We start from the raw sequence: 57,671 nt of genomic DNA on the forward strand, positions 1-57,671 counted from the left end.
CGTATATTCAAGAAGGGCTTGAAAATAACATGGATGTGCGTATCGCTATACAACAGATGATTGCTGCACAAGCTTACGCGAAACAAGGAAAGGCTGGTTATTTACCTACAGTGAATGTAGGCGCAAATTTCACACACCAAGTACTCTCTGAGAACACGCAGTTTTGGTCAGTTTTTGACCAATAGAGCTACAGATCAATTTGATATCACAGCAAATCTATCTTGGGAAGCAGACATCTGGGGAAAAATAAGAAGTAACCAAAGAGCTACGCAAGCAGCATATTTGAAAAGTGTAGCGGGTCATCAAGCTGTAAAAACTCAGCTTGTTGCAAGTATCACAAACACCTATTATAACTTACTTGCTCTAGATGCTCAGATAGCCATCACAGAAGAAACGGTTGCAACTAGAGAACGTAGTGTAGAAACTATAAAAGCATTAAAAGATGCTGGACAGGTTACACAGGTGGCAGTAGATCAAAACATAGCGCAGTATAACAACGCAAAGGCACTACAAGTAGACCTTGAGACAGCACTTTTTAAAACAGAAAATGTACTCAGTATTTTATTAGGAAAACCTGGACAGCGTTTTGAAAGAAGCTCACTAGATAGCCAGGTGCTAGATGAAGAATTAAAACTAGGAGTACCAGCATCACTATTAACTAATAGACCTGATGTAATGGCAGCTGAGTTTGATCTGATTCAGTCTTTTGAGCTAACTAATGTTGCAAAGAGTAACTTATATCCTTCATTGCGATTAACCGCAGCAGGAGGTTTCCAGAGTCTTGAGATTGATAAGCTACTAAGTGCAAATTCATTATTTGCAACAGTCATAGGTGGATTAACACAACCACTCCTGAACCAGCGAAAGTTGAAAACACAGCGCGAAGTTGCAATTGCACAACAAGAACAGAGCTTACTAGCATTTAAAAAGACATTGCTTGTTGCGGGAACTGAAGTATCAAATGCCTTATTTGAATATGAAGCAGAAACAAAAAAGTTCCAATTTATAAATAAAGAAGTTACTGCACTACGCGCAGCAGAAGCCAACTCTGAGGAGCTCTTAAAAAACGGTTATGCAACATACCTAGATTTGCTTACAGCAAGACAAAGTGCTCTTAATGCAGAGCTTAATATCATCGAGAGTAAACTACAGCAGCTTGTATCTATAGTTGATTTATACGAAGCCTTAGGTGGCGGATGGAGATAAAAGTATAAGATGGCTACTAAGGAAATCTTGCTACAGCATGCTATTACTAAGTTTACACAGCTTGGCAGCAAACATGTGACGCTAGATGAGATAGCAGATGATCTCGGGATTTCTAAAAAAACGATTTATACGTTTTTTAAAACAAAAGGAGATTTAGTAACTGCAAGCGTGATGGCACTACTTGACGAATATCAAGAGAATATTAATGTTATCACTGATTGTAAAAGTACAGATGCGCTTTTAAAAGTAATTTTAATATACAAAAGAGGGTTTGAGTATATAGCATACTTTAAACCCTCTTTTCTTTCTGACCTATCGAGATATTATCCTAAGGCAAATAAGGCATATACTGTATTTGTAGAGAAATTATCTAAAGTAACTGTTTACAATCTTCTAGTACAAGCACAAGACACAGGTAACATAAGAAGTGATATTAATGTGTCGCTAGTAGTAGCCATCTATTTTACTAGAGTAGATCTCTTGGTGTTAGGTAACAATAATCTGATAGCAGTATATGGAAAAGAAGCAACCTTTTATCATCTTGTAATTTCAAATCTAAGAGGTATTATCTCACCCACGTATACAAATGAGTATTTTAAATCTTGTGGTAATTAACTTTTAATGCCGCAATCACAAAGCTTCGGCGATATAGCGCTAGTTGAAAGACAAACTTACTATAAGTCATTAAACAGCATAAATATCATCTGCTCACATGTTCCCGAAAGGGAAAAACTCATCTATTTTGTGCTATCTTCTTCACTATTATCTTGCTGTCCTTCTAGTGTTTTTCTAATGTGCTCGCTGTCCCAGTGATTATCATAAGCTACAATCCCTCTATTAAGTCTTCGTTGAGGTAACGTTCTTGCTTTTCTAACTCTTGACGAGCGACAAAAATATAGCTATCTGTACCTTTCTTTGGTTCCTTGGCAAGTCGTCTCAAAATAGCTTCATCGTATTTTATAAAGTTCTGGACCTGTCTATTTAACGTATACTTTCTAAACCCTAATTTATGCAATGCATCACTAGCAAGGCTGAGTGAAGTATCTAGGGATTCTCTGTAAATATTTTCTATACCTAAGTTGAGTAAATCATAGGCGTCATCCCTATTCCTTGCTCTAATCATAAGTTCTACATGGGGATACTTTTCTTTAACAAGCTTTGTGACTTGCTTTGTTACCGTAGGATTATCTATAGCACAAATTAGAATTTTTGCCTGTGCAATTCCAGCAGATTCCAATAAATCTAAGCGCGTGGCATCACCGTAATACACCTCAAAGCCCATCTTGCGAAGAAAATCTACACGGTTTGAGGTCTTGATCAAGAATGGTTGCCTCTACGCCATGAGACCTCAAAAACGGCCAATTGTACTCCCAAAATGCCAAAACCAACAAGAATCACATTCTGCGACTTTGCGATGTGATCCATAGGTCGTTTTATAGACTCTTTGGTTCTATTCTAGGTAATATAAAACGCTCGTTTATCATCCCTGTGATGGGCGTAAGTGACATGGTAAGCGCTGTGATTACTAGCATCATATCCATTTGATCTTGCTCTAGCAATTGCAAGCTGAATGCGAAAGAAGCAAGACAAATGCAAATTCTCCTATCTGCGATAAGCTAAAGGTGAGCAGCAGTTTTCTGATCTAATTTTAGTTTAAAGATCCATCCTGTGATAAATAATACGATCGCTTTTAAAACTACAATCGCGATCAAAATCCCGCCTATGGTGAGCGGATTTTTGGCAATCACAATAAGTTAATGGAAGCTCCTACGGCCATAAAAAACAGGCCGAGCAGTAAGTTTTTAAAAGGCTCAAGGGTACTTTCTAGCTCATGTTTGAATTCGCTATTAGACAGTACTACTCCGCCCAAAAACGCACCTAGCGCAGGACTGAGACCTACATATTCCATTAAAAAGAAATAGAAAATACAATCAATAATGCAGAGGCTATAAGTAGTTCTCTTACTCCTGTATTTGCGACTTTACGCAGCATAGGTACAATTAAAAATTTACCGGCAACTATGATAATAACTACAGAAAGAATAATTGCAAGCGTTTGAAACCGATAGGCAAACCATCTAATAATTCTCAGACGCTCCATGACCTTCACCACCAGCCACCGTTGTGGCAGTAGAGAGCAGTGGCAATGCACCTAGCATGAAAATTACAATGATATCTTGAAAAAGTAAAATAGAAAATGAGGATGCTCCATAAGTGGTATCCATCATCCCTTTCTCCTTTATGGTTTGCAAAGCAATTGCTGTAAGATGACAGTGCTACGGCCATGGAGATTACAAGAGAGACTTTCCAGTCGTAGCCTAGAGAGGTGAACAAGAAATAAGTTAGTAGCATGGTCCCTCCTACCTGCAATCCTCCCATACCTAGGATGGTCTTGCGCATGTTCCAGAAATTCTTAGGCTCAATTTCTAACCTATTAAGAATAACATAACCACCACACCAAAACTCTGCAAAGTGTAATATATCTTCTCCCTCTTGACCTATAAATCCTAATACGTAAGGGCCTATGAGTACGCCTGCTAGTAAATAACCTATTACCGAACTTAATCCTAATCGCTTTGCGATATACACACAAATGATGGCTCCCGTAAGAAAGACTATGGCTTCAAAAGAATACTTCCTGTCATAACTTATTGGATATTTAACTGTGGGAGGTCATTTAAGAAAACACAATTTGCTACTTCTGGTACCATTACCTCCTGTTGAAGTAACTGTAATAATGACTTATAGCTGATTGCGTGACTATCTAATTGTGTGTTACTCAATTGGTGTGTTCCCATGACGGTAAATGGAGGATAATACTGCATCCCACACAAGGTTGCTGTCTGCTCAAAAGGTCTCAAAAATTCATTAATGGTAAAGCTATTACTTCCTTGTGCACAATACACTTCTTTTGAGCCACCAGTAGTAATCACATTGAGACAGGTTTTTCCTTTGAGTGCAATACCATCAGGTCCATATGCCCAGCCAAACTCTAATACCATATCTATCCACTGCTTCATTAAAGGCGGACAACTATACCAATATAATGGATGGTGCCAGATAACAATATCGTGAGCAATAAGTAAATCCTTTTCGGCTTCTACATCAATATGAAAATCTGGGTATTGTTCATAAAGATCATGAAAAGTAACACCCTCCATATCTTGAATGTAAGATACTAGTGACGTATTTGCCCTAGATTTTTCAAATTTAGGATGTGAGAATAAAACAAGTATCTTCTTCATGTATGTGTACCGTTAATGTTGGCGAAAGCCAACTAGTAAGAATTATAGTAATCCTTAAAATGCGTAATGTGAATATTGAAAAAACTAACGCTTTAAGCTTATAGCACGTTTTTATTAAATATATCTTCTAGCACACTCGCTGGATCTTCACATAAACCAGGATGCGTTTTTGAGCTTTGTATGATGGTGCTTCTACAAGCAGTAAGCCATCTAAATCTATCTGAAAGTTCCATCGCGCCTATGCGACCTCCGGCAGGTGTACCTTTGCAAACAAGTTCCCAGGCTTCTAGATATGCCTTGATATTTTTTAATGTCTACATCTGTACAGAAGGCTTTCCACTTATCTGGACATATATGATACTTTATTCCCAGATACTTTTTCTTTTTTGAAAACACAATGACACCTACATTAAAGAACTCTTCACGTTCTACTTTAGGTACAATTCTAATAGTGGCATACTCAAAGGTATATTTATCTTGCATCCTCTCCTTCTTTTACTAAGATATCAATTTTTGGATAATCTAGAATTAATAAACTCAAGGTAAGCTGCTCTCATATCACTAGGAGTCATGGTATCAAACTCAGATATTAACCAGTCTTTCTGGTATATTTGAGATGATATCTTCTAGTTTTTTCTTGCGTTAATAGCTCCTTTATTGCGATTGCCGCTTCTGGTAAGCGCGTTGCTTTCTCAAGCAATACATGATCTTTTACTAGCGGGAAAGTACGCTCTAGGTGATTTTTCCAATTTTTCCAATCATGGTGAAAATAAAAACTTGCACCGTTATCAATCACCCATATCTCATTATGCCACTGCAAGAGATTTGTATTTTTTGCTGTTCTATCTATATTACTTATAATACAGTCTAGTAACACTATTTTTGAAGCAGTAAGCGCATCTACCGTACTAACCAGCGGATCATAAGTAATCGCTTCTGATAAGAAATGAAGCCCAAAGTTTAAACCAACGCTAAACTTCAATAAATCCTGAATCTCCTCATCTGGCTCTGTTTTACTAAAAGAGTCATCTAGATTCATAAACACAAGCTCTGGAACATGGAGTACTATCGCTCTTGCTATTTCTCCTCCTAGAAGCTCAGCTATAAGTGCTTTCTTACCTTGGCCCGCTCCTCTAAACTTGAGCACATATAAATAATCATCATCTGCCTTTACTAAAGCTGGAAGTGATCCTCCTTCTCGTAAAGGTTGCAAGTATTGCACAACATTTACGGTTCTTAATTGTAGCATATCCATATACAGTATTCTCTTTTCTGAGGTTGTCCCCCTTACTGCAAATTTAAGTGATTACTTATTGGTCTTCCCTACTAATATTGTGGAGCATTTTTAACACACATGTGAACATATCAACTTTTTTACAAGTATAATTTATTCAACAAACCACGTAATTTTAACAGTTTTGTTTAATTACGCTTTCGCGAAAATGTAAATCTATAATTCAAGGTTAATTAAATATGATTTGTTTTGCTGTTTATTACTTGTAAAATTCTATCAAATGCTAATTTATAACGTTTAAGTGTTAATTAATTCATATTAGCTGTATTTAGTCTTGCAAATACAAAAACAATTTAATAATTTTCCTACACATTAAACTTGTATAAATCAACATTCTACAACCAGTTTTGTACAAGTAAAAGTTCTTAATTACACAAATACCTAACGCTAGTCTTAAACAAACTGGTGGCAAGTATTACTTTGATTAAACGGACTCTTATACGATTAATCAAATTTGAATTTTATTGTTTTTAATGATGTGTACTCGACATTCATTAGTTAGATGTTTTATTAAAATAATTTAAAACGACTACCATGAAGAGAAAAACTACCTATCCATTGCCCTTGAACAGCTTCATAGTAATTTTATTACTTGCTTGCTTCTCAATGAATGCACAAGAGCAATCATTTGCAACCACTATTCTCAACCAAGAAAATGTTGACAATGCAAATCTATCTGTAAATGAAGACTTAACAGACTTTGCCGAGGTTAGAGCAAACTCTGGAACACTTTTTTTTGGTGCATATGATGGTGTACTTGAGTTAGCATACGGAGAACTACTGCCAGCAAATACCACATCATATATTAAAATAGAAACAGAAGATGACTTATTACCTTCTTTACTAGGTGGTAGTCTCGGTAATTTACTTGCAGATGTGTTGGGGATTGTATTAATAGGTAATCAAGAATTTACCGTAAAGGCATTAAATGGTAATACTACCGTGCTAAGTGCAGTATCATCAGACCCTAATACATTTAGCGGTGCTAGAACACAAATAGTGACCGATGCACAGGGAGATTATTATATAGCACTCACACCAGACCAACCATATAGCAGTATAGAAATTACAAATAGTATAGGTTCCTTAATTGGACTAAATCAAGAACGTTCTTTGAAAGTTTATGGAGCTTTCTACGGCGCAGATGCACCTATTTGTAACACTCCTTCATTTACCTCATTTGACGGGACTGGGCTTAATCTAGATTTAATAAATCTAGGAGGCGCTGGGGTCACAAATATTGAAAATGCAATTGATGGAGATCCTACAACATTCTCAGAGTTAAGTTTGGGAGTATTATCAATTGCTGCAACGATAGAACAAGAAATTTATTTTCAAAATACAACACAACCCACAGAAGATTTTAAAATTCGCCTTGCTGTCGATCCAAGTTTATTAGCACTAGGAGTGGCAAATAATATCCAATTTGAGGCCTACAACGGAACAAATCTAGTTGCAACAAGAGACTTAGGTTCGTTATTAAATCTTGAGCTTATCAATTTATTACAAAGTAATAATCCGGTAGATATAGGTTTTGATGTTTCGGCTCCTGTAGATAGGATTGTAGTTAGTTATTCTTCATTATTAAATACCTCATTGAGTCAGCGACTTGATTTATATGATGTTTCGGTGACTCCTGCTATTCCGGAAATTGCTGCAGCATCTAAAAATATTACCTTATGTGAAAATAGCACTGCAGATCTTACTGCTACTACTGATGCTACAAACTCACAAATAAATTGGTATGATGCAGAGCAAGGTGGGACTTTACTTGCAACAGTAGATAGTGGTGAAGCTTTTACGACCCCATCATTAACAGAAAGTACTACTTTCTATGCTGCTGCTACCGCAAATGGATGTACTGTAGCGTCTGTGAGAACTGCTGTTTTAGTGACCATTAACCCTACTCCAAGAGCTTCAGATATTCTAGTAGCAGGTTTTGACTCTGCTATATGTTTACCAGAGGTATTAGAGATTGTACCGTCAAGTACCATCTCAAATAACTTCAAATATTATTTTGATCCTAATAAAAATGTAGAGATTACTAATGGGCTTACTGCAGATGGAATCATCTATGCAATTAATGACAGTAAGCTTGAGATCACAGGATTAAATGAAGCAAATAATCCTGATAATATATTTATTTCAACCATTGAGCCTGCTACTGGTTGTGAGAATAGTCCTGGTGATTTGAGACAAGTGTCTATAATTCTTGCAAATACCCCAAATATCTCCATAAATCTCACGGAGAATATTACCGCAGATGATGTCATTAATAGTATTGAGCAAAATAATGATATTACCATTTCTGGTGTAGTTACAGGAGATGCACAAGAAAACGATGAAGTAACTATTACGGTAAATAATACAAATTACACAGCATTATTGGATGCAACCTTAAGCTTCGCTACAGACATTCTAGGCGCAGAATTAGTACTTGACGCAGATTCAACTATTGATGCATCGATAACGGTTGTTGGTACTTTATGTACTGCCACAGCTATTGATAGCGAGGCTTACACAGTAGATATTAACAGTCCAACTACTCCAACGGTTAATCCGCAAGTTACCAATGACACCACACCGCTCATTACTGGTACAGGAGATTCTGATGATGAGCTGACTGTAATTGTAAATGGTGTTACCTATACCGAAGGTGATGGAAACCTTACCGATAATGGTGATGATACGTGGAGCCTGCAAATTCCTGATGGAAGTGAACTACCAGATGGAACGTATGATGTAGATGCTTCTGTGGAAGATACTGTTGGGAATATTGCTTCAGATATAACAACTGATGAATTAGTAATTGACGCTACTGCGCCTACAACTCCAACGGTTGCAGCACAAACTACGAATGACACCACACCATTGATTACAGGTACAGCAGATTCTGATGATGGGCTGACTGTAATTGTAAACGGAGTGACCTACACCGAAGGTGATGGAAACCTTACCGATAATGGCGATGATACATGGTCTCTACAAATACCAGATGGAAATGTACTACCAGATGGAACCTATGATGTAGATGCTTCTGTGGAAGATGCGGTTGGGAATACTGCTTCAGATACAACTATTGATGAATTAGTGATTGACGCTGCTGCGCCAACTACACCAACGGTAACAGCACAAACTACGAATGACACCACGCCGCTGATTACAGGTACAGCAGATTCGGATGATGAGCTAACTGTAATTGTAAATGGAGTAACCTACACAGAAGGTGATGGAAACCTAACCGATAATGGTGATGATACGTGGAGCCTGGAGATTCCTGATGGAAACGAAATTCCAGATGGTACCTATGATGTAGATGCTTCTGTGGAAGATACGGTTGGAAATACTGCTTCAGATGCTACAACGGCTGAGCTAGTAATTGATGCTACTGCGCCTACTACTCCAACTATTACAGAACAAACTACCAATGACACCACGCCATTAATTACTGGTACAGCAGATTCGGATGATGAGCTAACTGTAATTGTAAACGGAGTGACCTACACCGAAAGTGATGGAAACCTAACTGATAATGGTGATGACACTTGGTCTTTACAGATTCCTGATGGAAGTGAAATCTCTGATGGAACCTATGATGTAGATGCTTCTTTGGAAGATACCGTTGGAAATATTGCTTCGGATACAACAACAGATGAATTAGTAATTGACGCTACTGCGCCAACAACGCCAACGGTTGATCCGCAAACTACGAATGACACCACGCCGCTAATCACAGGTACTGCAGATTCTGATGATGAGCTGACTGTAATTGCAAATGGAGTTACTTACACCGAAGGTGATAGTAACCTCATCGATAATGGTGATGATACGTGGAGCCTGCAGATTCCTGATGGAAGCGAACTACCAGATGGAACTTATGATGTGGATGCTTCGGTGGAAGATGCAGTTGGAAATACTGCTTCGGATACAACAATTGATGAATTAGTAATTGACTCTGCTTCCCCAACGACGCCAACGGTTGTTCCGCAAACCACAAATGACACCACTCCACTAATTACAGGAACAGCAGATTCTGATGATGAGCTAACAGTAATTGTAAATGGAGTTACCTACACCGAAGGTGATGGTAACCTCATCGATAATGGTGATGACACTTTTAGCTTGCAGATTCCTGATGGAAGTGAATTATTAGATGGAACGTATAATGTAGATGTTACTGTGGAAGATGCAGTTGGTAATACTGCTTCGGATACAACAACTGATGAATTAGTAATTGACGCTACTGCGCCAACAACGCCAACGGTTGCAGCACAAACTACGAATGACACCACACCATTAATTACAGGTACAGCAGATTCTGAAGATGGGCTGACTGTAATTGTAAATGGAATTACTTATACTGAAGGCGATGGAAATCTTACCGATAATGGTGATGATACGTGGAGCTTGCAGATTCCTGATGGAAACGAACTAACAGACGGAACTTATGATGTAGATGCTTCTGTGGAAGATACGGTTGGAAATACAGCTTCGGATACAACAACAAACGAGCTGGTAATTGACTCTACTGCACCAACTACGCCAACGGTTAATTCTCAAACTACTAATGACTCCACGCCATTGATTACTGGTACAGCAGATTCTGATGATGAGCTGACTGTAATTGTAAACGGAGTTACTTATACTGAAGGTGATGGAAACCTTACCGATAATGGTGATGATACGTGGAGCTTGCAAATTCCTGATGGAAGCGAACTACCAGACGGAACGTATGATGTAGATGTTTCTGTGGAAGATGCGGTTGGGAATACAGCTTCGGATACAACAACAGATGAATTAGTAATTGACGCTACTGCGCCTACAACTCCAACGGTTGTTCCGCAAACCACAAATGACACCACTCCACTAATTACAGGAACAGGAGATTCTGATGATGAGCTGACTGTAATTGTAAATGGTGTTACCTATACCGAAGGTGATGGAAACCTTACCGATAATGGTGATGATACGTGGAGCTTGCAGATTCCTGATGGAAGCGAAATTCCTGATGGAACCTATGATGTAGATGCTTCTGTGGAAGATACGGTTGGGAATACTGCTTCTGATATTACTACTGATGAATTAACCATTGACTCTGCTTCCCCAACGACGCCAACGATTACTGCTCAAACCACAAATGATACCACTCCACTGATTAATGGTACAGCAGATTCTGATGATGAGCTGACAGTAATTGTAAATGGAGTAACCTACACCGAAGGTGATGGAAATCTTACCGATAATGGTGATGATACGTGGAGCCTGCAGATTCCTGATGGAAGTGAACTACCAGATGGAACGTATGATGTAGATGCTTCTGTTGAAGATGCTGTTGGAAATACTGCTTCAGATACAACAACAGATGAATTAACCATTGACTCTGCTTCCCCAACGACGCCAACGGTTACTGCTCAAACTACGAATGACACCACGCCATTAATTACTGGTACAGCAGATTCTGATGATGAGCTTACAATAATCGTAAATGGAGTAACCTACACTGAAGGTGATGGAAACCTTACCGATAATGGGGATGATACGTGGTCTCTACAAATACCTGATGGAAACGAACTACCAGATGGAACTTATGATGTAGATGTTTCTGTTGAAGATGCTGTTGGTAATACGGCTTCGGATACAACAACAAATGAATTAGTAATCGACGCTGCTGCGCCTACTACTCCAACAGTAACAGGACAAACCACAAATGACAACACGCCACTGATTACAGGTACAGCAGATTCTGATGATGAGTTGACTGTAATTGTAAATGGAGTTACGTATACCGAAGGTGATGGAAACCTAACCGATAATGGTGATGATACGTGGAGCTTGCAGATTCCTGATGGAAACGAACTACTAGATGGCACCTATGATGTAGATGCTTCTGTGGAAGATACAGTTGGAAATACCGCTTCGGATATAACAACTGATGAATTAACCATTGACTCTGCTTCCCCAACGACGCCAACGGTTATTGCGCAAACTACCAATGACACTACACCGCTGATTACAGGTACAGCAGATTCTGATGATGAGCTAACAGTAATCGTAAACGGAGTGACCTACACCGAAGGTGATGGAAACCTTACCGATAATGGAGATGATACGTGGAGCTTGCAAATACCTAACGGAAACGAAATACCAGATGGCACCTATGATGTAGATGTTTCGGTGGAAGATACTGTTGGGAATACAGCTTCGGATATAACAACTGATGAATTAACCATTGACTCTGCTTCCCCAACGACGCCAACGGTTATTGCGCAAACTACCAATGACACTACACCGCTGATTACAGGTACAGCAGATTCTGATGATGAGCTGACTGTAATTGTAAATGGAATTACTTATACTGAAGGTGATGGAAATCTTACCGATAATGGTGATGATACGTGGAGCTTGCAGATTCCTGATGGAAACGAACTACTAGATGGAACTTATGATGTAGATGTTTCTGTTGAAGATACTGTTGGAAATACTGCTTCGGATATAACAACTGATGAATTAGTAATTGACGCTACTGCACCAACGACTCCAACGGTTACTGCTCAAACTACCAATGACACTTCTCCGCTGATTACTGGTACAGCAGATTCTGATGATGATTTGACTGTAATTGTAAGTGGAGTGACCTACACGGAAGGTGATGGAAACCTTACCGATAACGGAGATGATACTTGGAGCCTGCAGATTCCTGACGGAAACGAACTACTAGATGGAACGTATGATGTAGATGCTTCTGTGGAAGATATTGTTGGGGATACGGCTTCGGATACAACAACTGATGAATTAGTAATTGACGCTACTGCGCCTACTACTCCAACGGTAACAGCACAAACCACAAATGACACCACACCGCTGATTACTGGTACAGCAGATTCTGATGATGAGCTGACTGTAATTGTAAACGGAGTGACCTACACCGAAGGTAATGGAAACCTTACCGATAATGGTGATGATACGTGGTCTCTACAAATACCTGATGAAAGCGAACTCCTAGATGGAACTTATGATGTAGATGCTTCGGTGGAAGATGCTGTTGGAAATACGGCTTCGGATATTACTATTGACGAATTAACCATTGACGCTGCTTCCCCAACGACTCCAACGGTTCATTCACAAACTACGAATGACAACACGCCATTGATTACTGGTACAGCAGATTCTGTTGATGAGCTGACTGTAATTGTAAATGGAATTACTTATACTGAAGGTGATGGAAATCTTACCGATAATGGTGATGATACGTGGAGCTTGCAGATTCCTGATGGAAACGAACTACTAGATGGAACTTATGATGTAGATGTTTCTGTTGAAGATACTGTTGGAAATACTGCTTCGGATATAACAACTGATGAATTAGTAATTGACGCTACTGCACCAACGACTCCAACGGTTACTGCTCAAACTACCAATGACACTTCTCCGCTGATTACTGGTACAGCAGATTCTGATGATGATTTGACTGTAATTGTAAGTGGAGTGACCTACACGGAAGGTGATGGAAACCTTACCGATAACGGAGATGATACTTGGAGCCTGCAGATTCCTGACGGAAACGAACTACTAGATGGAACGTATGATGTAGATGCTTCTGTGGAAGATATTGTTGGGGATACGGCTTCGGATACAACAACTGATGAATTAGTAATTGACGCTACTGCGCCTACTACTCCAACGGTAACAGCACAAACCACAAATGACACCACACCGCTGATTACTGGTACAGCAGATTCTGATGATGAGCTGACTGTAATTGTAAACGGAGTGACCTACACCGAAGGTAATGGAAACCTTACCGATAATGGTGATGATACGTGGTCTCTACAAATACCTGATGAAAGCGAACTCCTAGATGGAACTTATGATGTAGATGCTTCGGTGGAAGATGCTGTTGGAAATACGGCTTCGGATATTACTATTGACGAATTAACCATTGACGCTGCTTCCCCAACGACTCCAACGGTTCATTCACAAACTACGAATGACAACACGCCATTGATTACTGGTACAGCAGATTCTGTTGATGAGCTTACAGTAATCGTAAATGGAGTTACATATACCGAAGGTGATGGTAACCTAACCGATAATGGTGATGATACCTGGTCTTTACAGATTCCAGATGGAAGCGAACTACCAGATGGAACGTATGATGTAGATGCTTCGGTGGAAGATACGGTTGGCAATATTGCTTCAGATACCACAACAGACGAGTTGATAATCGATACGAATGCTCCTAGTATTCCAACGGTAATCTCTCAAGTAACCACAGACACCACCCCAATAATTGAGGGAACAGCAGATTCTAGTGATGCATTGACAGTGACCGTTGACAACACAACCTACGTTGAAAATGACGGACATCTTACAGATAATGGTGATAATACATGGAGCTTGCAAATTCCAGGAGCTAATGATATTGCAGATGGTGTTTATGATGTGCAAGCCACCACTGAAGACATGACTGGAAATTCGGCGTCAGATGTAACTACTAACGAGTTGACAATTGACACGACTGCTCCTATTCCGCCTACGGTGACTCCTCAAGAAACAAGTGACACCACGCCAATGATTACAGGTACAGCAGACTCTGATGATATGCTTTCAATCATTGTGGATGGTAATTCATATATGGAGAGTGATGGGAACCTAACAGACAATGGTGATGATACATGGTCTTTACAAATACCAGATGAAAATGAACTTGGAGATGGCACGTATGATGTGCAAGCCACTGCAGAAGATTTGGTAGGTAATACAGCTTCAGACACTACTGTAGATGAGCTTACCATACAATCAGGTATCGTAACGACAGAAAATGACCAGCAACTTTTTTGCGAAAGCGAAAATCCAATAATTGCAGATATTCAGGTTAATGAGACTACTGTAAATTGGTACCTCAGTGCTTCTGGTGGGACAGTTTTAGCTACCGATACTGCATTGATGAACAACACGATTTATTATGCGGCACTTGTTACAAACGGAATCGAGAGTGCAAACAGGCTGGCTATTACAGTTACTATTATCAGTACTCCTACGCCTACTACCACCGCAAGTATACAGTCATTTTGTATAGATGCTATGGCTACCGTAAGTGATATTTACGTAAATGAACCTGATGTAATATGGTATGCTCAAGCAACAGGAGGCACTCCAGCTGCAGATACACTTTTAGTTTCTGGTAATTATTATGGAGCTTTAGTAAATAATGGCTGTGAGAGTAGCACTCGTCTAGAGGTGAATATTACGATAGATGAGACTGCTACAGCAAGCATTACGAGCAGTACTGAAATGACTTGTGTGGGTAATGAAATCACTTACCAGACAGAAACTGACATGAGCGGTTATTTATGGACCATTTCTTCTGGAGGAACAATCATCACTGGTGGTGATCTCACAGATGATTTTGTTACGGTGATATGGAACGAACTTGGCGAGCAATCTGTTGCAGTAAATTATGAATCTTTAAATAGCTGTATGCCTCTAGCAGAGGCTACTCTAGACGTGGAAGTTGCCACTTGTTCTGATCTTACGATTCTTAAAACGGTAAATAATGCCCTGCCACAACTTAATACGGAGGTTGTGTATACCATCACTGTGACTAATGTAGGCGACACAGATTTTACAGATGTTGAGGTTCAAGATATATTACCATCCGGACTGCAATTTATATCTGCGGCGACAGATAGTGGAACTTTTGATAATGCAGTGGGTACTTGGATAATTCCTGAGGTGATGGCCAGTGCTACTGTAGTGTTAGAAATAACGGCTGTAGTACTCGAGGACGGAGATTATCTAAATATCGCGACCATCACGCAGTCTAGCCCTATGGATAGTGACTTTACTAACAATGTATCTCAAGTTGATATCACGCCTAGTTGCATTAAAGTGTTTAATGAATTCTCACCTAATGGTGACGGCTTTAATGACACCTTTACCATACGCTGCATCGAATCTTACCCAGAAAACAACTTGAAAATTTATAATCGAGCTGGAAACATGGTGTATGAGATGGATGGATATGCAAATGTGTGGAGAGGTACTTCTACTTCTAATGGTACTGTTAATAAAAATGACGGCCTTCCATCATCTACTTACTATTACATTCTAGACTTAAAAGATGGTAATGAGCCGCTTACTGGCTGGGTATACATTGCACTTTAATAACCTAACTTAAAAACAACGAATATGTTTAAAATATATAAGATTTACTTAGTACTTATTATGTGTTGTGTAAGCATACATAGCAATGCACAACAAGCGCCTAACTATACACAATACATGTATAATACCATGGCTATAAATCCAGCATATGCAGGATCTTCAGAAGGGTTAAATGTGGTGGGAATATATCGATCGCAGTGGGCTGGTTTTGATGGGGCGCCAGAGACGTATAACCTCAGTGTTGAAACGCCGCTTACTGATCGCGTTGGTATAGGTGTAAATGTCACAAAAGATGTAAACGGTCCTGCAGAGAGATTCAACTTTGATGGTAATTTCTCTTATAATATTCAGTTGGATAGGGATCTTAATTTGGCATTTGGGATAAAAGGAGGTGCTCAGTTACTCAATGTTGACTTCTCAAAAGGGGAGTTTGTAAACCAAGGCGATCCCCTACTCACAAATAACATTGATAATAGACTACTCACTACGCTGGGCGCGGGTGCATTCTTATACAAATACAACTGGTACCTGGGTGTCTCTGTGCCAGATTTCTTTAACGATGAGTATTATGATAATGTGGAGGAATCTGTCGTGGCAGATGAGTTGCAAACGTACCTAACTGCAGGTTATGTTTTTGGCATAAGCGATAACATCCGTTTTAAACCCGCTGTGCTTGTAAACTATGTAAATGGTAGTCCGCTGCGATATAACCTTTCGGCAAATTTCCTCTTTTATGACAAGCTCACCGTAGGTGCTAGTTATCAAGTGGATGCTGCGGTAAGTGCGCTGGCTGGTTTTCAAATTTCTGACAATCTATTTTTAGGCTATTCCTTTGATTATGCTACTACAGAGTTCACAAATTATAATGATGGAACCCATGAAGTTATTTTAAAGTTCTCTTTATTCAAGAAAAAGGGAATGTCATTCTCACCTAGATTCTTTTAATATCAAACTACTATGAAGAAATCACTATATATTTTATTCATGATGTGCGTATGTTCTAGTTATGCACAGAATGATTTAAAAAAAGCAGATGAGCTTTATGAAAGACATATGTATGCAGATGCTGCAGTGCTTTATGATCAGCATCTTAATGACTCAAAAAAGGTAGCGCCTGCAACCTGGCAGCATATAGCTGATACGCATTACAATCTCAAAAATTATGAACGTGCAGAGATTGCATACACAAAAACCTTTGATGCGTTAGGATACACGATGGAACCTGCACACATTTGGCAATATTTTGATGTGCTACGCTTCTTAAAAAAGTATGATACGGCAGATGATTTTTATGTAGGCTATTTAAAGCTTTCCAAAAAAGACAAAGAGCTCAACAGATACTATGAAGAAAAGTCTCGGTTTAATGACATTATAGCAAATGACACGCTCTACCAGATTAGAAACCTCGAGATTAACTCTAGCTATGCAGATTTTGGTGGTTCCTTGTATAAAAATAAGCTGGTATTCTCAACAGCTCGCAATGATGAAGAAAATAAACTCTATAAAAGAGATAACACCCCTTACCTATCGCTATATGAGGCCACGATAGATAGTACTGGTTCATATTCTAATATTAAACTTTTTAGTGAGGATCTAGAGACGCAGTACCACGATGCAACTGCAACCTTTTACAATAATGACCAGACCCTCGTATATGCATCAAGTGCACAATCTGGCTCACGTAAAATTTATACAAAGAACAAGAGAAACTTCTTTAAGCTCTACCGTGTGCAGATTAATGATGAAAAGTTTGATAAAGAGGAACTCCCTATTAACGGGAACGGCTATTCCATAGGGCAGCCTTTTGTGACTATAGATGGTAGTCAGCTGTATTTTGTGTCAGACATGCCAGGTGGTTATGGCCGTGCAGATATTTATGTATGTGATATACGTGAGGATGGCTCGCTCTCTACCCCTCGCAATCTGGGCGATGCGATTAATACTCCTTATGATGACTTTTTCCCTTTTATAAAAAATAAAGAACTCTATTTTGCTTCTAAAGGTCACGTAGGTTTTGGCGGGCTTGATATTTATAAAGCACAGCTTAGAGATGGTGTGTATAGCAATGCACGTAATCTAGGCCTTGGTATTAATAGCAATGCAGACGACTTTGCTTATGTGGCTAGTAATACAAAGAATGAAGGATATTTTAGCTCAAACAGGGAAGGCGGCAAAGGCGATGATGATATTTACTCCTTTGTATATGATCAAGGAGAGTGCTTCCAGACCATAGAAGGAACCGTTACAGACGCACAATCTGGAGCACCGCTTCCAGAAGTAACCATCATTGCTTATGACACTAACAATAACCAAGTAGCCGAAACACTTACAGACGCTGCAGGAACCTACACCTTGCAGATGGGTTGTAACATTAGATACAACTTTAAGGCGTCAAAAATAGGCTACTCAAAAGATGAGCTAGACTTAAACACAGGTACTGAGCCTAATGGGCTTATTAACTTTGTAGATTTTAAGTTGGCTAATCTTTCAGACATATTCATTACAGATGGTGAGGTAGAAAAAATTAAAATCAATCCTATTAATTTTGAGTCTAACCGTTTTGCGATTAACATATTTGCCGCACAGCAGCTCAAGCGTATTATTGATATTATGAACGAGTATCCAGACCTCGTTATTAAGATAGAATCCCACACAGATCAACGTGGTGGAGCGTCGTATAACCAGACCTTATCAGAAAACAGAGCGACTTCTACACGTGACTATTTGATTAAAAATGGTATCACGAGTTCGCGCATTGAGAGTGCAAGAGGTTTTGGTGAATCTAGGCCTATACACATTTGTGACGAGGCAGACGATAGCTGTACAGAAGTGCAGTATTTAGAAAATAGACGATCAGATTTTATTGTGGTTAGAAGATAATACCACAGGCACATGTACCCCGCTTAAACCTCTCATAAGCCTTTCTAGTACTCAACGCTAGTGAAGGCTTATGTATGTATATACCCTCATGATCTGTAGATAAACGTAGTGCGCAGTTATTACGCTTTCGCGAAAGCAAACCTGTCTCAATCCATTACGCTTTCACTACGTAGGTGTATAGGCTTCCTCTCTATATGGTCATCCTAAAAAGTGCGCCAAATGTATCTTGAGACTCCTTTAATGTAGAGTTAGTACGCTTTCGCGAAAGCGTATCATAAACACCTCTTATATCGTACGTCATTTGCAAGCTAGGGCGCTATAAAAGATGCTATATTTAGGGCAGCATTCATCTATTCACGCGCTATGAAATATACCCTATTCCTCCTCACCCTACTCTGCATACTCACGGGATGCACACAGCAAGAAGCGACCTCCAAAGAAACCGTTACTGCCTACTACAAGGCCGTTGCCGAAGGAAATTATAAGGAAATGAGCCGATTGATAAGCGATAGCATCACCATCACGGCGGGAGATTATGTGATGCCCTTTAACAAAGAAAGCTACTACGAGCAGTTTAAGTGGGACTCTGTGTTTAAGCCCTCCTACAAGGTGGTTTCCATAGAAAGTGACAGCGAGCAAGTAATCGCTACGGTAGCCGTGAGCTCGCTACGGTTTGCATTTTTAAAGAATAACCCACTCACCTGCAGTCATAAAATATACTTCCATGAAGGCAAGATTACTAAGCTAGAAGAAATCACCTGTAAAGATGTAAACTGGGATGTGTGGCAACAAGAACGCGACTCCCTAGTAGCCTGGACCGCCCGCAATCACCCTGAGCTAGACAATTTTATTAACGATCTGAGTATGAAAGGCGCGATAAAGTATAAGAAAGCGGTGGCGTTGTATGTGGGGCGTGGTGGGGAATAGTGAGTAAAGAATTTACTTTTTGAAGTATAAATCCTTTTTAGAAAGCAACTCCTTTTTGTTGATTTCTTTATCTTCTTTGAGAGAGCGCACAGAAGAAAGTAGCTTCTTAGAAGGTTTATTTATATGTAACGTTTTATTATTCATCACTTTATATCTAATACAAAAATACATTATAACTTCATCTTAAACAACTATTGTACCACCTATTGCAGCTATATAACAGTCAGCCTGCTAGTTTATTGAGTGGTTAAAGATTGTTATGCAAATCATGCAATAGCTTCAATAAAAATGGGTTGTTATCAAGAACGCGACTCCCTAGTAGCCTGGACTGCCCGCAATCACCCTGAGCTAGATAATTTTATTAATGATCTAAGTATGAAAGGTGCGTTAAAGTATAAGAAAACGATGGAGTTGTATGTGGGGCGTGGTGGAGAGTGAGTGAGGTGTTTTAATTTTTAATAACCCCAATCATTATGAACTATGGGCAAACTATTCAATTCATCTCTATGCATTCTCCATTTGGGCATAAATTGATTCATTAGTGAGATGAAACGTGCATTGTGATTTCTTTCGTGAAGATGCACAAGCTCGTGAACTAATATATATTCAAGGCAAATCTTTGGTTTTTTGGCAAGCTCTAAATTTAACCAAATACGTTTAGCGTCTACATTACAAGCGCCCCATTTGGTTTTCATTTGTTTGACACCCCAATGATTAGATTGGACACCGATGATTTTCTCCCATTTTACAAGTAGCTCAGGTATTTGAGACTTCAATTCTTTGCGATACCATTCTTTCATTACTGATGCTTTTTCTTCAACGGTAGCTGTGGATTTTACCCAGAGTTCGATTTTATTTGTACCTGTAATTTCTACTTTGTTATATCCATTGTGATGATGAACGTTTAACAAATATCGCTGACCTTTAAAGTAATGGCTCTCTCCAGAAACATAATCACGTTTTGTTTCTCTTGCTTGTTCTTTAAAGTTTTTGACATTCTTTTTAATCCATCCCAGTTTTGAAATAGCAAAGAGACGTACCACCTCATCATCTGTTTTATTAGGAACTGATAATTTTATAGCACCATTTGGAGGATACACGGCAAGGTGCATATTTTTTATGTCCTTGCGCATTATCTCTACTTCAACATTTGCAAATGCAATCGTTTCTGTTTTAATACTCATTTTGGGCTTTTATAATTTCCATAATATGCAAGGTAGTATCAATATCGTTAACCACTCTACCTACGGCGAGCATTAATTTTTTTTCTTTAATGCCACCATCACGCCAGCCGTCTAGTTTATTCTCAATAATAGTTGAATGTACCGTAAGTGCAAGGTGTTCATTGTTTTCTAAATTATCATAAAGTGCCTGCTTTGCCCTAGTGTTGAGCGTATCTGGATAATTAGAGCTGCTTGATGGTGTTGCCACTTTTGATGCTAATTCTTTAATCTTTTCTAGATACTCGGCATAAGAAATGGTTTCTTCCTTTCTTAGTAAAATAAGTTCGTCTAGCAAGGCAGACATCTTCTCGTAATACTTAGGGTTTGCTTTTGCTTCTTCTACAATTGCTTTTCTAACGTTATTCTCAATCGTTTCTGCAACGGCTTCTCTTCTGTTTTTTGATTGATACTCTGCACTTGGTTCAGAAACGTGAACTATTAAATCTACTAATGATTTGTTTTCAAAATCAGAGATTTTCTTGCTTGACTTTGCATCTAGGTACATATCCATTAACTGTCTCATACCAGGCTCAAAACGCTTTAAGTCTATGTAGTCACCACTAGCTCTTTTTATAGTCTCGCGCAAATCTGAATAGTATTTTACCTCTTCTTTGATGTCTTGTGCTTGTTTACTACTGTATCCTAGTTTATGGATTTCATTTGCCACGTTTGCATAAGCTCTAATAAGACTTACTGTTGCTTTGTAAAGACCTACACGTTTTTCTTCGGTAGATTTTATGTCTTGTGGATTCTCTGTGTTTCCACAGAAAAATTTAATAAACGTAGGCTCATCTTTAGGATGGACTGGTTCGCACATTGCTCGTAATACTTCTAGAGCTGTCTCTAGACGTTCTTTACTTTCGGTAAAACGATCTTTTAATAATCCTTTTACGTCGTCTTCATCATAATCATCGAATACTTCTGAGGTATAGTCGCCTATTGATTTCTGAAGGCTTTTGAACAAGTCTTTATAATCTACGATATAGCCATAATCTTTATCATCTGTATCTACTCTATTAACACGGCATATGGCTTGGAATAAGCCGTGATCCTGCATATTTTTATCTATGTATAGATAAGTGGCAGATGGTGCGTCAAAACCTGTTAAAAGCTTATCTACTACAATAAGCAACTTCATTTTATTAGGCTCTTTTATGAATTGCGCTTTCGCGAAAGCTTCAAAATCCTCTGTAGATTGTCCTTTAAGCATTTTAGTGTACACCTCATACTTTAAGAGTTTATCAGTTGGACTATCTTCACCAGTTTCTTCTCCTTTGATGTCGCCGTGATGTGGTTGATAGGAAGTAATAATAGCACAATTTGTAAATCCTGCATTTTGAAACAATTCATAGTATTTACAAGCTTGGTATACAGATCCAGAAACAAGCATTGCATTTCCTTCTCCAGTGGAAAGTCGAGGCTTTACTTTAAAATCCTTTACAATATCAAATACTATTTTCTCCAGTCTAGATTTAGAACCTAGCACCTTTTGCATTGTGCCCCACTTTTGTTTAAGCTGAATTTTGGCTACATCGGTGAGTCCTCGTGTTTCTGCTTCAAACCATTCATCTATACTTTGCTGGTCTGTGATGAACTGCTCTACATCACGGGCTTCATATAATAAATCGAGTACAACGCCATCTTCTACGGCTTCGTCAAATTTATATGGATCGCCTATGTACGGACCAAAGACTTCAATACTTTTCTGTTTGTCTTTTTTAAGTAGTGGTGTTCCTGTAAAACCTATAAATAGCGAGTCTGGCAAAATCATCTTCATCGCATCGTGTAGCTTACCGGATTGCGTGCGGTGACACTCGTCTACAAAAACATAAATATCTCCTTTGGCTTTAAAATCTGTAGGCAGACTGTTTTTTAATTCTTCTATATAGGAATCATAATCACCTTCGTCAGATTTTCTACCGAATTTATGCACAAGACTACACACCAGCGATTCATTTTTTTCATTGAGCGTAGCTAGAAGGTCGCGACCACTTTTGGTTCTGTAGATGGTTTCATTTACACCTGTAAATAGTTTTTCTATCTGGTCATCTAGTTCTTGCCTATCTGTAATAATCAATACACGACTATCCTTTACGTTCTCGCGTATCCATTTAGTAAGCCATACCATAGTTAGACTCTTTCCAGAACCTTGGGTATGCCATAAGATTCCGCCAGTTTTAGTTTTTACGTGTGTTTGTGCAGCAGTAATACCAAAATATTGATTGGGTCTACACAATTTCTTTGTGCCTTTGTCAAAAACCACAAAGTCGTGTATGAGTTCTAGCAATCTTGATTTCTCGCAAAGTTGACTGATTTGTTTATCTATTAAATAGTCAAATTCCTTTGTGCTTTCTTCTTTCCACTTTAAATAATACTTCTCAGAGGTTTCAATGGTACCATAACGTAAACCTTGGGTGTCATTACCAGCCATTACCAGCTGCATTGTGGTAAAGTACTTTTCTATAAATTCTGGTTTCTGATTGTCTAAATTTTGACGGATTCCTTCTGACACGCCTACTTTACTTCTTTTTAACTCGATGACACCTACAGCTATACCATTTACAAATATGACAACATCTGGACGTTTGTTATGTTTTCCTTTTACGGTTACTTCTTCAGCAACTGCAAACTCGTTAGTTACTGGATTTTTCCAATCTATGAGCCATACGGTTTCTTTAGGTTGCCCTAAGTCTTCACGTACGGTAACACCATAACGCAAGAGTTTATAAACTTCTTTATTGGTTTCATACAAGTCACCAGATAAACTCGTAGCTGCTTTGACCAACTTATCAACTGCTTTTTGAGCCAGGTTTCTAGAATACTTACCATCTTTAATTAAGTAATCAAAAAGCAACTGCTCTTCTATGGGCTGCGTACGTTCTTGCTCTTCCCAATTACCCAAATAGGTATAGTGCAGTTCGTTTTGGAACAGTTCTATAATTCTATTTTGAGAGTCGCGTTCTGATTTGCCTATATGGTTAGTGGTCATAGTTTAATTGTTTTGTAGTTCAAAAATTACTTGATAAGTATCTTTATAGATATTATCAATTCTTGTTAAAACAGCATTTACAAAATCATTTACTTTTGGTTCTCCTTCTTTTAAACGACTATCTGCATTTGTGAGTGCCATCCAATAGGTCATATCATTATCACAAATAAAGCTATCTTTTTGAGCTTGGGTATTATCTCTAAACCTCATCTCTGGGGACTGATTATTACTCTGACTTCTATTCTCATTGAAAGACAATGCTCTAAAGTTTCCGTTTGAATTAATTAACCATTTAACTAAAACAGAAATTTTTGTTTTGCGATATATCCAGCTATTTGGATATATGTGATCCCAATCCCAAGGTTTGTTTGTATCTTCTATTCCTTCAAAAGCCATAAACTCATCAAATTCATTGTTGAAATATTCACGCTGTACAACTGTCAAAAACTGTTTGTTCCAAAAGACAAAATGACATAAACTTCTCCAATAATGGACTGCTTGTTCGATTTTTTGTTCTGTTGCTAACTGTTCATCTGCTTCTTCTGAAATTTTATACCGAATGGGTAAAAGGTTTAAATAAGATTCATTTTCTCTGAAAATTTCTTTGAGCCAATCAAACCAAAATAGATGCTGATTTCTATCTTCTAAATACTTCTTGCGAACTTCATTTAAAAAATCACTAAAAACAAAAGGATCTAATAAAGGTGGTAATTCGTTATGCTTTTGAAGAGATACTGTGGACCATACATTACTCCAATCTTGCCAATTATTATCTACAAGTCTATTGTAAAACTTAGGTGTGATTTTACGTTTTTCTTTACTGCCAGAGTACAACGTGCTATGAAGAAAAGCACTTCTTATTTCTTTTTTATTTTTAGCATTCAACTCTTTATTTTTAAAAACAAATACCAATAACGCTAAAAGCAAGTCTGTGTTTTTAGACAATACTTCTTTAGAAAAAATAGAAGGTAATTGGGATGGATGGTCGTTTATAATTACGACAGCTTTATCCATTAAGCTTTTTGCTTCTTTACTAAGAATAAAAGTCTTTAAATCTTCTTTGAATCCGTCCTCTACCAGTAGTTTTCTAAAATCCTGCAAGCTTATTACGCGCTCGAAAGATTGAAAATCTCTACGCTTCATTTTTGTGAAACGAACAAATAAATTAATTACGGTGGTAGGCGAAATGAAATTTAATCCTATTTCTTCTACTAGTTCTTTTGCCTCCGGTAAAGATGCTTTAATAAGGGAATAAATAAGCTCTTGTCCAGAGATTCTAGTGCCAGATGAATTTAATCTTAAAAACAAAACAGCATCTTCCCCTGTTTCATTGTTTGTATTAACATCTCCTTCTTCCATACTGCTTTTGTCTACTACAATCTCTGGTAAGAGTAGTGATTTAGCACTATCGATACCTTTATAAAGCGCATCGAGCCAGTCTTCTTCTATTTTATTGTAATCGCAAATACCGTGTTTGGTCTCTACGTTTATTAAAGTATGTTCTAGTGTGGATTTTAAATCGCTTTTGTCTGTTTCTAGAATTAGTGCTAACGGAACAGGATAATAGCAATCCCAAGGAGAACGTAGTCCCATATCTAATTGAGAAAAACCTAAAGACTGCTCTCCTGATTTTTTTCTAAAGTACTCTAGTGCATTTCTTTGGTCTGCCATCGATAACCTCTTGGTGTGGTCATTTAAACGATAACCCCAAGGATGTGAACGAGTTAATACACGTACAGCAAAGCGTAAGCCATTTTGGTTTTCTTGTAACGGTTTTAAATCTATCCAAATTGATGGAATATTTTCCTTTTTGACATTAAGTAAACCACTTTTTAATGTTCTGAGTGGATTTTGAAACCCTAACGCTATGGTCGTACATCGTTGCTGGCCATCTAGTAAATATTTAGTTTTATGAATGTCTTGAGACATTAACAAACTACCAACAGGATAACCTCTTAAAATAGAATCCCATAAGGCTTCCATTTGATGTGGTTGCCATACAAAACCACGTTGCAAAGTAGGTAATTGTATTCCACCAGTATTTACTTCTTCTTTATCTGTATTTTCTTCTAGCTCTACTTGCCATTTTGCAATATCATAAATGGTGTAGGCATCTACTTTATGGCTCATAATATTTTCTTTACAACATCAAACAAATCCGTAGGACCATTTAAATAATAAGCTTTGTAACCACCGTCTTTGCTGTTATCTTCCCAAAGCTCCTGCATAAGCGGACTCATACTATAGAAGTCGTTCATTCCTTCTCGCCAACTATTCCAAACTTCTTTATCTATGCGGCCCTTTTTATACCAGTAAAATTCTTCTGCACAGAGGTTGAAATATTTTCTTATGGTAAGCGTATTTATTGCTTCTTGTTCTTCACCATAAGCAGTCTTGTTTTTAGGTGATTCAGAGTCAAATAGAATCAATAGGTTAGGGAGCAACTCTTCAAATTCATCACTGAACTTAGTATGCAATTCCATTTGCATTTTGTCGTGAGCGATTGATGCATTTTGTTTTGCCAGAGCTACTTGCTGCTTCTGAAAATTATTTGAAAATCTAAATGCCAGAATAGTTAAAACGACTTGCGATATACCGATTACTAGGGTAACTATTATTTGAAATATCTCCATCACACCAACCTAGTTTTACCAGTAAGCAACTCCTGCATCATCCCTTGTTTAATTTGCTCGTACTTCTCTTTTTTGGTGGTAAGCTCCTCCAATTCTTTATTCATATCTGAGAGGATTTTATTAATTGCTTTTTGCTCTTTAAAGTCAGGAAATGGAATAATCATTTTTCTAATGTCATCTAAAATTAGATTTTGATGAGAACCTGCCTTTACATCTTTAAGCATCATATTTTGACCTGCTTCTGATTGAAGATAGTTCATTACCCAATCTAAGTAATCTGGATTATGAAACTTACCTACAGAAACAGCTCCTCCTATAAAAGCAATTTGTTTATTATTAAACACCCCAACTTTTCCAATACTTCCAGAAATTGAAATCATTAGACACCTTTCGTTCAATAAAATCATTGGAAATCGAATAGCTACATCTTCTGGAATATAATAATCAGTATCAAAATTGACATTGTGACCTAAAAAATCTTTGTTCTGTATGAAGGGTATATATCCTCGTTTCTTTTTAGGAATTAAAGTAGGCTTAATGTGGCTGGAGTAGTCAAAACCAGTTTGCTTAGTGAATGTTTTAGCTAATTCCTTTATTGTTCTTTCTTCCCAATCCCCATCAAAACCATCCAATCGTTTACTACTACTTCGACCAGGCTCAGCACAGGCTTTGCTAGGTGGCGTTAACAACTGTTGCATTGCGCCTTGTTTGATGGCTTTCTTTTTGGCGATGAGTGCGTCTAGACTGCTTATCAACTCATCTACATCACTTAATGCCGTGGCAATGGCTTTTTGTTCGGCTAGGGTTGGTGTAACGATTTTGAAACTTCTAATTTTTGTCATTGACAAACTTGGCTGTGCACCAACACTAGTTGTCTCATAAATTTCATTTTCTATAAAGACACTTGTAAAAAAATGATAGAGGTATTTTGAATCTAATTCTTTTTCGACTGAAATTTTTGCGGTATTTGGTCCTAAATGATATTTATCATTCTCATCAATTAAGAAGATTGGTCCAATTGTTCCAACGTAAGCAAAAACTAAATCATTCTTAAATAATTTACTTCTTAAAAGTTTGTTTGAAGTCGCAGATGGAATGGTCTTTACATCACTTAAATCCATCTTATTGTGAGTAATATTAGTTCCTCTCACAACTATTATATCTCCTCCATCTTTATAGCTATTAAAATGTAAGGTGTACTCAAAACCAGCTAACTTGGTTACAAATGACACATTACCTAAATAATTTACTTCCCAATCCTCAGGAATCAATCCAACCTCAGTTTGCTTATAACCTTGCGGCAAGCTCAAGGCAGCGCCTTGTTTTATTTCTAACTCCATACCAATCCCATTTTTGCAAGGTGGCTGGCTACTTTTTCTTCGGCAGTTGTGGCTTGCTCGGTGAGTTGTGGTAAAGCGTTTTCATAACGTTCTGCCAGTTCTTTTATACGCCCAGTTAGGCGTTGTGAGATGCTGTCTATTTCTGCTTGTAACAAGTCGCTTATCGTCTGTAACCATTTTTTATCTACTACTAGCGTGCGTACTTCGGCTTCGGTAAGGGCACCAAATTTCTTTAGGGTGAGCTCGTCTAGTTCGGTTTCGGCTGTTTTAATCTGTTTTTTTAGGGTGGCTTCTTTCGCGAAAGCGGTCAATAATTTATTACCCAAATCATAGGCACCTTTTTCACTTGTATCGCCTTTTATGCTTTTTAGGTATTTGGTGAGTGTGGTTTTGGTAATAACGCCTTTATCATTAGTAGCATCGGCTAGTAGTCCTTCTTCACCAGCGTGTTCTTCGTTATAACTTGTAATTTCGGCTTGCTTGGTTTCTAAGGTGCTTACCAAGTCGTTTAAGGATTGTTGCTCTTCGGCTAAATAATTATCTATCACCAATTGCTTAGGAATCAAGTCACAGGTCCAGCCTTTATCTACCTCTCTGCCTTTGCTGTTTTTTTCTAGTATACGTTTGGTTTTGCCACCCAGCCGTCTTCGGCAAGTAGGTACACATCATCCTTCATCATATCATTCCAGTAATCCATAAAATGCTGGTACATCGCATAGGGATTTACCAGTGGTTTACCGTTGTACTCGTGTAAGAGCGCTTCAGAGATGTGTTTTTCTAGTTTTTTTGGCGCAGTATGTTCATTAATACCTTGTAGGTCGTCATAGATTTTGTCTTTCCAACTATCAAAAACCAATGCCAACTCATCACTATACGCCGTAAATTCTGGGTGCTCGTAAATGGCACTTTTTATATCACTGGCAGCTACGTTTAATTGTGAGTAGCTTTCGCGAAAGCGAGAAAACAAATGAGATTTGAGCGTAGGATATACTTCCCAAAAGCGTTGCAAGCCGTCTATATCACCATCTGGTATGCCACCGTTAAGGTGTGCATTGAGGTCTTGTATATCTTCTGCCTCTTGGGTATCTATATAGCGCGGTATGTTAAGGTTGTACTCGTTTTTCTCAATCTCGCTAAAAGAGACAAAACGTGCGTACTTTTCTACCTCGGTCTGTGTGTTAAACACATCTACAATCTGGTGAATGTCTTGCTCACGCAGTCGGTTTTTGTTTCCGTCTTTTATAAAGCCTTTGCTGGCGTCCATCATAAAGATGCCCTCGCGGCTGTCTGTATCTTCTTTATCTATCACAATAATACAAGCAGGGATACCGGTACCGTAAAACAAGTTGGCTGGCAAGCCTATCACACCTTTAATCAACTTGCGTTCTATAATGTTTTGTCTAATGGCAGCCTCTGCATTCCCTCTAAAGAGGACACCGTGCGGCAAAATAATAGCGCCTTTACCGGTACTTTTAAGCGATGCGATAATGTGTAGTAAAAAGGCATAATCACCATTTTTATCTGGTGGCACGCCATAGCCTCTAAAACGGTTATACACATCATCTAGCGGTACAATACCACTGTCCCAATTCTTAATAGAAAACGGTGGATTTGCCACTACAAAGTCAAAGCGTTTTAACTGGCCGTTCTCATCTTTAAACTGTGGAGATGCGATGGTATTTTTACCAGCAATAGAAGCTTCTGGATAGCCGTGCAGCCACATATTCATAATGGCAAGCCCTTTAGTCGCTACATCTTTTTCTTGACCGTAGAGTGTTAAGCCATTTTGTGCTTCGCCAGCTACTTTTAATAATAGCGAACCAGAACCACAAGTTGGGTCATAAGCCGTAAACGATGGCTTGTCTGCTTTATGTACATCTATTACTTTAGATAAGATTCTAGATACCTCTGCAGGTGTATAAAATTGCCCTTTACTTTTACCGGACTCCGTTGCAAAGTGACGCATTAAAAACTCGTAGGCATCGCCTAGCACATCATCATCTTCGGCACGGTTGTTTTTAAAGTTAAGCGCAGGGTTTTCAAAAATGGCAATAAGCTTAGAAAGCAGTTCTACCTTCTCTTTACCACTGCCCAGTTTTTCATCATCATTAAAATCTACAATCTCTAGCGAGCCTTCTAGTCCGTTTGATGCAAAAAGCGGTCGTAGTATTTCTTTATTGATACGGTCACCTATGTCTGGTTGCCCTTTAAGCGCCACCATGTCATCAAAAGAAGCACCTTCTGGTACTGCTATAAGACTCATTGCATCGCCCGTATATTTATCACTCACATACTTTACAAAAAGCATCGTAAGTACGTAATCTTTATATTGTGAGGCGTCCATACCGCCAGCACCTCTTAGTTTATCACAGCTTTCCCAAAGGGATGAGTAGAGTTCTGATTTTTTTATTGCCATTTATATCTATAATCTAGGTTATCTTATGAATAGTCAAGCTCTAAAAATATACATCTTTACCCGAGTAGCTCCGTAAATGACGTAGTAATATGACGTTGTACAGTGTTAAAATCTAAATGGTTAAAAGGGATTACCTACAATGGCGCGACTTGAACATCCTGTCATACCAAAACTACTTGTTAAACACTTATAATATATTTTAGTTAAGACGGTTACGCTTTCGCGAAAGCGTGATAGAAAATATTATAGTTTAATACGTACTTTTCACCATCCAAAATAATCCCCAATGACCATAGAAGACCTAGCAGGCACATACACCATCACAGGAAGCAACCAAAGTGCAGATGCAGCGGGTTATGAGGGCGAACTCACACTAGCGCTAGATGAGCACAAAAGAATCGTTGCTACTTGGCTAATAAGTGGTGATCAGCGCCAACAAGGAACTGGTTTCTTTAAGAATAATATTCTGGTAATTAATTTTAATTACAAGGGCGATGACGAGACCATCTACAAAGGTGTCGTAGTCTATCAATGCATCACCAAAGATCTACTAGAAGGCTTCTGGTCAGAAAAACACGGTAATCCGCTATACCTAGGTGAAGAACGCTGCTATAGAAAAGGAGTGCATAAGGAGGTGCTTAATTAGGGTTCTAGTACCGTTGATTTAGCGAGAGATAGGATAGCGAATCGAAAATGAAAACTATAGCAACGCTTCAAAATCATTGTTAATGCTTTCTTTAATTTCCTGAGGTACTTCTAAATCACTCGCTATCTCCATCCATCTTGGGATCAACTCTTGAACATCGGCAATAATCCCTTTTGGATTTTTAATTGCAAATTCCTCGGCAATCGTTAGTACGTCCTTTAGTTGTATCTCAGTACGTTTACCATTTATAGATAAAGCTCTGGAGGTACTTTTGAATGTTAACAAGGGATTGAGCGCATAGGTCAAATCATAAGCGGGTCCTAAGTTCCAGCGGTCATTGTCATTATCATAAATGAAACTATGATTCTTTAAGTGATCATCTACATTTTTAAAGATAAGGTTAAACACCATACGCTTGAACAACTGTTGTAAGTCTTTATGAGGTACTTTTAAACCTAAGGCTACTTTGAAGACATTCTCATAGCTGGAGTTTTCTGGCTGACTTTTAAAATCCCAACCTGTCAAACCTGTAACCGTTAATGCGTGCTGTTTTTTACCATGTTGTCTTTCATATCGTAAGGTGGCAAAATGCTTATGATTAATAAGCTTAGAAGGCATCATATGTATACCAGCTTCTTGCGCAAGCAAGTAATAGGCATATTCTACTTTTTCTTTGTTATAACCTTCGCTATCATCTATATGGAGTTTAACGAGATAATGGTTGTAGTCTTCACTAGTCGCGCTGTCTCCAGCTATTATTTCTCCAGTTTCTTTATGCTCTGACACTAGAATTTTAGGCCTAGCCCCACCAGCCGAAGTTCCTATTTTAAAAACGTTGAGTAGGGAGAGTTCGCTTAATGCTGCTCCTTTAGTATCTTCTTTAAGTTTGAGTACTTTTTCTAAAATGGTAATAACCTGGTTAATATCTACGGTAGTTGTAGTAGGTAATTCTTTGACAGGCTTATATTCTAATGCTCCCATACCACGATCTGCTACATAGGCTAGCTGCTCTAATGGTGTTACTTTTTGAATACCTCGAGCCGTGAGCCATTCTTGAAATATAATATTACCAAAAGTATCTGGTAACGAATCTGCAATCATAGGCGGTAAGCCTTGAAATGTGTCTTGATGATATGCTGTAAATACCTGAGCAGGCTTGATACGCTTGAAGATAAATGGAAATATGTTTGTGTAGGCCCCACTATCTAGAAATGCTGGATTGTATTGAAAAAAAGACTTTCCTTGATCTAAGTCATACCCTAGCTTGCCAATTTCTTGGCCAAAAACAATAATGTCTATGATTTTATCCCTGGTCATCTGCTAGTATAATGAAATATCGTTTTGATTGGTAACAGCCTTGTCTATCTCATTAGTAATAGATTGCAATAAGCCAAAATGATTAGCTACTTTTAAGACATTGTCTAAGGTAGCATTCTTACCATTCTCAATATTTTGAATCGTAGCTCTAGAGATTTCTAAAGTCTCTGCGAGTTCTTCTCGTGATAAGCTATTAGATGTTCGAAATAGCTTGCAGGCCTCTCCAATCTTTACTTTTACGTCCTTTATTGTTATTACATCAATCATAAAATGACTATTATATTAGTTAAATATAGGTAAATAACATCTTAATGACTAATATATTGGTTTATTTTATATTGGATAATAACGTTTAGTAACTATATGAGCTCATTGAAGCTACTAGAAGAGAGACTTATTAATTTGAATTACAAACGTATTCTAGAGGGTTCTCGCTCTCCATATCGTTCTTCAACGAGCTGTGCTCGTTAGGTTTTTTGTTTTCTACCCCTACTTTCAAGCGGAGATTACAAATAAATAAGCGGTGAAGATTAGAAAGGGATTACCTACGGTGATCTCAAAGTAGGAATCCTGGCCAAGCATGAAACCCTTAACGAGCGGTGCTCGTTAAGTTTTTTGTTTTCTACCCCTACATTCAAGCGGAGATTATAAATAAATAATTGGTGAAAATTAGAAAGGGATTACCTACGGTGGTCCCAGAGGGGGAATCCTCGCAAGCATGAAACCTACAACGAGCTGTGCTCGTTAGGTTTTTTATTTTCTATCCCTACATTCAAGCGGAGATTATAAATAAATAATTGATGAAAATTAGAAAGGGATTACCTAGGGTGATCCCAAAGGGGAATCCTGGGCAAGCATGAAACCTACAACGAGCGGTGCTCGTTAGGTTTTTTGTTTTCTACCCCTACATTCAAGCGGAGATTATAAATAAATAAGCGGTGAAAATTAGAAAGAGATTACCTACGGTGATCCCAAAGGGGAATCCTGGGCAAGCATGAAACCTATAACGAGCACGGCTCGTTAGGTTTTTTGTTTTATCCCTTCGCCTACCAAGCGGAGATTACATATAAATAAGTGGTGAAAATTAGAAAGGGATTACCTACGGTGATCCCAAAGGGGAATCCTGGGCAAGCATGAAACCTACAACGAGCACAGCTCGTTAGGTTTTTTGTTTTATCCCTTCGCCTACCAAGCGAGCTTGGGGCGAGGTATAAAACAAAAAACCCGCAACAACGTTGCGGGTTTCTTTTGCGGAGAATGAGGGATTCGAACCCCCGGAGGTGTGACCCTCAACAGTTTTCAAGACTGCCGCATTCGACCACTCTGCCAATTCTCCTAGAGTGCCTCACCAAGCTATCTGCTTGATTGCGGGTGCAAATATACAGTGCTTTTTCCTTTACAACAACACTTTTTTGTAGTTTTTTTAAATCCACTACATAACTCCCACTACCCTAGTACTTTTAACACTAAAAAAAATAATTAAACCTTCGCCCAACACTCAACATCCCAACCCAACCTTACCTTCAAAGTGAAGGAACAAAAAAGTCTCCTTTCGAAGAGAGATTTAGAGAGATGTCCCACAACAGTAAACAACAACAGTAAGAACAAAAGAAAAACCCCACAATTCTGTTCATCTAACTTCCAATAACGTCCCTCTAATTTTAAAAATAGTTAAACATTTATCATAATCTTTTTATATTTGCCGCAAGATCCCTAGTTATGAAATCTGTGTACACCATCTGTTACTTTAGTAAAGCCTCTGAGGATCTATCTGAAGAAGAAATTCAAGAAATCTTTGATCATACTAACGAGCGCAATAATGAGCGTGGTGTACGCGGTATACTACTACACTCTTTTGGTAATTTCTTTCAAGTATTAGAAGGTGACGAAGCGTATCTCACTAGCTTATACGATACTAAAATCAAACATGATACGCGTCACCACAGCGTGTTTGAAGTGATTAATAAAGAAAGTCCTAAATCACTTTTTGAAGAATACAACTCGCGTTTTCAAACTATTGAAAATAGAGAGCAGCTGGATGAGATCAAAGCGTATCTAAAAGTACACTCGATACAATCTACTACATCAGATAAACTTTCACGTCTTTTACGATCTTTTATCATACTTGACTAACCATCAAACGACCATCATAAAAAAAGCCTCACTGTGTTCACAGTGAGGCTTTTTACTTAGTGATGCTTGTACTTATACGTTAAATAAGAAATGCATTACATCTCCATCCTTAACAATGTATTCTTTTCCTTGTACTGCTAGCTTTCCAGCCTCGCGTACTTTTGACTCGCTACCATAGGTTACAAAATCTTCATATTGTATTACCTCTGCACGTATAAAGCCTTTCTCAAAGTCTGTGTGGATTACTCCTGCCGCTTGTGGCCCAGTTGCTCCTATGTTTACCGTCCATGCACGTACTTCTTTTACACCTGCTGTAAAGTATGTTTGCTGGTTTAATAACTTATAAGCTCCACGTATTAAGACAGCACTTCCTGGCTCTTCAAGACCTATATCTGCAAGAAACATCTGGCGCTCTTCATAATCATCTAGCTCTGTAATATCTGCCTCTGTACCTACAGCAAGTACTACTACCTCTGCATTTTCTTCTTTTACAGCCTCGCGTACCTTTGTTACATACTCATTTCCATTTACCGCAGCGCCTTCATCTACGTTACATACGTACATCACTGGCTTGTCTGTTATAAATTGTAATGGTTTTACAAATTCGTCTCTCGCATCATCATCTATATCAATTGCTCGTACAGACACGCCTGCTTCTAGTCCTGCTTTTATTTTTAAAAGCACCGCTTCTTCTGCTTGCGCTTCTTTATTACCAGTACGAGATGCTCTTTTTACTTTTTCGAGTTTCTTATCTGTAGTCTCAAGATCTTTAAGCTGTAGCTCGATATCTATCGTTTCCTTATCTCTTATAGGATCTACACTTCCATCTACGTGTACAATGTTATCGTTGTCAAAACAACGTAGCACGTGTATAATGGCATCTGTCTCACGTATGTTTCCTAGAAATTGATTTCCTAGTCCTTCGCCTTTACTTGCTCCTTTTACAAGACCTGCGATATCTACAATCTCTACCGTAGCAGGGACTACACGCTCAGGCTTTACAAGCTCTTCAAGTTTTGACAGACGTTCATCTGGTACATTTACCACACCTACGTTAGGCTCTATAGTACAAAACGGATAGTTTGCACTTTGCGCTTTGGCATTAGACAGACAGTTAAAAAGGGTTGACTTCCCTACGTTAGGTAATCCTACGATTCCAGCTTTCATAAAATAATGTGTATTAATAGTACGCTTTCGCGAAAGCGGAAAAAATACCTTTCCACTCTTTTTTCAGGATGCAAAGATAATTCTTATTTATAGATCTACCGACTGCCTGACCAAGCTTATATAAACAACCGAAAGTTGTGATATTTTAAGAGAAAGAGGAGGTTACTACATAAACTTTGGCAAAGACTTAGCAAAGCATTACGATACCCTTAAGCCTCATAGAGGGACTGCATAAGTACTTTTGTATAGAACCAAAACAAGACATCATGAAGAAGTTAATATATACAGTATGTGCAGCGCTTTTTACAATTACAGCAGCACAAGCACAAGAAACAATAGAAGAAACGACAACGACAAGAACGACCGTAAAATCTTCATTAGGTAACGAGACTGTGTACAAAACAGAAAAAGTATCTACAGTAACGCCTACACAACTGGATCCTACAGAGGAAGGAAAATTAAACCAAACCTTACAGCGAGGAGATACTGTCATAAAACGCGAGGTAACCTATACCTATAATGACTCTGAGTTTAACCTTCAAGAATCTGAAGAGGGATATACTATCATGAGAACTCGTGATAACAATACTTCTGAGTATGGTACCATGCGCCAACTAGCAAAGGGTGACGTGTACTTACTAAAAACGGCAAACGGAATTTCTGTAAGCTACTTTGATGAAGACGGTAATATGGTCTCTGAGGAGTATAACAATGATGATGATTCTGTAACGACAGTTACTTATAAGATTAAAAAATCGCCAACTTCTACTAAATTTTAAAAAGTACCGATTGATATTACAGCCATAGACAACTTTGGTTGGTTAGATTCCCGAGAGCGCAAGCCTCGGGTTTCTTTTTGTTAGGCTTTCGCCAAAATTTGAACACTTTATCCTCAATCCATACATTTACAAGTATCTTAGTATTCTATATATTCTTTACTAGTACATTATGAAAGCTTTATTTACACTCATCCTAGGTTTTTTAATTGCGCTTACCTCCTACTCACAAGAAATTACTGGCGACTGGACAGGCACCGTAAACTTTCAAGGACAAACGCTAGACTTTGCCTTTCACATTCAAGAAGAAAATAGCGCTATTGCCACCACAATGGATATCCCAAGCCAAGGGCTTATGGCAGGAAAAGCAGCAACCACTACGTTTACAAACGATACACTCGTTGCGACTTTTCCAGATTTTAATATCACATATAAAGGTGCTTTTGAAAATGATAGCTTTACGGGTAATATTATCCAGAACAACTTTCCCGTAGCACTCAACCTCGAGCGTGGTGTGATCACATTAAACAGACCACAACAACCGAAGGCTCCCTTTAACTACACCACAAAAGAAATCGTTTTTAAAAATAAGGAGGACGATGTCCAACTTGCCGGTACACTCACACTCCCTAATTATATTAAGAATCCTCCCGTAGCTATTATCATAAGTGGTAGCGGCCCGCAGAATAGAGATGGAGATATGTTTGGCCACCAGCTATATTACGTACTCGCAGATTACCTCACCACGCAAGGGATTGCAGTTTTTAGATATGACGAGCGCGGCGTGGGACAATCTACTGGAACTTTTAAAACAGCAGGTATCGATGAGTTTACGAGAGATGCAACTGCTGCACTTAACTATCTTAAAAAACGCTCTTATCTCAAAGAGTCAAAATTTGGTTTTATAGGTCATAGCATCGGAGGGATTATTGCTCCGCAAATTGCAGCAACTAATGATGATGTAGATTTTACAGTCATGCTCGCAGGACCTGGAATAGATGGCGACCAACTCATGCTCTCACAAAAAGCAGCACTAGAACGGTTACTTAATGTACCAGAAGCACAAATACAACAAGGACAAGAAATCGTGGGCCTCGCTTATGAGATTATTGTAAATGCGCCAGAAGATCATAAAGATTTAAAAAATGAAGTAAATGCAGCTCTACTCAACAAACTTGGCCCTAATGTACCCGCACAGCAAGTAGCATCCATCACAAATCAAATCACCACTCCCGAAATTATAAGCCTACTGAGAACCAAGCCAAGTACATATTTAAGTAAAATCAAAACTCCTATTATCGCAATGAATGGTAAAAAGGATTCCCAAGTTCCTTATGAAGAGAATCTAGAAGCTATAAAAGAAGCTTTTGCATCTAGTAATAATGAGCGTACAAGAACGGTAGCCTTTGAAGGGCTTAATCATCTTTTTCAAGAAAGTACTACTGGCGCGTTAACTGAATACTCAGAAATAGAGCAAACCATGGCTCCAAAGGCACTAGCCCTCATTGCAAAGTGGATCAAGGAAGAAACGATACGATAATTAATTAAGAACCTTATCTATAGCTTCCTCATAAGCAGGAAACTCAATGAGGTTATTATGTCCACCTTCTGCAATAGTAATCAATGCCTTTTCTTCTTGATCTATGCTGTCAAATAATCGCTTTCCGTGATCGTATGCGACCACTTCGTCTTCTGTACCATGAAGCACTGTAATAGGAGATGCTACATCATTAATAAATCGATAGGTAGGAAATTCATAATTGAGTAATTTCTTGACTGGAAGAATTGAAAATCTTGAACTTGCCTCGTTCTCTATACTATAAAATGGGGTTTCTAGTACGAGTTGGCTCACAGTTTCTTTAGCTGCCACATAGGTCGCAAAGGTTGTCCCAAGACTTCTACCGTAGCTGATTATTGGGGTTGTGGAATATTGCGCTTTCGCGAAAGCGTACCACAACAAACTATCATCATATAAGTTTTGCTCTGTAAGCGCTCCTCCACTCTTGCCATACTGGCGATAATCCATCACCACGACATTATATTGTTTCTTGACAAAAAACTGTACAATCTCTCCCCAGCGAGCAAGACTTGAAGCGTTACCGTGAAAGTATAAAATGGTTCCTTTAGCTTCATCCACCTGAAAGTTAAGTCCGTGTAAGCGTGCTCCATCTTGAGCATCGAGCCAAACCTCCTCTGCCGGATATTCAAAATCAAAGTAATAATCCTGCGGCAACTGCTGCGGATGAAAAATAAGATTGTCTTGAAAGAAGTATAGACCTCCACAGAGAATCGCATATAGGTTTGCAACAATAAATAATATAATCAATGGTTTTTTGAGCTTTTTCATGTGTGCTGCCTTGATGGATGCGCTGCAAAAATACTATTCTTCTGTTCGTTTACAGAAAATACCGCAGCATGAGACGTAGCTTCAATAAATGCTGGAAGATCCAGAATTCATAAATAAAAAGTATTTGTAATACTAAATGAAGTCTATATCGTTACGAAAATAACATTAACAATCTCATTTTCTGTCATTAACATAATTTTAAGATAAGGTTATCAAGTTGCAGATTATCTTACAGAATCTTAAAAAATCAAAAAACACAGATCATGAAAAACTTAAAAACAGCTGCATTTGTCCTTATGGCAGGAGCCTTTGTTGTTACCTCGTGTAAAGACAATGCTAGTGGCGACAAGGCACAAGCAGCAGATGCAAAACTCTCGATAGACTATGAAAAATACGAACTTGAAAACGGACTAGACGTGATCCTGCATCAAGATAGTAGTGATCCTATTGTATCACTTGCCATACAATATGCCGTAGGTTCTAACCGTGAGAAGACTGGACGTACTGGTTTTGCACACCTTTTTGAGCATATGCTCTTTCAAGAATCTGAAAATGTACCACAAGATCAGTTCTTTAAAACGGTGCAAGATGCCGGAGGAACTTTAAATGGAGGTACCTGGAAGGATGGAACAATCTATTATGAAACAGTGCCTAATAACGCACTAGAAACTGTACTATGGTTAGAATCTGACCGTATGGGATTCTTGATTAATACGGTAACAGAATCTGCTTTTGAAAATCAGCAGGAGGTGGTTCAGAATGAAAAAAGACAACGTGTAGATAACAATCCTTATGGTCACACGGGATGGGTACTAGATAAAAATATCTATCCTGAAGGTCACCCATATAACTGGCAGGTAATAGGCGAACTAGAGGATCTTCAGAATGCAACCGTAGCAGATGTAAAAGAATTTTATGACAAGTTTTATGGTCCTAACAACGCGACACTCGTACTTGCAGGAGATTTTAAAACGGAAGATGCAAAGGCGCTTATTGAGAAGTATTTTGGAGAGATCAAAAAACGCCAAGAGGTAGCTCCACTTGAGCCACAGCCAGTAACCATTGCCGAAACTAAGAAACTGTACCACGAGGATAACTTTGCACAAGCACCACAGTTACACCGTGTGTACCCAACAGTGCAGCAGTATACAGATGATGCCTACGCATTAGATTTCTTAGCTGAAATTCTTGCTAGCGGTAAAAAAGCTCCTTTATATAAGATTCTTGTAAAAGAAAAAGATCTTACTTCAAGAACAACGGCTTACAATAATAGTCAAGAGATTGCAGGAGAATTTCACGTGATCATCACTGCAAATAGCGGTGTAGATCTTGATCAGATTGAAGCGGCAATAGATGAAGGTCTTGCAAAATTTGAAGCAGAAGGCGTTACAGATAAAGATGTAGAACGTATCAAAGCAGGTCTTGAGACTGGTTTTTACAACGGCATAAGCAGTGTAAACGGTAAAGCGTTCCAACTAGCAAGCTATAATGTATTTGCTGGTGAGCCAGATTTTATTGAAAAAGATATTGAGAATATCAAAGCAGTTACAAAGGAAGATGTAATGCGCGTGTATAACACTTACGTAAAAGGGAAGCCATACGTTCAAACGAGTTTTGTACCTAAAGGTCAACTTAATCTTATTGTAGAAAACTCTGTTAAAGCAGACGTTGTTGAAGAAGAAATAAAAGAGAATGTAACTAAGGTAGTAGAAGACGAAGTTACAGAAGTAGTAAAAACACCATCTAAAATTGATCGCGCCACGCCTCCATCTGTAGGAGAAGCACCAGCGCTTAAAATTCCAAGTTCATGGGAAGCAGAGCTTTCTAATGGTATTGAAGTGTATGGTATTTCTCAAAATGAGATTCCTACAGTAAACTTTAACCTCGTTATAGAAGGTGGTCACTTACTTGATAATATCAATAAAAATGGGGTTGCAAACCTTATGACAGATATTATGATGGAAGGAACTGCAAATAAAACTCCTGAGCAGCTAGAAGAAGCGATAGAATTACTAGGAGCAAGTATCAATATGTTTACTTCTCGTGAGGCGATTACCATCCAAGGAAATACCCTTACTCGTAACTTTGCCGCTACCATGGATCTTATAGAAGAAATTTTATTTGAGCCTAGATGGGATGAGGAAGAACTAGGACGTATCAAGACCGCTACTATTAACGGTATTAAGCGTAGTGCTGCAAATCCTAATGCAGTAGCAAGTAATGTATATAACAAAGTATTATACGGTGAAGATCATATCTTTTCTTACCCTACAAGCGGTACAGAGGAGTCTGTTAATAGCATCACGATGCAAGATCTAAAGGATTTTTATAATACTAATTTCTCTCCTTCGGTAAGTCGTTTTCATATCGTAGGAAAAATTGATAAAGCAGATGCACTAGCTGCACTTAAAGACCTTGAGTCTAAGTGGGAAGCAAAAGAAGTAACAATCCCAGAATATCCAGTAGCAAATAATAGAGATAAATCCTCACTCCTATTTGTTGACATTCCAGAAGCAAAGCAATCTGTGATTAACATAGGATACATAGGAATGGCTCGTACAGACCAAGACTTTTACCCTGCCGAAGTAATGAACTACAAACTAGGAGGATCTTTCTCTGGGTCTGTAAATCTTATCTTACGTGAAGAAAAAGGATATACTTACGGAGCGCGTACTTACTTTAACGGTTCTAAGCTTCCTGGTACATTTACTGCTTCTTCTAGCGTGCGTACGAATACTACTGGAGAATCTGTGGAGATTTTTAGAGATGAGATCAAAAAGTATAAAGAAGGAATCTCTGAGGAGGATCTTGCTTTTACAAAAAATGCACTCATTAAATCTAATGCGCGTCGTTTTGAGACACAATTTGCATTATTAGGAATGCTGCAAGAGCGTAGCGCTTATGATCTTCCTACAGACTACATTGAGAAAGAGGAAGACGTAATACGTAATATGACATTAGAGCAGCACAAAGCGCTTGCAAATAAATATCTTGATGAAAACAAGATGGCTTACCTTGTAGTAGGTGATGCTGCAACACAATTTGCACAGTTCAAAAAAATGGGCTTTGACGAAGTAAAAATGCTAGACAAAGATGGAAACGAAGTAGACCTTAAGAACGTCAAGCAATAGTACGAATAGAAGTACAGTGAATTTCAATAAAGAGAGCCTCCATATGGAGGCTCTTTTTTTATGCGTAAAGGATACGCTTTCGCGAAAATGTGAACCAAAAAAATTAACTAAAACACCTCAAAAATTTAACTAGAAAAGAAAATCACCAATTCAAAATTAGAATAAATTTAGCCCATTTACCGAATGCTTGTAAATTATAAACTAACGTATAATGTATTATGAAGAAGTATTTGTTTTCTTGTTTAATCGCAGCTGTGCTCCTTACGTCTTGTGACGACAACCTTAGATTTAACGCTAGTACAGACCATTTACCTAGCGTAGATGAAATAAGCCTTACCGAAGTAGGAGTACTAAAAAAAGAGTCTTTTGTATTTACAGTTTCTGAAGTTTCCTTTTTAAACGCTTTTCAAGCAAAAGCACGGACACTCGGCTTACAGCTTGTGCCATCATCCTTAAAGGTGATAGATGTAGAAGACAATAAGTACTTGCGAGTATTTAGCAACGATAACTACGTGTCGACTTTTGCCTTAGAGCTAGATGAAAAAGGAACTTACAGCACAGGAGCAACCATGTGCACCTCACAAACTACCTTTGGCGAAGCTTGCTTACCAGATGGAATGCAATGCATAAAGTTTGTAGATGAATTTGGTGATACCTCAGAGGCAGATTGCATTAGATCTACAACCTTGAGAGATCATATTGCTTTTAGCAACTAAGGAAATTTAAAATTCAGAAGCAAGGGTGCATAAAAAAACCTTCAACAGCTTGTGTTGAAGGTTTATATATTTTCGCGTAAGCGTACTTTTAAAGAAATTATTTATAGCGTTTACCATGTTTTATAATCATATCTACGTCTTGTAATAAACTGATGTGTCTAAGCACATCACCTTTTACCGCTATGATATCTGCATATTTACCTTCGGTAACTGTACCTACTTCTTTTTCTACACCCATCCAAAGTGATGGCCAGTATGTTGCACCACGAATGGCGTACATAGGGTCAATACCAAATTCATTTACCCAAACATCTAATTCATTCCAAGTAGACTGGCTGTGGAACTTCATAGGAATACCGCTATCTGTACCGACCATTAAGACCACACCAGCATCAATAAGCTGATTAATTTTAGTCTCTAATGTTGGCTTTCTAGCTGGTGTAAGTTGAAAATAAGGTAAGCGGTCTTTATGTTTAAAACTGTTTTTAATATCTGCAATTATGGTATCATTGAGTCCTCGGTGCCATGAATCATTGTCTAGGTGCTCTCCGTTATCTCTTACATCTTCAAAGTTATATAGCCCCTCCACTGTAGGACACCAAAATAGCGGTCCTAGGTTCATCTGTGCAGTTCTTGCTTCTATTGCTTTCATTACATTCTCTGGATATCTAGGAGCACTAGAAAGCCCTGTATGTTCAAAACAATCTGCTCCTGCTTCAAGACCCATTATAATTTCTTGTGGTCTGTGACCATGAGCAACTACCTTAATCTTTTGTGCGTGAGCTTCATCTACTAGTGCTTGTAACTCCACTTTAGTCATTTGATCTTGATCAATTAACTTAATACAGTCTACTCCAGCTTTAGCTAGCTTCCTTACTTTACTGCGAGCATCGTCTGCTCCATTAATTCCCCAGCGGAAGGCTTCTGTGCCAGGATATGGCTTTTTTTGAAGAAATGGTCCTGACACATAAAGTGTAGCCCCTGGAATTTCCCCCCTATTGATGCGATCTCTCACTTCAATGCTTTCTTTTAATGGCCCTCCAAGATCTCGAGCGCTAGTCACTCCAGCCATTAACAATTGCTCTGCAGAGGCAGGCATTATAATATTACCTAAAACCGGTGGATACACCTCGTCCCAATATTTATAATCTGTATGACCATTAAGCATCGTATGTACATGCATATCCCATAAACCTGGAAGTACAGACATTCCTTCTGTTGATATAACTTCTGCCCCTTCAGGAATTGCTAATGTTTCAACGGTTCCAACAGCAGTAATCTTCTCGCCTTCTATGATGATAACACTGTTCTTTATGGGAGTAGCTCCGTATCCATCTATTAACGTTCCTCCCACAAGTGCTTTAACTTGAGCTATTAATAATACAGGGAATAGCAAGACGATGAGTTTTATGTATTTCATAAGGTTATATTTTATCTTAAATATAACGGAAATTTACAAACTATTGAAGATTAATTAATTGCGCTGTATTTGAGTAATTTAAAATGATGGCATAAAAAAACCTTCAACAGATGATGTTGAAGGTTTATATATTTTCGCGTAAGCGTAAAAAATATCTTAACTATTTTCTTGCTCTCTTTTAAGCTTGCGCTCTTCTCTTTTCTCTTTCATAAATTCAATAAATGAACCTCCTACCCAGTAAGGGATTACAAATGTAAGAAGGAATATCATTAACCAAAATCCTATAGTAAGGATGGTTAAGAATGCGAGAAAACCTAAATATTGGTCAAAATCGAACATAGGATCGTGTCTTTTCTAGTTTGAAGCAAAGATAGTTGATATTATTTATTTTTCACAAGAGAAAAAACACATTTATTGACAGCTTATCAACGACGTGAAATGAAGCCAAATGTTTAAATTTGTGTACCAATTTTAACACATTCAATTATGGAATATAGAATCGAGAAAGATACGATGGGCGAGGTAAAAGTACCCGCAGATAAATTATGGGGAGCTCAAACAGAGCGCTCAAGAAACAATTTTAAAATAGGTGCTCCTGCATCTATGCCTATCGAGGTTGTACACGGTTTTGCCATTCTTAAAAAAGCAGCTGCTTACACGAACTGTGAGCTAGGTGTCCTTTCTACCGAAAAAAGAGATCTTATTGCACAAGCTTGTGATGAAATTCTTACTGGAATGCACGATGACCAGTTCCCACTAGTAATCTGGCAAACAGGCTCTGGTACTCAAAGTAACATGAATGTAAACGAAGTGATTGCAAATCGTGCTCACCAACTTGCAGGAAAAGTAATAGGTGAAGGTGAAAAAACACTCGCTCCTAACGATGATGTAAATAAATCACAGTCTTCTAATGATACATTCCCAACTGGAATGCATATCGCGGGATATAAAAAAGTAGTTGAGACTACAATTCCAGGAGTACGTAAATTAAGAGACACGCTTAAAGCGAAAGCAGAAGCCTTTAAAGACGTTGTTAAAATAGGACGTACGCACTTAATGGATGCTACTCCACTTACACTAGGTCAAGAGTTTTCTGGTTATGTATCACAACTTGATCATGGTTTAAAAGCACTAGACAATACGCTTGACCACCTTTCTGAGCTTGCACTAGGTGGTACAGCGGTAGGTACTGGACTTAATACTCCTAAAGGATATTCTGAGCTTGTAGCTTCTTATATGGCAGATTTCTCTGGTCATCCTTTCCGCACTGCCGAGAATAAATTTGAAGCACTTGCTGCTCACGATGCTATTGTTGAAACGCATGGAGCGCTCAAACAACTTGCAGTATCTCTTAATAAAATTGCCAATGACATTAGGATGCTAGCGTCAGGACCACGTAGTAGTATAGGAGAAATTTCGATCCCTGCAAACGAGCCTGGATCATCTATAATGCCTGGTAAGGTAAATCCTACGCAATGTGAGGCCATAACTATGGTTTGTGCCCAAGTAATGGGTAATGACGTTGCTATAAGTGTGGGAGGTATGCAAGGACATTATGAACTGAATGTTTTCAAACCAATGATGGCTGCAAACTTATTACAGTCTGCACAACTTATAGGTGATGCTTGTGTATCATTTTCTGATCATTGTGCTTCAGGTATCGAGCCTAACAATGAGCGTATTAAAGAGCTTCTAGACAATTCCTTGATGCTCGTAACAGCGTTAAATACTAAGATAGGTTACTATAAAGCAGCAGAGATTGCAAATACTGCTCACAAAAATGGAACTACACTTAAAGTAGAAGCTATCAACCTAGGATATGTAACTGCCGAAGAATTTGACGAATGGGTACGTCCTGAAGATATGGTCTAATTTTTATACAATAAAATATCGTTAAAATGCACTAAGAACCCGACAAAGTTGTAACTTAGTGCGTTTTAACGTATTATTGTTTATTAAATTTTAGATCTAATGAAGATATTAATGGTTCTTTTGGCTTTGCTATGCATCAGTGCGGGCACTCCATTTGAATCTATTAATTACCTAAGAGACACAAACGGAAGCCTTACTATTGATGAAGTGAAAAATGCTACTTTCACTTCTACTAGTTCAGACAATCTAGGAACAGAAAATGGTATTTACTGGTTTAAGATAGATGCTATAACTGCAGATAGAGAGATTCTCGAACTAAAATCCTCTCATGTCAATAATCTAGCATTATACGATTCTAGTGGCAAAGAACTTAATATTATGAAGGATACGCGCTTTCCTTCATATTTTTTAATCAAGAGAAATCTTGAATTCCCACTTTACCTCAAAGCAAATTTTCCAGTAGAAGCATACTTTCCTATTCACCACTCTGATGAATCCGCTTTTGCAAGTAGAGAGAAAAGAAGCTTACTAAGTATTGGCTTCTTTTATGGAACAGCGATAGCACTTATAGCTGCAATTTTAACTTTTTACTTCATTGTGAGAAATACGCAGTTTCTATTTTTTGCATTCTTAGTACTTGCCGTCCTTTTAAGTATTCTCACAAAAGATAATGTGCTTTATCTTTTTGGGATAACAAATAACATCTCTATATCTCTTGAAATATTTGGGCATTATCTAGTAGGAGTTTCGGGAACAGGTTTTATGATGTTTTACTTACAAGTAAGACCGCATCAAATATGGATTAAATATGCTATGCTTGCTATGAGCACGCTGTCTACTATATTTTTAATTACTTATCTAATTAGCCAAAACATAATTGGTTTCATAGGTGTAGATATTACATGCATCGCAACCGTTGTTTTAATGTGGATATTGATGCTCATGATTGCAAAAGGAGCTCGCAAACTAATTCTTATAGGCGTTTATAGTATCAATATATTATTTCTAGCAGACTATTTTCTTCTTCACATTTTTAATCTATCCTTCATACATTATACACCTGCGCAAGTTGCCGTAGCTGCTTCGTTTAATTTCACTCTTATTGCTATATTGCTACTTGTATCCTTTAAAGACATTCAAAGAAAGGGAGTATTGATGAAGCAAAAATTAATGTTCCAAGTTCAAGAGTTGAAAGAGCTTAGCGCTTACAAGAACGTACAAGATGCAGATGACAATTACATGGAATCTCTCATTTACCAATACGGTCTTGAGAATATGGAGGTGCGTATTTTAAATGATATTTCTAAGGGACTTAGTAATGAAATGATTGCCTTGAAGCACAGCATATCTGATGATAGGCTACAACAATTGACTAGTAGCCTTTACTCAAAACTTGGCCTTGATGATGGTACAGATTTAAAGGAAATATCCTTCTAAAGCCGGCTATAAAGGAATTATTATAACTTCTATTCCTCTTTAATTTCTTACATCTCCCCCGGCTTAGAATGACCGCATATTTCTCAAGTAATCACGGCTTGCTCCTGTTACAACATCACAATAAGGTAAGGTATATAGCAGCTTAATACTTGCTCTAAAAATCACAGCCATTAATTCAAGATAGAATTAATGGCTGTAAAGTTCATTTTCAAATGTTTTTTTGCTACGCTTTATTGTTACTCACGTAAAACTTTCTATATTTTCTGTAAGAGAAGAATCCTAAGACTGAGAGTACTCCTACGGTAATAAATATCTTTTGAGTTGCGATGTCTCCACCACTTTGATAAGCGTGAAGTCCTGATAAATAGTAGTTTACTCCCCACCATGTAAAGAGAATACTCCCAAGTGCGATAATAGACGAAAAGTTGAACAACCATCTTCCTCTTAGCCCTGGTATAAGTCTCATGTGTATGACAAATGCATATACAATAAGAGAAATAAGCGCCCAAGTTTCCTTAGGGTCCCAGCCCCAGTAACGGCCCCAACTCTCATTTGCCCATTGTCCTCCTAAGAAAGTACCTATGGCTAGTAATACCATACCTACGGTAAGTGCAAGTTCATTTATGATAGTTATCTCTTTAATACTGAGATCCATTCTTTCTTTATTCTTCTCTGTAGTAAATATCATTAGGAACAAAGAGACAATACCTAAAATGGCTCCAAGTATAAAAGGACCATAACTCGCCACAATTACCGCTGTGTGAATCATAAGCCAGTAACTATTTAATACCGCCTGTAAATTGGCAATCTCTGGATTCATCCAGTTTAATGATGCTGCCCATAAAATAAATGCTCCTACAAATGCAGTACTAGCTATAGTAAGCATACTGTCTTTTCCGAAGGCTAGACCAAAGAACACTGTTGCCCACCCCACATAAAGTACAGACTCGTAAGCATCACTCCAAGGTGCGTGACCTGCAATATACCAACGCCATATAAGACCTCCAGTATGTACTATAAATAGCACTATTATAATTGCCGCTCCTAGTTTACCCATAAACGTAATAAACTTACTTGGATTGAAAATAGCAGCAATTACAAAAATCATCATAAACACAGCTGCAAGCATATACATCCAGTATAGCTTTGTAAATACATCATGTTCATTATAATAAACCTCTGCATCTATTTTCTCTTTAGAAGGCATGATGTCATTACTATGCGTACGCTGGAATTTCTCTATCCCAGCAAGCACTTTATCTGCATCAGAGTAGTCGCCAGACTGTCTTCCTTTTTGCAAGCTCAATAAGTATGCAGGAAATATTTGATTTGCAATTACCGAGTCGGTTGCTCTGTATGCTGCATCTTTAACTTCTATAGGTGATATCCACTTATTATTTGGATCGTTTGGCTTAGGGAAAATTTTCAAAATCTCCTTTACCAATGTTCTATCTAGCAACCCTAGACGCTGATCCATTTCTGTAAGTTCCTTTGAAATCTTAGTCTGATTAATTTCAGAATATGCATCTGCAAGAAATGGTCCTAACTTATACTTAAAATCTGGAGTGAAGAAGTCCATCTGTTTAAAGTATTTTCTGTCTGATGGCACTCCTACAATATTACGCAGACTGTCATTACCCTTTTTTAGGTAGATAAGCTCAGTAAACGTCCATATTTGCGGATTCTCAATCATGGAAAGCATTACTTGATCTGCAGTAAGACCTTCATACGTATCGCTTCTACTCAACTTACGTAAAAGCATGCTAGAAAATGTATTTACAGGCATCATACGCCCTCCATCTTCTTGTATTACAAGTTTCCCAAACTTTTGCGCATGCTCTAGAGGAACTGCATTCTCAACAATAAGTTTCTTAATTTCCTCCTGGGTAGGCATCGTTTGTTGATGCGTTACCTCGCTGTGTCCGTCTAGACCTAATATATCCTCAATATTCTCACCGTCTGTAGCAATCGTGTCGCGCACCTCTACATTTCCGTTTGAGACTTCTGGTGCTTTATTAGATAAATCGTCTTGTGCGTATCCCGCTTTCGCGAAAGCGAAAAACAACAACACTGCAGCTAGTTTTGATTTTTTAATCTTGATTTTTCCTAAACGCTTTTTGAGTTCGCCAAAACGTGAACCCTTATCAAATAGAATCAACATCATCCCGATATAGAGTAAAAAGTACCCAATATATGTAACCCAAGTACCCCAAAAATCGTGACTTACAGAAAGAATTGTTCCACTCTCATCTGGAAAGAAACTAGCTTGAAAAAAGCGAAAACCTTTATGATCGAGTACATTATTCATATAGATATCGTAGTCAAAATTCTCATCTGCATCTTCTACAGTTATCTTACTCTCAAAAGATGCATAGCTGTTTTCTGTACCAGGATAACGTTCTGCAACGAAGTCATTGAGTTTTATAGCAAATGGTAATGGCATCGCTTTACTTCCATAAGATAGATACAGCGTATGACCTCCTACTTCAATTTTTTTCTTGTCATTACTATAACCGCGACCTCCTAAAAGACCTACAGTTTTAGTCTCACCCTTAACCGTAACATCCACAAATAAGGCATCTTCTTGATTCTTTTCTGGCACTTCCTTAGCGACAATACCTGTACGACCACGTATTGCAGGCTCTGGAATAACTAGAAGTTTTCCTCCTAAGTTGTATAATGCTCTAAGTTTAAGTGGCTGCTCTACAGCTTCTGGCACTTCGCTTTTAGCTTGTGTTGCCATCACAGTTACATCACCCGCAAATGGTGATGAAAACGTATAATTCTCTCCATCAAAACCAATATTTATTGCACCATCTGTAGGCTTATTAAAAGCATACAACACATTGTGAATATTTACGAGCTCCCCTTCTACTAAGAAGTGCTCATGACGTTGATTATCTGTTCCTGTTTCGACAATCTTAAGATGCCAAAGTCCGTTTTCATCTTCTACAAAACCATCTTCTGCACCATCAATAAATTTATTAAAGTTGAAAGAAATATCTGTATAATCACTACGATCTGTAGAACTATGATTAAAGCGCTCAGTCCAAGAAAAATCGTTATTAAGACGTGGCGATAATGACAACTCCTTTTCTAGCGGTCGACGCATAGGCTCTCCGTCACGTTCTCCATCTACAAAAACTTCTAGATAGGTTTTTTCACTCATAAAAGAGCTTTCTGACGCACCTTCTTCTATAGGCATGACCCCTTCATAACTAATATATTTTGTGATTCCGGCACCAATTAAAATAATGATGAAGGAAGCGTGAAAAATAAGCGTGGTTATCTTCTCTTTACGTAATAGCTTATAGCGAAAAATATTTCCTACAAAGTTGATCACAAACATGATGTGGATTAGTGTAAACCACCATGCATCATAAATCCAATATCTGGAGTAAGGTGTAGGAGAAGTTTCTTGCCCTTGATCTAAAAAGGTACCTACTGCCATTGCGACAAAGTAAGCTATAAACAATATCCCCATCAGTCTTGTGGAGAATAAAATAGAGGCGATTTTCTTTTGCATAATATAGGCCAATTTTACCGAGGGCAAAGATAACCCACGAGGCTCGAAAAACCTTAGAGAGACGCTTCATAAAAAATGAAAGCTGAGCACATTTAAAAAAGCCTATTTTTGCATCTATGATTGAAGTAAATATTGTCGGTACTGGTAATGTAGCTTGGCATCTAGCCAAGGCTTTGGGTTCGCAAAATCAAGCAATACTCATGCAGGTTGCAGGTCGCTCTATTGAAAAGCTCGAAAACTTTAACAATATAGCGAGAGAAACCGTCTCAATAGATCATCTCAAGCCTGCAGATGTTACCATTATTGCTGTAAGCGATGATGCGATTGAAAGTTTCTCTGAGCAGATTCCCTTTGACAACTCCCTCGTGGTACATACCTCTGGCTTTACTGCGATGAGTACGCTTTCGCGAAAGCATAACAAAGGAGTTTTTTATCCGCTGCAAAGTTTTTCAAAAGAAGATACATCGATAGACTTTACTGAGATTCCTATTCTCATAGAAGCCGAAGATCCGAAAGATGAAAAAACGCTAAAGACGCTGGCGGCCATCATATCAAATAATGTACAAGTAATAAATAGCAAACAGCGCAGGCAACTGCACCTTGCAGCAGTATTTGCAAATAATTTTACAAATCACTGTTACACCATTGCTCAAGAACTCTGTGACGTCCACGGTGTTCCTTTTGACACCTTGTATCCTCTCATACAGAAAACTACCGAAAAAGCGTTACAACAAGGACCTAAAAATAGTCAGACAGGTCCTGCAAAACGTGATGACAAACAGGTGATTGACCAACAGATAAAATTGCTTACTGATCCAGATCATACAGCGGTTTATAAAAACATAACTAAAGCGATTACACATTTCTATGGAAAAGAGTTATAAAGAATACCTACACCAGATTACGACATTTATATTTGACGTAGACGGAGTGCTTACTGACGGGTCATTACACATTACATCAAATGGGCATATGCATCGCACCATGAATGTAAAAGATGGCTATGCTATGAAGGCTGCGCTAGAAGCTGGATACAACCTATGTATCATAAGCGGTGGTACTGACGAAGGTGTACGCTCGAGACTTCAAAAACTGGGCATAGAAGATATTGCACTAGGCGCACACCTCAAAATGGAACATCTTCAAGCGTATATAGACAAGAAAAATATACGCCTAGAAAACATCCTCTACATGGGCGACGACATTCCTGATTTTCCGGTGATGAAAAAAGTAGGATTACCTTGTTGTCCTCAAGATGCCGTAAAAGAAGTCAAAGAAATATCTAGCTATATTTCTCATAAAAAAGGTGGTCATGGCTGCGTACGTGATGTAATTGAGCAAGTGCTTAAAGTGCAAAACAACTGGATGAAAGAAATGGATGCTTCGGCACACTAACAATAGATTTGTGGCATATTTAAAAATCATAAGACCTTTTAATCTGTTTATGATTTTTATAAGCCAACTTATCTTAAAGTTGTCTTTGAGTTATTTAAGAGATGTTGGTACTCAGCTATCTTTTTTAGAATTTGCGACACTGTCTTTTGTTACACTTTGTATAGCGGCTGCAGGATATATTCATAACGATATTGTTGATATTAAAGCAGATCGTATCAACAAGCCTAATGAAGTTTATGTAATTGATAACATATCATTACGAACTGCTTACACCTACTGTATCTCACTGTGGACCATAGGAATTATTTTAGGGATTTACAGTTCGTTTATTTTAGGATGTTGGGAGTATTCATTGCTGTTTATTGCAGTGAGTGTAGCACTCTATACCTACAACTCATACTTTCAAAGAATTCCTATACTGGGAAACGTTGTAACTAGTGGGCTGGTTGCTTTTTCGCTTGTCATTATATGGTTGTTTGAGGCCAAAGCTCTTGAGATGTCTGGGATAGAACGCATTCTTATAAAAGAAGGTCATACTCTATTCACTTTTGTTGTGGTACTTGCCTTTATGATTAACGTACTGCGAGAACTTGTAAAAGACGTACAAGACATAAATGGAGATTATGCCATGGAGTATCGCACATTACCAATAATAATTGGCAGTAAACGCACGATGCTTTTGTGCGCTCTTATCGCACTAGGGTTGTTGTTTAATAGTGCGTTATTCACATTTATATTTGCAGGTGGGTCATTACTTATTAGTGTAGTACTTTTTGCATTTACAATACTACCATTAGGGTATGTTGCCTCCCAATGCTGGAATGCAGAAAAAACATCAGATTATAAATATATTGCTAGACTACTTAAAGGAATAATGCTTTTAGGCATTCTCCTTTTCCCACTTATACTAATTATAGAACGCTATGCTTAAAGAAAAACTTAAAAATCACAACCTCATACTTGCCTCTGGATCTCCTAGACGCCAGGAGTTTTTTAAAGAACTAGGACTCGACTTTACTATAGATATCAAACCTGTAGATGAGATATTTCCAGAAGCGCTAGAAGGATCGGATATTACAGATCATCTTGCTAGACTCAAGGCTTCGGCATTTTCAAATTTGAAAGCACAAGATATTCTTGTTACTAGTGATACGATTGTTTGGTTTAACGGAGTTGCTTTAAATAAACCAGAGGACCGTGATGAAGCATATGCCATGATATCTGCGCTTTCTGGTAGTACACATGAGGTAATCACATCTGTCGCATTTACTACTGCTAATGCACAAACAGTTATTAATGACACTACAAAAGTGACATTTAAAGACCTTACTGATGAAGAAATAGACTATTATATAGACAATTTCCAGCCGTATGATAAGGCAGGCGGTTACGGTATTCAAGAATGGTTTGGCTACATTGCAGTGACGAGTTTAGAAGGTTCTTACTTCAATGTCATGGGAATGCCACTTCATAAAGTATATGAAACGTTAATGCTGCTCGCAGACTCATAGTATTTCTGTAATTTTAATATTAAAATCTATATCATGTCTATATCCACAAAACAACATCAAGCATATCGAAGTACATTCTTAATAGGTAGCGCTTTAGTCGTTGTTGCTATGATTTTTGGATGTAAGAACAATAATAAAAAGGATACCGCTTTCGCGAAAGCGGATACCGCTACAAGCCTTAATACGCCACCAATAGCACAGCGCTCCACCTCACAAGAGTGGAAAGACTACTGGTATGCTGGAACTGCCGAAATCACTAGCTACGAGTTGCAACAAGCTCGTTATGGCGAATTAAGGGAAGGAACAGCAGCGCTCATTTTTGTAACTGAAGATTTTTTGCCAGAAAAACAAGTAAAAGCAGATAACCAAGACAACAATAATATCCCTGTTATCAAGTTAAATGCTACTAAAAATTTTGTGACGGGCATTTATCCGTATTCCATCATGAGTAGCACATTTTTACCAGTAAATGAGGAGTTGCACGCTATTAAAGTCTCGCAGAGTATGCAAGAATGGTGTGGTAATACGTACACACAACTCAATAACAGAGATCAATTTGAGGTGCAGATTCACTCTTATTTTGAAAGCAGGGCAGATGAGAAATATACCTTAGATAAAGCAGTATTAGAAAATGAACTATGGGCACTATTGCGCATAGATCCTACGTTATTACCTACGGGAAGTTTTACAAGCATTCCAGATGTTTCTTATGCAGCGATGACGCATACACCTATAAAAGCTTATGAAGTCACAGGAAGCTTGACTGCTAACTCATACATACTTAATTATCCATCATTAGACAGAACGCTTACTATACGTTTTTCTAGTGATTTCCCTCACCAGATTAAAGGATGGGAAGAGTCATATCCAGACGGTCGTGGCGGAGAGAAAATGACCACAACAGCTACAAAAATGAAAATAATTAAAAGTGCATATTGGGGTAAAAAAACTAAAGAAGACGAAGCATTACGCACAGAACTTGGCTTATAATGATTAGAAAAAAAATTAAAAGAAAAGTAAACGCTTTAGTGAGAAATAATATTACTAGGGAGACAGTAAAAGAAAAACTCTCTCACGCTCCTGGTCACGTAATCTATACAGGTAATAAAGCGCAAAAGGCTGTAAGTATTGACGTCTTTGATTACAACGACGACTATCTGGATGAAGAAACGCTCGCCAGACTAGAAGAATATCATAAAGATACCGACGAGAAAACGGTAACCTGGATTAATATTAATGGTCTAAGTGATACTGTTGCTCTTACACAAATTGCAGAGCGTTATAAATTGCACCCACTAGTAATGGAAGACGTTGCAAATACTAGCCAGCGACCTAAACTAGATGAGTATAGCGACCACTTATTTATCGTTTTTAAGATGCTCTATTATGATGATCAAAATCTGCTGAATGTCGAGCACATAAGCTTAATTTTAGGAAAGACCTATCTGATATGTTTACAAGAATATGATGGTGACGTTTTTGACGGAGTGCGTGAACGTATAAGGCATGCAAAGGGCAGAGTGCGCTCTAATGGAGCAGACTACCTTACCTATGCAATTATGGATGCCGTGATTGACCATTACTTTATTATTATCGAGCAATTGAGTAATAAAATAGAAGAGCTTGAAGATAAAATATACACAGATAACTCTCAAAATTACTCTCAAGAAATTCAAACTCTCAAAAAAGAGGTGATACAGGTAAGACGATCTATATTTCCACTCAGAGAGGTAGTAAACAAGCTTGAAAAAGTAGAAAACCATCTTGTTCTTAAGAAAACACAGGTATTTGTAAGAGATTTATATGATCATACAATTCAAGTAATTGAGACTGTAGAGGTATACCGAGACACGATTGCTGGGTTGATGGATATGAACTCGACAAACATTGCAAACCGCATGAACGAGGTGATGAAGGTGCTTACCATTATTGCTACTATTTTTATACCTATGACCTTTCTTGCAGGGATTTATGGGATGAATTTTGAGCACATACCAGAACTGGCTATCAAGGATGGGTACTATTATTTCTGGGGAGCCATGATTGTTATTTTTGTTGCCTCTCTTGTTTATTTTAAACGTAAAAAATGGTTATAATCGATGTATTTATTTAGACCAGAAATCACTCATAGCGCAGTTACGCTCGGGATTCTTATCGTTTTACGAATTGTTATATCATATTTTGTCCGTCGTTTTTCTGAGCGTAAAAACAAAGTAAAGAAGCGTGCAAATCTTATTATGAAATATGTTGATGCATTCTTGCTCATCATTGCGTTCATCATAAGTATCCTCATATGGGGAATTAAAATTAAAGATATTGGTGTAATTGCCAGCTCTGTTTTTGCAATTATAGGTGTTGCATTTTTTGCACAGTGGTCAGTGCTAAGTAATCTTACCTCTGGAGTAATCATATTTTTTACACTCCCATATAAAATAGGCGATCGTATCAAAATTCATGATAAAGACTTTCCTATTATTGCCATTATAGAGGACATTAAGGCCTTTCACACTAATTTACGTACTGCAGATGGAGGGTTACACACCTACCCTAACAGTTTAATTCTACAAAAGGGAATCACCTTAGTCGAAGAAGGAATCTCTACAAATATCCTTGAGCAAAACCAACAAATGGACGAGGATGATCCCTTTAATAAAGCGGTTTAGATTGTTAAAGAAACCTTAAAGGACTTAGGCTACCTTTCATAATCGGTATATTTGAGAAGTACCAAACTCCTCATTATTATGCGTAAATCCTATGTGATTTTAGCCTTTTTATTTGTCTTCGCTTTTGCGAAAATATATGCTCAAGGCATTACCGTTCAACCTGTTAAACCTACGGCTAGCGAAATATATCAAGACCTTCAAAAACTCAACTTTCTTGGCTCAGTACTCTACGTCGCTGCACATCCAGATGACGAGAATACTACGGCTATCTCTTATTTTGCAAACACAGTCAAGGCAAGAACAGCCTATTTATCGCTTACGAGAGGTGATGGTGGTCAAAATATTATAGGTCCAGAATTACGCGAATTACTTGGAGTTATACGTACTAATGAGCTACTAGCTGCACGAGCAACAGATGGTGGAGAACAGCGCTTCACAAGAGCAAACGATTTTGGATACTCAAAACACCCAGATGAAACGCTCGCTATCTGGAACAAGGAAGAAGTGCTGGGAGATGTAGTCTGGGCAATACGAACTTTTAAACCAGATGTGATTATTAACCGCTTTAATCACAGAACACCGGGAAGTACACATGGTCATCATACATCAAGTGCGATGCTTTCTGTAGAAGCTTTTGACCTTGCTAGTGACGCCTCAAAATATAAAGACCAGTTAGAATACACAGACACCTGGAAGCCTAGCAGACAGTTTTTTAATACCTCTTGGTGGTTTTACGGAAGCAAAGAAAAATTTGATGAGGCAGATAAATCTAAATTGGTTCAAGTAGACGTAGGTACCTACTACCCTAGCCTAGGACTTTCTAATACAGAAATCTCTTCCCTTAGTAGAAGTCAGCACAAGTCTCAAGGATTTGGAAATACGGGAAGCCGCGGTACAGAAGACACCTATTTTGAATTATTACGCGGTGAGATGCCAACTAATAACGACGTTTTTCAAGGAATTAATACTACTTGGACACGTGTAAAAGGAGGTAAAGCCATTAAAACAATATTAGATCAAGTCGTTGCCGACTATGATTTTACTGCTCCAGAAAAAAGTATTCCTCAGCTAGTTAAAGCATATGCACTCGTGCAACAATTAGACGATGCTCACTGGAAAACTATTAAATCTAAAGAACTACAAGATATCATCACTGCCTGCGCAGGAATTTACCTAGAAGCAGCTGCAAATACTGGATATGCTACTCTAGGAAGCGAAGTAACCCTAAAACTCGAAGCTATAAACAGAAGTAAGCAGTCAGTAGTTCTTAATAGCGCTGTTGTTACATCAAGCGA

At 38.1% G+C, this 57,671-nt stretch carries 44 protein-coding genes, 1 tRNA gene and 2 pseudogenes (1 of these 47 running past the window's edge); 24 read left to right on the top strand and 23 right to left on the bottom strand.

The genetic code is table 11. The features are described from left to right. The first annotated feature begins 56 nt into the window (after positions 1 to 56). Genes DCS32_RS16335 through DCS32_RS00010 form a run of 3 tightly spaced genes read left to right on the top strand, consistent with a single transcriptional unit; the run spans position 57 to position 1,821 of the window. Positions 57 to 185, top strand: coding sequence for a hypothetical protein (locus DCS32_RS16335; protein WP_410492551.1), 129 nt, complete (start codon positions 57 to 59; stop codon positions 183 to 185). Next, entirely contained in the window at positions 175 to 1,206 is a 1,032-nt protein-coding gene (locus DCS32_RS16250) for a TolC family protein (protein WP_262497450.1), read from the top strand. Before DCS32_RS16335 ends, DCS32_RS16250 begins: the two co-directional genes overlap by 11 nt. Before the next feature lie 9 nt (positions 1,207 to 1,215). Then, on the top strand, positions 1,216 to 1,821 hold the full coding sequence (locus DCS32_RS00010) for a TetR/AcrR family transcriptional regulator (RefSeq protein WP_108876435.1): 606 nt from the start codon (positions 1,216 to 1,218) through the stop codon (positions 1,819 to 1,821). 208 nt (positions 1,822 to 2,029) lie between these two features. On the opposite strand, the gene DCS32_RS16175 is transcribed toward DCS32_RS00010, so the two are convergent. The 7 genes and pseudogenes from DCS32_RS16175 to DCS32_RS00030 all read right to left on the bottom strand — a co-directional run bounded on the left by DCS32_RS16175 (position 2,030) and on the right by DCS32_RS00030 (position 5,705). Continuing rightward, positions 2,030 to 2,527, bottom strand: coding sequence for an NAD-binding protein (locus DCS32_RS16175; RefSeq protein ID WP_239057535.1), 498 nt, complete (start codon positions 2,525 to 2,527; stop codon positions 2,030 to 2,032). A 423-nt stretch (positions 2,528 to 2,950) separates the two neighbouring features. Then, on the bottom strand, positions 2,951 to 3,115 hold the full coding sequence (locus DCS32_RS16180) for a cation:proton antiporter (protein ID WP_239057536.1): 165 nt from the start codon (positions 3,113 to 3,115) through the stop codon (positions 2,951 to 2,953). Further along, entirely contained in the window at positions 3,115 to 3,306 is a 192-nt protein-coding gene (locus tag DCS32_RS16185) for a hypothetical protein (protein ID WP_239057537.1), read from the bottom strand. The genes DCS32_RS16180 and DCS32_RS16185 overlap by 1 nt, the downstream gene beginning before the upstream one ends. A 5-nt stretch (positions 3,307 to 3,311) precedes the next feature. After that, positions 3,312 to 3,794 (bottom strand): cation:proton antiporter, encoded by a 483-nt coding sequence (locus tag DCS32_RS16190; RefSeq protein ID WP_239057538.1) that lies wholly within the window; start codon positions 3,792 to 3,794, stop codon positions 3,312 to 3,314. A 59-nt stretch (positions 3,795 to 3,853) separates the two neighbouring features. Further along, a complete protein-coding gene (locus DCS32_RS00020; protein ID WP_108876436.1) occupies positions 3,854 to 4,450 on the bottom strand; it encodes an NAD(P)H-dependent oxidoreductase in 597 nt (198 codons plus the stop codon). Between the two features lie 98 nt (positions 4,451 to 4,548). After that, positions 4,549 to 4,933: pseudogene (locus DCS32_RS00025) on the bottom strand (DUF3037 domain-containing protein). Continuing rightward, positions 4,923 to 5,705 (bottom strand): annotated as a pseudogene (locus tag DCS32_RS00030) (HipA family kinase). Before DCS32_RS00030 ends, DCS32_RS00025 begins: the two co-directional pseudogenes overlap by 11 nt. A 573-nt stretch (positions 5,706 to 6,278) precedes the next feature. Between DCS32_RS00030 and DCS32_RS00035 the strand changes: the two are divergent. The 4 genes from DCS32_RS00035 (at position 6,279) to DCS32_RS00050 (ending at position 19,718) form a co-directional block, all read left to right on the top strand. Further along, complete coding sequence (locus tag DCS32_RS00035) at positions 6,279 to 15,911, top strand: Ig-like domain-containing protein (RefSeq protein WP_108876437.1); 9,633 nt, start codon at positions 6,279 to 6,281, stop codon at positions 15,909 to 15,911. 24 nt (positions 15,912 to 15,935) lie between these two features. Continuing rightward, complete coding sequence (locus DCS32_RS00040) at positions 15,936 to 16,856, top strand: type IX secretion system membrane protein PorP/SprF (protein WP_108876438.1); 921 nt, start codon at positions 15,936 to 15,938, stop codon at positions 16,854 to 16,856. Positions 16,857 to 16,868: 12 nt separating this feature from the next. After that, positions 16,869 to 18,791: an OmpA family protein gene (locus tag DCS32_RS00045; protein ID WP_108876439.1), complete on the top strand. Its 1,923-nt coding sequence runs from the start codon at positions 16,869 to 16,871 to the stop codon at positions 18,789 to 18,791. Between the two features lie 363 nt (positions 18,792 to 19,154). After that, positions 19,155 to 19,718, top strand: coding sequence for a hypothetical protein (locus tag DCS32_RS00050; protein WP_108876440.1), 564 nt, complete (start codon positions 19,155 to 19,157; stop codon positions 19,716 to 19,718). A 12-nt stretch (positions 19,719 to 19,730) separates the two neighbouring features. Here the strand turns inward: DCS32_RS00050 and DCS32_RS16255 are convergent, their stop codons facing one another. Continuing rightward, positions 19,731 to 19,862, bottom strand: a complete 132-nt coding sequence (locus DCS32_RS16255; protein ID WP_262497451.1) for a hypothetical protein — start codon at positions 19,860 to 19,862, stop codon at positions 19,731 to 19,733. Between the two features lie 99 nt (positions 19,863 to 19,961). Between DCS32_RS16255 and DCS32_RS16015 the strand changes: the two genes are divergently transcribed. Next, positions 19,962 to 20,156, top strand: coding sequence for a hypothetical protein (locus tag DCS32_RS16015; protein WP_162533550.1), 195 nt, complete (start codon positions 19,962 to 19,964; stop codon positions 20,154 to 20,156). 17 nt (positions 20,157 to 20,173) lie between these two features. Here the strand turns inward: DCS32_RS16015 and DCS32_RS00055 are convergent, their stop codons facing one another. From DCS32_RS00055 to DCS32_RS00080, 7 genes are all read right to left on the bottom strand, one after another. Next, the gene (locus tag DCS32_RS00055) at positions 20,174 to 20,902 is read right to left on the bottom strand and encodes a M48 family metallopeptidase (RefSeq protein ID WP_108876441.1); all 729 of its coding nucleotides are present in this window, start codon (positions 20,900 to 20,902) and stop codon (positions 20,174 to 20,176) included. Further along, positions 20,892 to 23,930: a type I restriction endonuclease subunit R gene (locus tag DCS32_RS00060; RefSeq protein ID WP_108876442.1), complete on the bottom strand. Its 3,039-nt coding sequence runs from the start codon at positions 23,928 to 23,930 to the stop codon at positions 20,892 to 20,894. Before DCS32_RS00060 ends, DCS32_RS00055 begins: the two co-directional genes overlap by 11 nt. 3 nt (positions 23,931 to 23,933) lie before the next feature. After that, a complete protein-coding gene (locus tag DCS32_RS00065) occupies positions 23,934 to 26,060 on the bottom strand; it encodes a DUF262 domain-containing protein (protein ID WP_108876443.1) in 2,127 nt (708 codons plus the stop codon). Continuing rightward, entirely contained in the window at positions 26,057 to 26,563 is a 507-nt protein-coding gene (locus DCS32_RS00070; protein WP_108876444.1) for a hypothetical protein, read from the bottom strand. The genes DCS32_RS00065 and DCS32_RS00070 overlap by 4 nt, the downstream gene beginning before the upstream one ends. After that, the gene (locus DCS32_RS00075) at positions 26,563 to 27,903 is read right to left on the bottom strand and encodes a restriction endonuclease subunit S (protein ID WP_108876445.1); all 1,341 of its coding nucleotides are present in this window, start codon (positions 27,901 to 27,903) and stop codon (positions 26,563 to 26,565) included. The genes DCS32_RS00070 and DCS32_RS00075 overlap by 1 nt, the downstream gene beginning before the upstream one ends. Beyond that, positions 27,894 to 28,451 (bottom strand): hypothetical protein, encoded by a 558-nt coding sequence (locus DCS32_RS16195; protein WP_239057539.1) that lies wholly within the window; start codon positions 28,449 to 28,451, stop codon positions 27,894 to 27,896. The genes DCS32_RS00075 and DCS32_RS16195 overlap by 10 nt, the downstream gene beginning before the upstream one ends. A gap of 65 nt (positions 28,452 to 28,516) precedes the next feature. After that, on the bottom strand, positions 28,517 to 30,319 hold the full coding sequence (locus DCS32_RS00080; RefSeq protein ID WP_239057540.1) for a type I restriction-modification system subunit M: 1,803 nt from the start codon (positions 30,317 to 30,319) through the stop codon (positions 28,517 to 28,519). 286 nt (positions 30,320 to 30,605) lie between these two features. On the opposite strand from DCS32_RS00080, the gene DCS32_RS00085 reads away from it, so the two are divergent. Further along, a complete protein-coding gene (locus DCS32_RS00085; RefSeq protein ID WP_108876446.1) occupies positions 30,606 to 30,965 on the top strand; it encodes a hypothetical protein in 360 nt (119 codons plus the stop codon). Positions 30,966 to 31,019: 54 nt separating this feature from the next. Here the strand turns inward: DCS32_RS00085 and DCS32_RS00090 are convergent, their stop codons facing one another. From DCS32_RS00090 to DCS32_RS00100, 3 genes are all read right to left on the bottom strand, one after another. Continuing rightward, positions 31,020 to 32,282, bottom strand: a complete 1,263-nt coding sequence (locus DCS32_RS00090; RefSeq protein WP_108876447.1) for a type II toxin-antitoxin system HipA family toxin — start codon at positions 32,280 to 32,282, stop codon at positions 31,020 to 31,022. A 3-nt stretch (positions 32,283 to 32,285) separates the two neighbouring features. Next, positions 32,286 to 32,549 (bottom strand): helix-turn-helix transcriptional regulator, encoded by a 264-nt coding sequence (locus tag DCS32_RS00095; RefSeq protein WP_108876448.1) that lies wholly within the window; start codon positions 32,547 to 32,549, stop codon positions 32,286 to 32,288. Between the two features lie 984 nt (positions 32,550 to 33,533). Beyond that, positions 33,534 to 33,618 (bottom strand) — tRNA-Ser (locus DCS32_RS00100). 383 nt (positions 33,619 to 34,001) lie between these two features. Here DCS32_RS00100 and DCS32_RS00105 point away from each other — a divergent pair. Beyond that, complete coding sequence (locus DCS32_RS00105) at positions 34,002 to 34,415, top strand: BLUF domain-containing protein (protein WP_108876449.1); 414 nt, start codon at positions 34,002 to 34,004, stop codon at positions 34,413 to 34,415. Between the two features lie 72 nt (positions 34,416 to 34,487). Here DCS32_RS00105 and ychF read toward each other — a convergent pair whose 3' ends face one another. Further along, positions 34,488 to 35,582, bottom strand: a complete 1,095-nt coding sequence (ychF, locus tag DCS32_RS00110) for a redox-regulated ATPase YchF (RefSeq protein WP_108876450.1) — start codon at positions 35,580 to 35,582, stop codon at positions 34,488 to 34,490. Between the two features lie 266 nt (positions 35,583 to 35,848). Between ychF and DCS32_RS00115 the strand changes: the two genes are divergently transcribed. Continuing rightward, entirely contained in the window at positions 35,849 to 36,361 is a 513-nt protein-coding gene (locus tag DCS32_RS00115; RefSeq protein ID WP_108876451.1) for a hypothetical protein, read from the top strand. A 169-nt stretch (positions 36,362 to 36,530) separates the two neighbouring features. After that, on the top strand, positions 36,531 to 37,898 hold the full coding sequence (locus tag DCS32_RS00120; RefSeq protein ID WP_108876452.1) for an alpha/beta hydrolase family protein: 1,368 nt from the start codon (positions 36,531 to 36,533) through the stop codon (positions 37,896 to 37,898). Here the strand turns inward: DCS32_RS00120 and DCS32_RS00125 are convergent, their stop codons facing one another. Continuing rightward, positions 37,899 to 38,705 (bottom strand): alpha/beta hydrolase, encoded by an 807-nt coding sequence (locus tag DCS32_RS00125; RefSeq protein WP_108876453.1) that lies wholly within the window; start codon positions 38,703 to 38,705, stop codon positions 37,899 to 37,901. Between the two features lie 263 nt (positions 38,706 to 38,968). Between DCS32_RS00125 and DCS32_RS00130 the strand changes: the two genes are divergently transcribed. Both DCS32_RS00130 and DCS32_RS00135 read left to right on the top strand, forming a co-directional pair. Beyond that, complete coding sequence (locus DCS32_RS00130; RefSeq protein ID WP_108876454.1) at positions 38,969 to 41,836, top strand: M16 family metallopeptidase; 2,868 nt, start codon at positions 38,969 to 38,971, stop codon at positions 41,834 to 41,836. 218 nt (positions 41,837 to 42,054) lie between these two features. After that, positions 42,055 to 42,552 (top strand): hypothetical protein, encoded by a 498-nt coding sequence (locus DCS32_RS00135; RefSeq protein ID WP_108876455.1) that lies wholly within the window; start codon positions 42,055 to 42,057, stop codon positions 42,550 to 42,552. A 97-nt stretch (positions 42,553 to 42,649) separates the two neighbouring features. Here the strand turns inward: DCS32_RS00135 and DCS32_RS00140 are convergent, their stop codons facing one another. After that, positions 42,650 to 43,972 carry an amidohydrolase family protein gene (locus DCS32_RS00140; protein ID WP_108876456.1) on the bottom strand — a complete coding sequence of 441 codons (1,323 nt, stop codon included), beginning with the start codon at positions 43,970 to 43,972 and terminating at the stop codon, positions 42,650 to 42,652. A 156-nt stretch (positions 43,973 to 44,128) separates the two neighbouring features. Continuing rightward, positions 44,129 to 44,311: a hypothetical protein gene (locus DCS32_RS00145; protein WP_013751789.1), complete on the bottom strand. Its 183-nt coding sequence runs from the start codon at positions 44,309 to 44,311 to the stop codon at positions 44,129 to 44,131. 147 nt (positions 44,312 to 44,458) lie between these two features. Here DCS32_RS00145 and fumC point away from each other — a divergent pair, with 147 nt between their 5' ends. Further along, the gene (gene fumC, locus DCS32_RS00150) at positions 44,459 to 45,844 is read left to right on the top strand and encodes a class II fumarate hydratase (protein WP_108876457.1); all 1,386 of its coding nucleotides are present in this window, start codon (positions 44,459 to 44,461) and stop codon (positions 45,842 to 45,844) included. Positions 45,845 to 45,943: 99 nt separating this feature from the next. Further along, entirely contained in the window at positions 45,944 to 47,281 is a 1,338-nt protein-coding gene (locus DCS32_RS00155) for a 7TM-DISM domain-containing protein (protein WP_108876458.1), read from the top strand. A gap of 223 nt (positions 47,282 to 47,504) precedes the next feature. Here the strand turns inward: DCS32_RS00155 and ccsA are convergent, their stop codons facing one another. Further along, the gene (gene ccsA / locus DCS32_RS00160; protein WP_108876459.1) at positions 47,505 to 50,807 is read right to left on the bottom strand and encodes a cytochrome c biogenesis protein CcsA; all 3,303 of its coding nucleotides are present in this window, start codon (positions 50,805 to 50,807) and stop codon (positions 47,505 to 47,507) included. A gap of 116 nt (positions 50,808 to 50,923) precedes the next feature. On the opposite strand from ccsA, the gene DCS32_RS00165 reads away from it, so the two are divergent. The 8 genes from DCS32_RS00165 to DCS32_RS00200 form a co-directional block, all read left to right on the top strand. After that, complete coding sequence (locus tag DCS32_RS00165; RefSeq protein WP_108876460.1) at positions 50,924 to 51,691, top strand: Rossmann-like and DUF2520 domain-containing protein; 768 nt, start codon at positions 50,924 to 50,926, stop codon at positions 51,689 to 51,691. Next, positions 51,675 to 52,202 carry a KdsC family phosphatase gene (locus tag DCS32_RS00170; RefSeq protein ID WP_108876461.1) on the top strand — a complete coding sequence of 176 codons (528 nt, stop codon included), beginning with the start codon at positions 51,675 to 51,677 and terminating at the stop codon, positions 52,200 to 52,202. The genes DCS32_RS00165 and DCS32_RS00170 overlap by 17 nt, the downstream gene beginning before the upstream one ends. Positions 52,203 to 52,212: 10 nt before the next feature. Further along, positions 52,213 to 53,133 carry a geranylgeranylglycerol-phosphate geranylgeranyltransferase gene (locus DCS32_RS00175; RefSeq protein WP_162533552.1) on the top strand — a complete coding sequence of 307 codons (921 nt, stop codon included), beginning with the start codon at positions 52,213 to 52,215 and terminating at the stop codon, positions 53,131 to 53,133. Continuing rightward, a complete protein-coding gene (locus tag DCS32_RS00180) occupies positions 53,126 to 53,713 on the top strand; it encodes a Maf-like protein (protein ID WP_108876463.1) in 588 nt (195 codons plus the stop codon). Before DCS32_RS00175 ends, DCS32_RS00180 begins: the two co-directional genes overlap by 8 nt. Positions 53,714 to 53,746: 33 nt before the next feature. Beyond that, complete coding sequence (locus DCS32_RS00185) at positions 53,747 to 54,703, top strand: septum formation inhibitor Maf (RefSeq protein ID WP_108876464.1); 957 nt, start codon at positions 53,747 to 53,749, stop codon at positions 54,701 to 54,703. Then, positions 54,703 to 55,809, top strand: a complete 1,107-nt coding sequence (gene corA, locus DCS32_RS00190; protein WP_108876465.1) for a magnesium/cobalt transporter CorA — start codon at positions 54,703 to 54,705, stop codon at positions 55,807 to 55,809. Before DCS32_RS00185 ends, corA begins: the two co-directional genes overlap by 1 nt. A gap of 3 nt (positions 55,810 to 55,812) precedes the next feature. Then, entirely contained in the window at positions 55,813 to 56,376 is a 564-nt protein-coding gene (locus DCS32_RS00195) for a mechanosensitive ion channel domain-containing protein (RefSeq protein WP_108876466.1), read from the top strand. Between the two features lie 78 nt (positions 56,377 to 56,454). After that, a protein-coding gene (locus tag DCS32_RS00200) for a PIG-L family deacetylase (protein WP_108876467.1) crosses the window boundary here: on the top strand, positions 56,455 to 57,671 show its start. Its footprint extends 1,318 nt past the window's final position; the window shows 1,217 of its 2,535 coding nt (coding positions 1-1,217); it begins with the start codon at positions 56,455 to 56,457; its stop codon lies beyond the right edge, outside the window.

It is taken from the genome of Dokdonia sp. Dokd-P16 (assembly GCF_003095655.1).
Lineage (GTDB): Bacteria > Bacteroidota > Bacteroidia > Flavobacteriales > Flavobacteriaceae > Dokdonia.

Coding starts and splice junctions, on each gene's coding strand:
- DCS32_RS00050 (WP_108876440.1), top strand. CDS start 19,155: ATGAAATATACCCTATTCCTCCTCACCCTACTCTGCATACTCACGGGA.
- DCS32_RS00065 (WP_108876443.1), bottom strand. CDS start 26,060: ATGAGCCATAAAGTAGATGCCTACACCATTTATGATATTGCAAAATGG.
- DCS32_RS00140 (WP_108876456.1), bottom strand. CDS start 43,972: ATGAAATACATAAAACTCATCGTCTTGCTATTCCCTGTATTATTAATA.
- DCS32_RS00130 (WP_108876454.1), top strand. CDS start 38,969: ATGAAAAACTTAAAAACAGCTGCATTTGTCCTTATGGCAGGAGCCTTT.
- DCS32_RS00055 (WP_108876441.1), bottom strand. CDS start 20,902: ATGAGTATTAAAACAGAAACGATTGCATTTGCAAATGTTGAAGTAGAG.
- DCS32_RS00180 (WP_108876463.1), top strand. CDS start 53,126: ATGCTTAAAGAAAAACTTAAAAATCACAACCTCATACTTGCCTCTGGA.
- DCS32_RS00170 (WP_108876461.1), top strand. CDS start 51,675: ATGGAAAAGAGTTATAAAGAATACCTACACCAGATTACGACATTTATA.
- corA (WP_108876465.1), top strand. CDS start 54,703: ATGATTAGAAAAAAAATTAAAAGAAAAGTAAACGCTTTAGTGAGAAAT.
- DCS32_RS00080 (WP_239057540.1), bottom strand. CDS start 30,319: ATGGCAATAAAAAAATCAGAACTCTACTCATCCCTTTGGGAAAGCTGT.
- DCS32_RS00090 (WP_108876447.1), bottom strand. CDS start 32,282: ATGACCAGGGATAAAATCATAGACATTATTGTTTTTGGCCAAGAAATT.
- DCS32_RS00125 (WP_108876453.1), bottom strand. CDS start 38,705: ATGAAAAAGCTCAAAAAACCATTGATTATATTATTTATTGTTGCAAAC.
- DCS32_RS00085 (WP_108876446.1), top strand. CDS start 30,606: ATGACCATAGAAGACCTAGCAGGCACATACACCATCACAGGAAGCAAC.
- DCS32_RS00020 (WP_108876436.1), bottom strand. CDS start 4,450: ATGAAGAAGATACTTGTTTTATTCTCACATCCTAAATTTGAAAAATCT.
- DCS32_RS16335 (WP_410492551.1), top strand. CDS start 57: ATGATTGCTGCACAAGCTTACGCGAAACAAGGAAAGGCTGGTTATTTA.
- DCS32_RS00040 (WP_108876438.1), top strand. CDS start 15,936: ATGTTTAAAATATATAAGATTTACTTAGTACTTATTATGTGTTGTGTA.
- DCS32_RS00165 (WP_108876460.1), top strand. CDS start 50,924: ATGATTGAAGTAAATATTGTCGGTACTGGTAATGTAGCTTGGCATCTA.
- DCS32_RS00135 (WP_108876455.1), top strand. CDS start 42,055: ATGAAGAAGTATTTGTTTTCTTGTTTAATCGCAGCTGTGCTCCTTACG.
- DCS32_RS00195 (WP_108876466.1), top strand. CDS start 55,813: ATGTATTTATTTAGACCAGAAATCACTCATAGCGCAGTTACGCTCGGG.
- DCS32_RS00010 (WP_108876435.1), top strand. CDS start 1,216: ATGGCTACTAAGGAAATCTTGCTACAGCATGCTATTACTAAGTTTACA.
- DCS32_RS16255 (WP_262497451.1), bottom strand. CDS start 19,862: ATGAATAATAAAACGTTACATATAAATAAACCTTCTAAGAAGCTACTT.
- ccsA (WP_108876459.1), bottom strand. CDS start 50,807: ATGCAAAAGAAAATCGCCTCTATTTTATTCTCCACAAGACTGATGGGG.
- DCS32_RS00105 (WP_108876449.1), top strand. CDS start 34,002: ATGAAATCTGTGTACACCATCTGTTACTTTAGTAAAGCCTCTGAGGAT.
- DCS32_RS00185 (WP_108876464.1), top strand. CDS start 53,747: ATGTCTATATCCACAAAACAACATCAAGCATATCGAAGTACATTCTTA.
- DCS32_RS16180 (WP_239057536.1), bottom strand. CDS start 3,115: ATGGAATATGTAGGTCTCAGTCCTGCGCTAGGTGCGTTTTTGGGCGGA.
- DCS32_RS00095 (WP_108876448.1), bottom strand. CDS start 32,549: ATGATTGATGTAATAACAATAAAGGACGTAAAAGTAAAGATTGGAGAG.
- ychF (WP_108876450.1), bottom strand. CDS start 35,582: ATGAAAGCTGGAATCGTAGGATTACCTAACGTAGGGAAGTCAACCCTT.
- DCS32_RS00145 (WP_013751789.1), bottom strand. CDS start 44,311: ATGTTCGATTTTGACCAATATTTAGGTTTTCTCGCATTCTTAACCATC.
- DCS32_RS00155 (WP_108876458.1), top strand. CDS start 45,944: ATGAAGATATTAATGGTTCTTTTGGCTTTGCTATGCATCAGTGCGGGC.
- DCS32_RS00120 (WP_108876452.1), top strand. CDS start 36,531: ATGAAAGCTTTATTTACACTCATCCTAGGTTTTTTAATTGCGCTTACC.
- fumC (WP_108876457.1), top strand. CDS start 44,459: ATGGAATATAGAATCGAGAAAGATACGATGGGCGAGGTAAAAGTACCC.
- DCS32_RS00075 (WP_108876445.1), bottom strand. CDS start 27,903: ATGGAGTTAGAAATAAAACAAGGCGCTGCCTTGAGCTTGCCGCAAGGT.
- DCS32_RS00115 (WP_108876451.1), top strand. CDS start 35,849: ATGAAGAAGTTAATATATACAGTATGTGCAGCGCTTTTTACAATTACA.
- DCS32_RS00060 (WP_108876442.1), bottom strand. CDS start 23,930: ATGACCACTAACCATATAGGCAAATCAGAACGCGACTCTCAAAATAGA.
- DCS32_RS16185 (WP_239057537.1), bottom strand. CDS start 3,306: ATGGAGCGTCTGAGAATTATTAGATGGTTTGCCTATCGGTTTCAAACG.
- DCS32_RS00035 (WP_108876437.1), top strand. CDS start 6,279: ATGAAGAGAAAAACTACCTATCCATTGCCCTTGAACAGCTTCATAGTA.
- DCS32_RS00045 (WP_108876439.1), top strand. CDS start 16,869: ATGAAGAAATCACTATATATTTTATTCATGATGTGCGTATGTTCTAGT.
- DCS32_RS00070 (WP_108876444.1), bottom strand. CDS start 26,563: ATGGAGATATTTCAAATAATAGTTACCCTAGTAATCGGTATATCGCAA.